A 54966-nucleotide genomic window follows, 5' to 3' on the forward strand; every position below is an offset into this window, starting at 1 on the left:
CCGGCATTGGCATGCTCGATCAGACGGCCCGGTGTACCGATCAGAATGTCGATCTTGCGCATCATCGCCGCCTGCACCTTGAAGTCCTCGCCACCGGTGACCAGCCCGGCCTTGAGGAAGGTGAACTGAGCGAAACGCTCCACTTCCTTGAGCGTCTGCTGCGCCAGCTCGCGGGTCGGCAGCAGGATCAGCGCGCGAATGCTCAGGCGCTGACGGGAGTTGCCGTCGCCGAGCAGGCGGTTGAGCAATGGCAGGACGAAGGCGGCGGTTTTGCCACTGCCGGTCTGGGCGATCACGCGCAGATCCTTGCCCTCCAGTGCCAGTGGAATGGCAGCTGCCTGCACCGGCGTCGGCTCGACGAAATTGAGCTCGGCCACGGCTTTGAGCAGGCGTTCATGCAGGGCAAATTGGGCAAACACGGGGGCACTACCTCGAAGGATCGACAAAACGGTGCATAGCCTAACGGTTTCCGGCGCCCGGGCCGAATTTCTTTGCAGGAAGAATCCGCCGGCACGCCGCGACGCCGTTCAGAATATTAGCAATCGACACGGGAACCAGCGCTCGCGCTAACCTATCTATCACGCATCCCCAACACGGAACGCCGCCATGCTCACGCACACCCGCACCTCCCTTTGCCTGGGTCTCAGCCTACTCCTGGCCACCTCACCTTTGCTGGCCAGCCCGCCGCCGGGGAAAGGCAACAACAAGCACGGCAACGACCACGATCAGGTACAGATCGACATGCGCGGCCCGAGCGTGGACATCGGCCAGGTGCGCATCATCCTGGGCGACAATCGCCAGTTGATCGGTTCCAGTGCGCCACTGCCGCCTGGCATCGCCAAGAACCTGGCACGTGGCAAGCCGCTGCCGCCCGGCATCGCCAAGCGCTTCGACAGTCGCCTGGCGAGCCGCCTGCCTTATTACGAGGGCTATGAGTGGAAGCAGGTCGGCACCGACGTGGTGCTGGTGGCCGTGGCTACGGGCATCGTCTACGAAATTCTGCGCAACGTGCTGGACTGACTGGGCCGACAAGCGGCAGCGTGCCCGAAGAACTTGCCCCACGCACGACACTCCAATACGCACACTGCCCGCTGTGGAGGCATGATGAGCCCTTCCCTGATCTACCACGTGACGTCCAGTCTCGATGGCTACATCGCCCGCCCGGACGGCCGCCTCGACTGGTTCGACGCCGAGCGCCAGGCGGATGAGGAGTACAGTTTCCAGTACTTCTACGCCGCTATCGATTCGCTGCTGATGGGCCGCATGACCTACGAGGCGCTGCTGGCCAAGGGTGGCCCCTGGCCCTACCCGGGCAAGCCCTGCGTGGTGCTGACCCGCTCCGACCTGCCACGGGCCTCGAGCGACATCCAACTGACCCACTGCACGCCGGCACAGGCGGTCGCGGCCTTGCGTGAAGCCGGCTTTCAGCGCACCTGGCTGGTCGGCGGCGGCTCGCTGGCCGGCACCTGCTATGCCGCCGGCCTGATCGACGAAATCGTGATCAACCTGGCGCCCCACCTGCTTGGCGCCGGTATCAGGCTGTTCGCGACCGGGCTCGAGCGTAACCTGCAGCTCAGTGACCAGCGGCGCTTCAACAACGGCACGCTGCAGATGCACTATCGAGTGCTGAACCAACAGGAAGCAGCCCTGCCCCTCCCGGAATCACGCCACAACGCCGCCTGATCAGCGCTCGCGCTGCTTGTGCAGCAACCTCGCACTGTCCCAACCGACCAGCAGCACCGCCAGCCAGATCGGCACGTAGGTCAGCCACTGCGCAGCGTCGAAGGTTTCGCCCAGCACCAGCAACGCCACGGCGAACAGCAGCACCGGTTCGACATAGCTGAGGATGCCGAACAGCCCCAGCGGCAACAATCGGCTCGACGCCATCATCGACGCGAACGCCAGCGTGCCGATCAGCGCCATGCCCGGCACCAGCCACCAGAGCTGCGGCTTGTTGGCGAACGCATCGGGCGGCCCGTAGGCGATGATCAGCCAGATCGCCAGGGGTGCCAGAATCAGCATCTCCAGCACGAAACCGGACAGCGCATCCAGGCGCATCCAGCGGCGCAGCATCATGTAAGGCGGGTAGCCCAGCGCAGTGATCAGCGTCAGCCAGGAGAACGCCTGGGTGCGCCAGAGCTCGTGCAGCACGCCGAGGATCGCGCAGGTCACGGCCAGGCGCTGCAACGGGCGCAAGCGCTCGCCGTAGAACAGCCGACCAGTCAGCACCAACGCCAGCGGCAGCAGGAAGTAGCCCATGGACACCTCCAGCATGCGCCCAGCCAGGGGAGCCCAGAGGAACAGCCCCCACTGCACGCCGATCAGTGCCGCTGCCAGCGGGCAGGCGGCGAGCAGCAACGGCTCACGGCGCAGACGGCCGAAGGTCCCGCGCAACAACGAGGTCTGCCGGGTCAGCAGCACCAACAGCAAGACCAAAGGGATCGACCAGAGCACACGCTGGGCGAATATCTGTACACCATCGAGTGGCGCCAGCCATTGCACGTAGCCGGGCATCACCGCAAACAGCACGGAAGCGCCGACCGAGAGCGCCACACCGCGTCCGGACAGGTGCATCAGACGGCCCTCTGTCTGCGACCGATGCGAGCCAACGGCAGCGACGCCGCGATCACAGCGCCGCCCAAGGCCAGACGCAGCAAATCAGCGTCGTGATTCCAGATCAGCAGATTGACCAGCAGGCCAGCAGGCACCAGGGCATTGTTCATCACCGCCAGGGTGCCACCATCGACCAGGCTGGCGCCCTTGTTCCACCAGTACAGCCCGAGCCCGGAAGCCATCACCCCCAACCAACCGAGCACACCCCACTGCAGGGGCGTGGCCGGCATGCGCTCGGTATTGCTCAACAGCAGGAAGGCCGGCAAGGCGATCAGCAAGGCACCCACGTAGAAGAAACCGAAACGCCGGTACTGCGGCTCGTCACTCGGGTGGCGCAACAGCAGGTGCTTGTACAGCACCTGGCCAGCGGCGAAGGTGAAATTGGCCAACTGCAATAGCAGGAAGCCGAACAAAAAACCCGGGCTGATACCGTCGTAACGGATGATCGCCGCCCCCAGCACGGCCACGGCTGCCGCGACCAGCGCCCAGGGATTGAAACGCCGGTTGAGTGCATCCTCGATCAGCGTGACATGCAAGGGCGTGAGGATGGTGAACAGCAACACCTCCGGCACACTGAGCACCGAGAAGCTCTGGTACAGGCACACATAGGTGATGCCGAACTGCAGCGCACCGATCAGCAGCATGCCGCGTACGAAGGCCGGGGCCTGCCCACGCCAGCGCGTCAGTGGCACGAACAGCAGGCCGGCGATGACGATGCGCGTGAGCACGGCGAAATAGCTGTCGACCCGACCGGCCAGGTATTCGCCGATCAGGCTGAAGGAGAACGCCCACAGCAGGGTCACAATCAACAGGTATCGCACGGCCACCTCCGGAAGAAGGCGGCGACCTTAGCGCGTTCGCCAGGGCCGGACAATCTACAGTTGCCGACGCAATCGAGCGTACAGCCCAGCGACCGTCACGCCACTGCTCAGCGAGCGCGAGCGCCACATAAAAAACCGGCCATCCCAAGGGGATGGCCGGTACAACCGCCCGCTAGGGGCGCACAGGAGAGTGAAGACGAAATCAGGCCAGTTCGGCCAGCTTGGCCTTGGCCTGGGCCAGGCCCTTTTCCACGAACTCGCCGCCCATGTTCATGCCTTCGGCATGGATGAACTGCACGTCGTGAATGCCGATGAAGGCCAGCGCCTGACGCAGATAGGGTTCCTGGTGATCCAGCGCGCTACCGGCGTAGATACCGCCGCGTGCGGTCAGCACGATGGCGCGCTTGCCGGTCAGCAGGCCTTGCGGGCCAGTCTCGGTGTACTTGAAGGTGACACCCGCACGCAGCACATGGTCGAGCCAGGCCTTCAGGGTGCTGGGAATGGCGAAGTTGTACATCGGTGCAGCCAGTACCAGCACGTCGGCAGCGAGCAGTTCATCGGTCAGCTCATTGGAACGTACCAGGGCAGCTTTCTCCGCCTCGCTCTGCTGCTCAGCCGGAGTCATCCAGCCACCCAGCAGGGTCAGATCCAGATGCGGCAGCGGATTGGCAGCGACATCGCGAACCTGGATCTGATCAGCCGGATTGGCTGCTTTCCAGTTGGCGATGAATTGCTGGGTCAGCTCGCGGGACACCGAGCCTTGTTGGCGGGCACTGCTTTCGATAACCAGAACGCGGGACATGGGGGAGACTCCATCGAAGTGAATGTGTGTCGATGGAGCAGAGGTTATGCTCACTCTTATCGATGAAAAAGCGCAAATATCCGCTTACATATATCGACTAAGTTGATTTATCGAAAATGCAGCGCTAGCCTCTGATCACTTGGGATTGCAGGTGAGGTCGATGCGCAGGCGAATGACGCTGCGGGTGAACTTCACCGTCATGTTGTTGCTGGCACCTGCTGCCAGCGCCGAGCGACGAGTACGTGGCGCTTCCGGCCCGTTGCGGAAGACCGCCTTACATTCGGCATCGCGCTGGCCATAGTTGTAGAGCATCAGCCCCGCCATGTTGTGGTCGATATCCTGGGTGGTGGCAGATACCTCGGCGCCATTGAGCTGCTTCTCCAGTTCGATCGGGTAGGCATGGGCGCCAAGCGGCAGGCAGGCCAGCAACAGCAGATAGCGTGTTCTTTTCATAGGGTGCTCTCCGTCGGGAAGCGCCAGTTTAGGTCGATAGCGCTGGCGATGACAGCCGGCAGCAGGATGATGTGATGAAAGCTCCTCGCGTAACCCTGGATCAATGGCGCACGCTGCAGGCCGTGGTGGATCAGGGCGGCTTCGCCCAGGCTGCCGAAGTGCTGCACCGCTCGCAGTCCTCGGTCAGCTATACCGTGGCACGCATGCAGGAACAGCTGGGCGTGCCGCTGCTGCGCATCGACGGGCGCAAGGCCGTGCTCACCGAGGCCGGCGACGTGTTGCTGCGCCGCTCGCGGCAACTGGTCAAGCAGGCTGGTCAGTTGGAGGATTTGGCCCATCACATGGAGCAAGGGTGGGAAGCCGAGGTACGCCTGGTGGTGGACGCCGCCTACCCCACCGCCAATCTCGTGCGCGCCCTGTCGGCATTCATGCCACAAAGCCGGGGTTGCCGCGTGCGCCTGCGCGAGGAGGTGTTGTCCGGGGTCGAGGAAGTGCTGCTCGAAGGCACCGCCGACCTGGCCATCAGCGCGCTGAACATCACCGGTCATCTGGGCATCGAGTTGAGCGAGGTGGAGTTCGTCGCCGTCGCCAACCCGGAGCACCCTCTGCACCGTATGCAACGCGAGCTGAGCTTCCAGGATCTGGAAGGCCAGATGCAGGTGGTCACCCGCGACAGCGGTCGACTGCAACCGCGCGACGCCGGCTGGCTCGGCGCGGAACAGCGCTGGACGGTCGGCAGCCTGCCGACTGCTCGCACCTTCGTCAGCAGCGGCCTGGGCTTCGCCTGGCTGCCGCGCCACCTGATCGTCCGGGAGCTGCAGGAAGGGCTGCTCAAACCGCTGCCGCTGGCCCAGGGCGGGATCCGCAAGCCGCGCTTCTTCCTCTACAGCAACAAGGATCGCGTACTCGGCCCGGCCACGCAGATCCTCATCGAACTGATCAAGAACTTCGACTGCGCGCCCCTTGCCATGCCCTTCGCCGCACCGCAGTCGCCCAACTGAGACACAAGCCATGCCCTACTTCGACAACGACGGCTGTCAGTTGCACTACGAGGACTACGGGCATGGCACGCCGGTGCTGCTGATCCACGGCCTGGGCTCCAGCACCCTGGACTGGGAATTCCAGATTCCCGCGCTGAGCGCGCACTACCGCGTGCTGGCGCTGGATGTACGCGGCCATGGTCGCTCCGACAAGCCACGCGAGCGCTATCGCATGATCGACTTCGCTGACGACGTCGCCGCACTGATCGAGCATCTGCAACTGCCGCCCGTGCATCTGGTGGGCATTTCCATGGGCGGCATGATCGGCTTTCAACTCGGGGTCGACCAACCCCACCTGCTGCGCAGCCTGACCATCGTCAACAGCGCACCGGAAGTGAAGGCACACAACCTGGGTGAGCGCCTGGAGATTGCCAAGCGCTGGCTGCTGGCGCGCCTGCTGCCGCTGGAAACCCTGGCCAAGGCCCTGGGCAAACTGCTGTTTCCCCGGCCCGAACAGGCCGAACTGCGGCACAAGGTGGAGCAGCGCTGGCCGCGCAACGACAAGCGCGCCTACCTGGCCAGCCTGGATGCCATCATCGGCTGGGGCGTGCGGGAACGCCTGCAACGCATTACCTGTCCTACGCTGGTCATCAGCGCCGACCGCGACTACACCCCGATCGAACACAAGCAGGCCTATGTGACGGAACTCCCCGACGCGCGCCTGCAAGTGATCGACAATTCACGGCACGCCACACCCCTGGATCAACCCCAACGCTTCAACACCGTCCTGCTCGACTTCCTCGGCGAAGTCGACGGCACCGCCAACAAGGAAAGATAACCATCATGCTCAAGCAACTCGCCTTCGCTGCCTGCACCCTGCTGCTGTCCTCAAGCCTGTTGGCGGCGGAAAATCCCAAAGTGCTGCTGACCACCAGCCTCGGGCAAATCGAAGTGGAACTGGACGCCGACAAGGCGCCGATCAGCACGCAGAACTTCCTCAAGTACGTCGACAGTGGCTTCTACAACGGCACCCAGTTCCACCGCGTGATTCCCGGTTTCATGGTTCAGGGCGGCGGCTTCGATGCCGACATGCGCCAGAAGGACACCGACGCACCGATCAAGAACGAAGCCGATAACGGCTTGCACAACGTGCGCGGCACCCTGGCCATGGCCCGTACCCAGGCACGCGACTCGGCCACCAGCCAGTTCTTCATCAACCACAAGGACAATGCCTTCCTCGACCACGGCTCGCGCGACTTCGGCTATGCCGTGTTCGGCAAGGTGACCCGCGGCATGGACGTGGTCGACAAGATCGCCCAAACGCCTACCAGCAACCGCGGCATGTACCAGAACGTGCCGCGCGAGCCGGTGCTGATCATCGACGCCAAGCGTCTGTAAGGCCATGCCGTGCAGGAGCGAATTCATTCGCGTTGGGTAGAGCGCCATGCCAGCCCCTTTCGCGAATAAATTCGCTCCTGCAAGAACGACAAAGCCGCCCATTGGGCGGCTTTGTCGTTTCAGGGCTGCCTTACTTCTCGACGAAGGCGCGCTCGATCAGGTAATCACCCGGCTCACGCATGCGCGGGGAGATCTTCAGACCGAAGCTGTCGAGCACTTCGCTGGTCTCGTCGAGCATGCTCGGGCTGCCGCAGATCATGGCGCGGTCGTCCTGCGGGTTGATCGGCGGCAGGCCGATGTCGGCGAACAGCTTGCCGCTGCGCATCAGGTCGGTCAGACGGCCCTGATTCTCGAACGGCTCACGGGTCACGGTCGGGTAGTAGATCAGCTTCTCTTTCAGCGCCTCGCCGAAGAACTCGTTCTGCGGCAGGTGCTCGGTGATGAACTCACGGTAGGCCACTTCGTTCACGTAGCGCACGCCGTGCACCAGGATGACCTTCTCGAAACGCTCGTAGGTTTCCGGATCCTGGATCACACTCATGAACGGCGCCAGGCCAGTGCCGGTGCTGAGCAGGTAGAGGTGCTTGCCGGGGTTGAGGTCGTCGAGTACCAGCGTGCCGGTGGGCTTCTTGCTGATAATGATCTCGTCGCCTTCCTTGAGGTGCTGCAGCTGCGAGGTCAGCGGGCCGTCCGGCACCTTGATGCTGAAGAACTCCAGATGCTCTTCCCAGTTCGGGCTGGCGATGGAGTAGGCACGCATCAGCGGGCGACCGTTTTCCTGCTGCAGACCAATCATCACGAACTGACCATTCTCGAAGCGCAGGCCCGGATCACGGGTGCACTTGAAGCTGAACAGGGTGTCGTTCCAGTGGTGGACGCTGAGCACACGCTCGACGTTCATATTGCTCATGATGATGATTTCCTCGAGAAACACGGCGCCTTGGGCGCGATTGCGCGGCATTCTATTCGCGGCAACAATATCTGTTAAGTGGATTATCAAGATATAGGTTATCGGTTATATCGATATGCGATTTACCCTCAGACAACTTCAGGTATTCGTCGCCGTGGCGCAGCATGAAAGCGTATCGCGCGCCGCGCAATCGCTCGCATTGTCGCAGTCGGCGACCAGTACCTCGCTCACCGAACTGGAGCGCCAGTCCGACTGCCAACTGTTCGACCGCGCCGGCAAACGCCTGGCCCTCAACGCCTTGGGCCGGCAGCTATTGCCGCAGGCGGTGGCGCTGCTCGATCAGGCCAAGGAGATCGAGCGCCTGCTGGGCGGCAAGAGTGGTTTTGGCTCGCTCAACGTCGGCGCCACACTCACGGTGGGCAACTACCTGGCCACTCTGCTGATCGGCAGCTTCATGCAGAACCATCCCGAGTGCCGGGTAAAACTGCAGGTACACAACACCGCCCATGTGGTGCAGCAGGTCGCCCACTACGAACTGGATCTGGGCCTGATCGAGGGCGATTGCCAGCACCCGGACATCGAGGTCGAGCCCTGGGTGGAGGACGAACTGGTGGTGTTCTGCGCACCGCAGCATCCACTCGCCCAACGCGGCCGCGCCAGCCTGGAAGAACTCACCCACGAGGCCTGGATCCTTCGCGAGCAGGGTTCAGGCACGCGTCTGACCTTCGACCAGGCCATGCGTCACCACCCGCGCTCGCTGAATATCCGCCTGGAACTGGAACACACCGAGGCGATCAAACGCGCCGTGGAATCCGGCCTGGGCATCGGCTGCATCTCGCGCCTGGCCCTGCGCGATGCCATCCGTCGCGGCAGCCTGGTGGCGCTGGAAACCGCAGAACTGGATCTGCGTCGGCAGTTCTACTTCATCCGCCACCGGCAGAAGTACCAGACCGCCGCCATGCGCGAATTCCTTGAGCAATGCCGCGCCCTCACCTCGGGCGTCAGCCGCAGCGATCAGATCGTCCTGCCGCCTATCGTCTGAGGCTCAGCCGAGCAGAATCATCGCCCAGACCGTCGCGATCATGCCCAACGCCACGAACTGGGCGGCGCTGCCCATGTCCTTGGCGTTCTTCGACAGCGGATGGCGCTCCAGGGAGATACGGTCGATGGCGGCCTCGATGGCCGAGTTGAGCAACTCGACGATCAGCGCCAGCAGGCAGACCGCAACCATCAAGGCACGTTCACCGCGGCTGACATCGAGCAGGAAGGCCGAGGGGATGAGCACCAGATTCAGCAGAACCAGTTGACGAAAAGCCGCCTCACCGAGAAAGGCTGCACGCAGGCCATCGAGCGAATAGCCCGCCGCGTTGAGGATGCGTTTCAGGCCAGTCTGGCCTTTGAATTCGGACATGCGCCTTGCCCCTTCGAAAGAGGCGCGCAGCTTACTGCATCCGCCGTGCGAGAACCTAGCTACGAGACGGCTGCAAAGCCAAATCGGGTGTAGGAAGGTGCTGACTTGCAATGCAGCAGCACCGCCACGCAGCGGATCGCCGACAGCATGGCAGTTACGCGGGGATCGACTCCATCTGCTGCAACAGCAGCGCCGCCTGGGTACGGGTGCGCACCCCCAGCTTGCGGAAAATGGCCGTGACATGCGCCTTGACGGTGGCTTCGGACACGCTCAGCTCATAGGCGATCTGCTTGTTCAGCAGGCCTTCACAGACCATGGTCAGCACGCGGAATTGCTGGGGCGTGAGGCTCGCCAGGCCGGCACTGGCCGCCTTGGCTTCCTCGGAAACCGGGGTGCTTTCCTCGGACAGTGGCGGCCACCAAGTATCGCCGTCGAGCACCTGACGCACCGCTTCCTGTAGGGTTTCCAGCGGGCTGGACTTGGGGATGAAGCCACTGGCGCCGAACTCCCGGGAGCGCACGATCACCGAGGCTTCTTCCTGCGCGGAGATCATCACCACCGGGATCTGCGGATACTGGCCGCGTAGCAGCACCAGGCCGGAGAAGCCGTAGGCTCCCGGCATGTTGAGGTCGAGCAGCACCAGATCCCAGTCGCCCTTCTCGGCCAGACGGCCTTCAAGCTCAGCGATGCTGGCCGCTTCGACCAGGCGCACGTCGGGCCCCAGCCCAAGGGTCAGTGCCTGATGCAGGGCACTGCGGAACAGCGGGTGATCATCGGCAATCAGGATTTCGTAAGCGGCCATTGGCAGATCCTGTTCTTTTTATGAGCGACGCCCTGGATAGCGCCCTGGTCGCCCCTACTCAGCGTAGCGCATCCGGCACTACGGTTCCCCTCGCGGAGCGAAAGCGGCGCTCAGCATGCCGAGACGTGGCAGGGTGGTCAAGCACTGCGCTTTACGGCAGGATGCGCGCCTTTGTGCCAGGAGCCTATCCATGCAAAGCCAAGCCTTGCGCGCCGATCTGCTGATGCTGCTCACCGCGCTGATCTGGGGCAGTGCCTTCGTAGCCCAGCGTCTGGGTATGGACAATATCGGCCCCTTCCTCTACACCGGGCTGCGTTTCGCCCTGGCCAGCCTGGCTTTGCTGCCCGTATTGGCGCTGCTGCAGCGCGGCAAGCGACAGGTGCCGCAGCCGATCACCCGCAGCTTGCTGCTCGGCGGGGTGATCATGGGCGTGGTGCTCGCGCTGGGCATCAACCTGCAACAGGTCGGTCTGCTGTTCACCAGCGTCACCAACTCCGGTTTCATCACCGGGCTATACGTGATCGTGGTGCCGATTCTCGGCCTGTTCATCGGCCAGCGCAGCGGCCTGGGTATCTGGCTGGGCGCCAGCCTGGCCGTGGTCGGCATGTTCCTGCTCAGCGTCGGCGATGGCTTCAGCGTGGCGCCCGGCGACTGGCTGCAACTGACCGGCGCCTTCGTCTGGGGCGTGCATGTGCTATTGGTTGGGTTCTTCGCCAGCCGTCACGATCCGCTGCGCCTGGCGCTGATTCAGTTCGTCACCTGTGCGGTGATCAGCCTGTTCCTCGCCCTGTGTTTCGAAAACGCGACGCTGGACGGCGTGATCGAAGCGGCGCCCGCCATTCTCTACGGTGGCCTGCTGGGCGTGGCGGTCGGCTTCACCCTGCAAGTGGTTGCACAGCAGCATGCCATCGCCTCGCACGCGGCGATCATCCTGTCGCTGGAGGCGGTATTCGCCGCCATCGCCGGCGCCCTGCTGCTGAACGAGGTGCTGGCGCCACGCGGTTACCTGGGCTGCGCGCTGATGTTCGCTGGCATGCTGATCGCGCAACTGTGGCCGAAGCCCGCCCTGATCAGCGATACGCCAGCAGACGCTGATGCAGCGCGTCGCTGAGATCCAGTGGCAGACGTCGCTTGGCAGCCAAGTAATGCTGGCTGAAGGCATCCAGATAATCGTCCAGCGCGGCACTGGCCTGAGCGTCGCCGGCCAGCTCCAGGCATAGCGCCGCTACCTCGGCGGTGCACAAATGGTCGCCGCGCGTGGAGCGACGAAGGCGATAGCGCGATAACTGCTCGGGCTTGAAGCTGAGCACCGGCAATGCATCCAGATAGGGGCTCTTGCGAAACATCTTGCGCGCCTCGGTCCAGGTGGCATCGAGCAGCACGAACAGCGGCCGCTTGCCCGGCGCCAGGCTGACCTCCTCGACCACCCGCGCCTCACCGGCATATTCACCGGGAAAGACCAGATAAGGCTGCCACTGCGGCTCGGCCAACAACGCTGGCAGGGCGGGGTTCACTTCGGTACGCGCCCAACCGAAGGCGTGGGTGTCGGGCACCACGTCGGCGATCAGCCAGCCGGTGTTGCTCGGTTTGAGCGCCTCGATGTCATGCATGACCAGGCACATGCCCGACTGCGCCGCAACCTGTGGCCGCCAGGCACACAGGCAGTACGCCGGCTGAATGCGGCAGGCCGGGCAGCGCTCGGCCCGTGAGCCACGCGCGATGAAGGGTTTCAGGCTGCGCGCCAGGCGTTCGGCGCGCAGGCGGGCAACGGCATGCAGGGAATCGGAGACGGTCTTGTGGGTCATGAAGCGGCTGGCCGGCAAAGGGGGCGCAAGTCTAGCACCCCCTGCCAGACGACTTCAGAACGTGTGATTCAGGGCCAGGCCTATGAAGTGGATACGGGTGCGGTATTCACCCGTGTAGTTGCCACCGTTGCCGGTGCAGCGCTTACCACTGTCCTCGTACAAACCACCACTGCCCGGTACCCAGCCGGCAGGCGAACACGCGTCGCGATAGTCCATCTTGCCGGTGGCGAACTGCACGAAGCTGTAGGCCAGATCCACCGAGGTATCAGGCGTGACCTTGTAGTTGGCCCCCAGCGACAGCCAATAACGGTCGGCATCGGGGAAGGCAGGATGGCGCAGCTCGGGCGAATTCACCGGTGACTTGTCATAGGCCACCCCGGTGCGCAGCAATAGATCGTCGCTGTACTGGTAGTTCATGCCCAGGGAAATCTTGTAGGTGTCCTTCCAGTCCTGCTTGACCGCCAGATCGCCCTCGGTCACCCCATTGAAATACGGATAACCGGCCACCTGATCGATGCCGATACGCACCTCATCAAGCCGCGAATGGCGGGTAAAGGTCAGGTCGGCCATCAGCGCCACCTTGTCGTTGAGCTGGTGAAAAGCACTGAACGACAGGGTTTCCGGGGTATCGATGGCGGTCTTGGCCGTGGAATTTGGGTGCAGGCGAGTAGCGGCAAAATTCCCCGGATTGATCCAGTTGCTCGGATCCAGCACCTGGCCGAGTGCATCGGCCGGTGGCAGGGTGATGATTCCCAGATCGATACCGCCGCTCAGATCGGTATCCGGAGAAGGCACACTTCCCGTGACACCAGCGAAACTCCATTTGGTCTCACCCTCCAGGGTGTGGCGGATATGTGACCGATAGGACACCCCGAAGCGCGTCGATTCGGTTGGTTCCCACATGTAGCCGATGTTCCAGCCAAAGCCCCAATCGTCACCCTTGACCCGGAAATAGCCATCGCCCTGGACGTTGTCGGCGAAATTCTTCGCCACGCAGTCGACGAACGCATCGCCAGACTGGCCGTCACAGCTGCTGATTTCCGTGGGAACCGAAATGCCATACAGCAGAGGAATGGCCGTCTGCCCAAGCGGTGAAGCCGCCAGCTCGGTGAGATCCTGATTGGCGCTGACGAATTGCCCCGCCAGTTGCCGCGAAGCCCCCTTCACATCCGCCGCGCCGCGCTGCACCGACTTGATGTACTGCGCCGAAACGCCGAAACCGATGCTGTGATGCTCATTGAAGCGATAGGCGATGCTCGGGTTGAAGGTCACGGTTTCCAGGCTGGCAGACTGGATGCCATAGCGTCCGGCCCAGTCTTCCTTGTAATTGAGCTTGGCCCCGAAGGGCGTGAAGATGCCCAGGCCAATGGTCACCTGGTCGTTGATCTGGCGGGACACATAGAAGTTCGGCGCGCCCGCTACATCCGGCAGGAAGTCACCGGCATCCCCCGATACCGGATTACCGAACACGTCGCGGCTGCCCTTGTCCTCGTACTCGCCATCGGGCAGCAGAATGCTCAGCCCGGAGGTCATTTGTGTGCCCTTGAGGCGAGTCATGCCGGCCGGGTTGTAGAAGATGGTCGAAGGGTCGGCGGCTTCAGCTCCGTTGGCATGGGCGGTGCCCTGCGCAGAGACGGATTGGGAGCCGAAGTGGTAACCGGATGCCTGTATCTGCGCCACGGGCAAAACCAGTAGACTGCCGACCATCACACGCGATGGCCAGCGCCGAGAGAGCATTGTCATTGTTATTCTCCTGCACACTGCCTTGAACGCCGCTCGCGTCCTGGTGCGGCGTCAGCAGATCTCAGGCAGGTCTGGCTGGCGACGGCGGAACCACGAGCGGCATGCGAGTCATCCGTCTGGAGTAGCCAGGCAGGCGCCCATCGGGCGCGCGCGAGGCCTAAACCAGGCGGCTCATAGTTCGGACGCCGGTGCGCCAGCTATGATCCCCGGCCTTTGGTCGTGGTGACGAATGGTGGCAAGAGGCAAGCATGTCTCCATCGGTAACACCGCCGCACGCCGAACATTCGCTGGCGCGCCCTGTCCAACTCACGTTCATGCTTTCAGGAGTTTTCCCATGCTGCGTTACGTTCTCCCCGCACTCGCGCTCGGTCTGGCCCTGCCGATGGCCCAGGCAGCCTCATTGAAGGAGATGGAATTGACGCGAACCCTGGAGAAGGTGGCCCAGGAAAGCAGCGTGGGCACGCCGCGGGCCATCAACGAAGACATCCTCGATCAGGGTTACACCGTCGAGGGTCACACCCTGATCAACCACCTCAGCGTGCGCCCTGCGCATGCTGCGAAGATGCGTGGTAACCCGGACACGGTCAGAAGCCAGCTGGCGGCGAGCGTTTGCCGCAACCCCGGCTACCGCCAGTTGCTGAGCCAGGGCGCCCAGTTGCGTTACCAGTTCAGCGAATACCGCAGCAACCGGCCGATCACCACCGAGGTCTTCGATCGCAGCGATTGCGGTCTGTAAGACGGGTTCGCGGCTGCCTGGCGACCGCGATCAGCCCTTGGCACGACGCTGCGCATCACCGGCGCGCAGCTCGGCCAGCAAGGCATCCATGTAGCGCGAACGGCGCACGCCGCCCTGCAGACGACGCAGGCACTCGCTCTCCAGGCTCGACTGGTTGACGCGCGCCGCCTTCTGCAGCATCTGGTACAGCTCTTCATCCACATCCATTATCAGCTTGGGCATACCTGCCCTCCTCTTCCGTCGATACTCGATGCAGGCCGTCGGGTTTCCAGCGGCGCGACGCAACGGCACACGCAGCAACGATAGCCGGCCGAGCCTCTTGCCCATGCCGGCTGCGCCCCTCTGTCTCGCTGCACATCTGGCTGGCGCGCGTCACGGAAACACCTACTCTCTGCCAGTAAATCAGACGCCAGGCATCCCCCAAGTTCCGCAGACGAACGGCATCGCGTCACAGTTGTGCCAACTACCCTGCAATGACTGCCTGTCTGACCTGCATCAAGTTCGCCACAGGCGCAAACCGGCATGCTGCAAACACATTCGGCACAAGGAGCAAACCATGGCCCTGCTTACCTTCATCGGCGCGATTCAACAGGTCACCGGCTCCTGCTATCTGCTGGAGAGCCGCGAAGGCGCCAGGGTGCTGCTGGAATGTGGCATGCACCAGGGGCGCCGCGAGGAGGAGAGCCAGAACCGCAGCGCTTTTCCCTTCGATCCTCGCAGCCTCGATGCCGTGGTGCTGTCGCACGCTCACCTCGACCACAGCGGCCTGCTGCCGCGGCTGGTCGCCGAGGGTTATCGCGGGCCGATTCATGCCACCGAAGCCAGTTGCGAGCTGCTCGAACTGATGCTGCTGGACTCGGCCTTCCTCCAGGAAAAGGACGCCGAGTGGGAAAATCGATGGCGCGCCCGCCAGGGCAAACCGGCCATCAAGCCCCTGTACACCATCGCCAACACCGAGCAGGCTCTGAGTCAGACGCGGCGCCACGGTTATGGCGAGCCGGTGGAAATCGCCAAGGGCGTGCAGGTGACCTTCCATAACGCCGGGCACATTCTCGGCTCGGCCATCGTCGAGCTGTGCGTAGAGGATCATCACCTGCATCGGCGCCTGGTGTTTTCCGGCGACCTCGGCAATACCTGCTCCCCTCTGATGCAGGCCCCCGCACAACTGCATGACGCCGACGTATTGATGCTGGAATCCACCTACGGCGACCGCGATCATCGCCCCAGCGAAGAAACCATCGAAGAGCTGGCCGACATCCTGCAACAGGCCCATCGCGATGGCGGCAACGTGCTGATCCCCTCCTTCGCTGTCGGCCGTACCCAGGATCTGATCTACTACCTGGGCCGTTTCTATCAGGAAGGCCGCCTGCCGCAACAGGCGGTCTTCCTCGACAGCCCCATGGCGATCCGGGCGAACGCCATCTACAGTCGCTACCACGACCAGTTCGCCGCCAAGGATCAGGCCGCGCTGGCCGCCAAAAACATCAAGCGGGTCGAAGACTGGTTGCCCGTGCTGCGCTGCACGCCGACAGCCGAGGAGTCCATGGCGATCAACCGGGTCAAGAGCGGCGCGATCATCATTGCCGGTGCCGGCATGTGCAATGGTGGGCGCATCGTCCACCACTTCAAGCACAACCTCTGGCGCGAGGACTGCCACCTGGTATTTCCCGGTTTCCAGGCCAAAGGCACGCTCGGTCGACTCATCGTCGATGGCGCCGACACGGTGAAAGTGCTGCACCAGCGCATCGCGGTTAAAGCCAAGGTGCATACCCTCGGCGGTTTCTCCGCGCATGCCGGACAGTCGCAACTGCTCGACTGGGCCGCTCAGTTCGAACATCACCCCGAGCTGTACCTAGTGCATGGCGAACTGGAAAAGATGCAGGCCTTGCAGCAGGTGTTGCACGATCGCCTGAACTGGCTCGCCAGCATCCCCGAGCCGGGCGAACAGATCGCCCTGTAGGGCACTTCTAAAAACGTAAGCGAGGCAGCCAGCGCAAGGCAAAACAGGCGAGAAAGCGCAGTTTACGAGCTGTAAATGAGCATTTTGAGCCTGTTTTAACGCCGCGATGGCAACGCAGTTAGTTTTTAGAGGTGCCCTGTAAGCCGCGCTTACGAAAACAGGCTACAACCTGGCTGTGGCATCGTTGGCGACACTCCATAATCAAGGAACCGGCCCTGGCACGCGCGCGATGCGTGCGTGCCGGCGCGCAGAACAGGAGAGTTTCCATGCCCTACGAACCGGACGACTACCTCTCACGCCACGTGCAGACCAGCGAGGTCGACCTGAGCAGCAAGCTCGACGAGCTGATCCATCTCAGCGTGCCCAGCAACAGCCCCAACCTGTCGTTGTACCGGGAAATGCTCACCACCGTGATCCGCATGGCACAGGCCGACCGCAACCGCTGGGACGCCAAGATCATGCTGCAGACGCTGCGCGAAATGGAGCAGGCCTTCGGCGTGCTCGAGCAGCTCAAGCGCCGCCGCAAGGTAACGGTGTTCGGCTCGGCCCGCACGCCGGCCGCCCATCCGCTCTACCAGCAGGCACGTGAACTGGGGGCGCTGCTGGCAAGTCGGGATCTGATGGTGATTACCGGAGCCGGCGGCGGCATCATGGCTGCGGCTCATGAGGGCTCTGGCCCGGAAAACAGTCTGGGCTTCAATATCACCCTGCCCTTCGAGCAGCGGGCCAACGCCACCATGCGCGGCAGCCATCATCTGCTGTCGTTTCATTTCTTCTTCCTGCGCAAGCTGTTCTTCGTCAAGGAGGCCGACGGTCTGGTGCTCTGCCCCGGAGGTTTCGGCACGCTCGACGAAGCCCTGGAAGTGCTGACGCTGATCCAGACCGGCAAAAGCCCACTGGTACCGGTCGTGCTGCTCGACCAGCCCGGCGGCAGCTATTGGGAAAGCGCTCTGGGCTTCATTCGCAGCCAGCTCGAAGGCAACGGTTATATCCTGCCCACCGACCTCAACCTGATGCGCCTGGTCTACAGCGCTGAAGAGGCCGTGGAAGAAATCGTCCACTTCTACCGCAACTTCCACTCCAGCCGCTGGCTCAAGGATCGCTTCGTCATTCGCCTCAACCATCCGCTGAACGAGCAGACACTGGCACGACTCGACGAGGAATTCAGCGGGCTGTGCAAGAGCGGTGGTTTCACTCAGCAGCCCCATTGCGAGCAGGAAAGCGACGAGCCCGAACTGTGCCAACTGACGCGCCTGGCCTTCACCTTCAACGGCCGTGACTATGGCCGTCTGCGGGCCTTGCTCGATATCGTCAACGAGCCTGGAAACTGGGTCAGTTGATCGTGGCCCGGATGCAATCCGGGAACTGCCACGCCGACCTCAGACGTACAAAGCAAGAAGCCCAGCATGAGCTGGGCTTCGTTCGAATCGCTGCCTGATCAGGCGTTGCCGGCGACTTTCAACCTGGCGGCCTGGGTGAAATCGAGCATGCGCTTGAGCGGCTTGATCGCCTTGGGGATCAACGCTGGGTCGACATGGATCTCACCGGAACCTTCGCGCAGCCCGGTCAGCACGCGCTCCAGGGTATTCATCGCCATCCAGGGGCAATGCGCGCAGCTACGGCAGGCCGCGCCATTGCCCGCCGTCGGGGCTTCGATGAAGGTCTTGTCCGGGCACAGCTGCTGCATCTTGTAGAAGATGCCCCGGTCGGTGGCAACGATGAAGGTGGAGTTCGGCAGCGTCTGCGCGGCCTTGATCAGTTGGCTGGTCGAGCCGACGGCATCGGCCAGCTCGACGACATTCTGCGGCGACTCGGGGTGAACGAGGATGGCGGCATCCGGGTAGAGCGCCTTCATGTCCAGCAACTGCTTGGACTTGAACTCCTCATGCACGATGCAGGCGCCATCCCACAGCAGCATGTCGGCGCCAGTCTCGCGCTGGATGTAATTGCCCAGGTGTTTGTCCGGAGCCCAGATCAACGTCTCACCGTTGTCCATCAGGCTCTCGACGATCTCCAGTGCGCAGCTGGACGTCACCACCCAATCGGCGCGCGCCTTCACCGCTGCCGAAGTGTTGGCATAAACCACCACGGTGCGCTCGGGATGCTGGTCGCAGAAAGCCGAAAATTCGTCGACCGGGCAGCCCAGATCCAGCGAACAGGTCGCCTCCAGCGTCGGCATCAGGATGCGTTTTTCCGGGTTGAGGATCTTCGCCGTCTCACCCATGAAGCGCACGCCCGCCACCACCACGGTCTGCGCCGGATGCTGGTTGCCGAAGCGCGCCATTTCCAGAGAATCGGCGACACAACCGCCGGTTTCCTCGGCCAACGCCTGAATCACCGGGTCACAGTAGTAGTGCGCCACCAGCACGGCGTTCTGCTTTTTCAGCTCGGCAGCGATCTCGCGGCGATACGTAGCTTCTTCCTCAGCCGTCAGCGGCTTGGGCTGCTTGGCATCGAGGTGGGCCTGAACCAGAAGGCGTTCGGAAATCTGCGACATGTCATCCAACCTGTGGCGCTCGTAGGCGAGCCGCGAGTATACACCTGCCCTGCACAGCCGATGACACGGCTGCTCCGGGGCTTTTTCCGGGCAAAAAAAAGCCAGTCTTCCGACTGGCTTTTTGCGATGTTGGTGGGTCGTGTAGGATTCGAACCTACGACCAATTGGTTAAAAGCCAACTGCTCTACCAACTGAGCTAACGACCCAACGCGAGGCGCATGATACTGATTTAATTCAGGAAATCAACACTCCGCGAAAACTTTTTCACACATAGCGCGTGGCATCGGCCACGCCGGCAGCCAAAAAGCCGGCCGCGCGCAGGCGGCAGCTGTCGCACTTGCCACAGGCACGGCCATCGCTGTCGGCCTGATAGCAGGAAACGGTCAGCGCGTAATCCACGCCCAGACGCGTGCCGGCCTGGATGATATCGCCCTTGCTCATGTACTGCAGCGGCGCACGGATGGTGAACCCCTGCCCCTCCACGCCCGCCTTGGTCGCCAGGTTGGCCATGCGCTCAAAGGCTTCGACGAACTCCGGCCGGCAATCGGGATAGCCCGAGTAATCCACCGCGTTGACGCCGATGAAGATATCGCGCGCGCCGAGCACTTCCGCCCACCCCAACGCCAGTGCAAGAAACACTGTGTTGCGCGCCGGCACGTAGGTAACCGGGATTCCCTCGCCCGGCGTTTCCGGTACCGCGATGCTGGTATCGGTCAGGGCCGAGCCGCCCATGCCGTTCAGATCGAGGCCAATGACCTTGTGCTCGATAACGCCCAACTGCTGCGCCACGCGTTCGGCAGCCTGCAATTCGGCGCGGTGGCGCTGGCCATAATCGAAACTCATGCTGTAGCAGGTGTAGCCATCGGCCTTGGCCATGGCGACCACCGTAGCCGAATCCAGCCCTCCGGAGAGGAGGATGACCGCTTTCTTATCGCTCATATCAATGTCCCGGATCGTCGTTCCAGAGAATCTTGTGCAGTTGCAATTGCAGGCGTACCGGCAGGTTGTCCGTCACGATCCAATCAGCCAGCGCACGCGCGTCGACCTGCTTATGGCTGGGCGAGAACAACACCTCGTCGACGCGCGCCGCCAGGTCATATTCGATGAGCTTGGAGACCGCCCAGTCGTAATCCTCACGCGAGCAGATGACGAACTTGACCTGATCGTTACGGGTTAGCCAGGGAATGTTCTCGTAGCGATTGCGCTGCACCTCGGCCGAGCCAGGTGTCTTCAGATCGAGTACCTTGCTCACCCGCGAGTCGACGGCAGAAACATCGAGCGCGCCGCTGGTTTCCAGCGATACCTCGTAACCGGCGTCACACAGCCGGGCAAGCAGGGGAATGCAATTGGGCTGCGCCAGCGGCTCGCCGCCCGTCACGCAGACATAACGGGGCCGATAGACGGCCACCTGTTCGAGGATGCTGTCCAGCGTGACGATCTCACCGCCGCTGAAGGCATAGGCAGTGTCACAGTACTGACAGCGCAGGGGGCAGCCGGTCAGGCGCACGAATACCGTCGGCAAGCCGGCAGTACGCGTCTCCCCCTGCAACGAGTAGAAAATCTCGGTGATACGCAGGGTTTCTTGCATGGTAGCCACGGGCGTGATGACGAAACAGGCCATCCGCCTCCGTTGCGTGGAAAACAATGCCGTGGTTCGGCATGACGGAGCCGCGCCCTCCGGAGACATCAGCGAAGCTGAAACCCCTTTAACGACGCGGGCGCCCATTCTAAAGGAAGATGCCCTGGCCGTCTCGGCACGCCGGGCATAAACGAAAAACCCGCGCCAGGGCGCGGGTTCGGGTAACACGTGATCGCTTACAGACGCTGCAGGTCGCGCTGGGCCAGTTGAGCGGCCGAGCTGCCTGGGAACTGAGCAATCACCTGCTGGAGGATGCCACGCGCCTTGTCGTTATGACCCAGACGACGCTCGACATCGGCTAGCTTGAACAGCGAATCCGGCACCTTGGCGTGGCTCGGATACGCCTGACTGACCTTGGCAAAAGCCTGGCCGGCAGCCTGCAGATCACCCTTGGCAAGATTGACCTCACCCAGCCAGTACTGGGCGTTACCCGCGTACTGACTGCTGGGATAACGATTGAGGAAAGCGGCGAACGCCTGCGATGCCTTGTCGAAGTCCTTGGCCTTGATCAGGTCGAAGGCGGCATCGTAGTAGAGCTTTTCCTTGGCCGGATCACCCGGCTCGGCGCTGGCCTGCTGCTGGGCAGCGGGCGGCGTCGGCGTACCAGCGGCGTTGATCGCGCCATTGGCAGAAGAATTCTGAGCGGGAGCACCGGCAGCTGCACCGGCGGAAATACGTTGATCAAGATCCTGATAACGCTCCAGGCCTTCCTGCTTGAGGCGCTGGATTTCATTCTGCTGCTCTTCGACCATACCACGCAGTTGCGCAAGTTCCTGCTGCATCTGCTGGAGCTGGTTGAACAGCATGCCCTGCGCCGAAGCAGGGGCTTGCGCCCCTGTTTCGGCGGAGGCGCCAGCCATACCATAACCCGCCGGTGGATAGCTGCTACCTTGCATGGTGCTGCTATCCATTACGGGAACTTCCGCCATTGCCGCAAGCGGCAGGGCAAGTGTCAGAAGGGTCAGAGTACGGAGGCACTTAAGCATGGCAAATTACTTGCGCAGCTCTACGCGACGGTTCTGAGCCCAGGACTGCTCGTCGTGGCCAGTAGCAACCGGACGCTCTTCGCCGTAGGAAACCAGTTCCAGTTGAGCCGGGGAAACGCCCTGCAGAACCAGGTAGCGTTGAACGGCCTTGGCACGACGCTCGCCCAGAGCCATGTTGTACTCACGGGTACCGCGCTCGTCAGCGTGGCCTTCCAGAACAACGCGGTTGCCGTTGGCTTTCAGGTCCTTGGCGTGTACGTCCAGAGCGCGCATGGCTTCGGCCTTCAGGTCGGAGCTGTCGTACTCGAAGTAGAAGGTGGTGATAGCGCGCAGAGCAGCTTCTTCGCTCAGGCTACCGTCAACAGCGCCGCTGTTGGCGCCGTAGCCGGCGTTCGGGTCGACCGCGCCTTCACCAGCAGCGTCACCGCCTTTGGAGGAGCAACCTACAGCAACGGCGAGAGCCAGGGACAGTGCAGCGAACTTACCGAATTTCAGCATTTCCATCATGTAACTCCTAATGAACCCCAGTGTGTTAAGCAAAAAGGTGAAGCACCGCATCAGTTCAGGTAAGGGGACCAAGAAGGCTCTCGAACTTCGCCTTGAGCGGTAGGAAGAGGGAGCCTCACGCGTCCATTGGAGGACGCCAACATCAAGACTCCCCGGCCCTGCTGGCGGGTGGCGTAGATTAGCATGGCGCCATTGGGCGCAACAGTGGGCGACTCATCCAAACTTGTATCGGAAAGAATGCGCAGGCGGTTGGTTTCCAGGTCTTGCGCCGCCACCTTGAACACGGTGAAACCATCCTGGCGATGGATCATCACCAGCATCTTCTCGTCAGCCGAGAGTTTCGGGTTGGCGTTGTAGTTGCCCACGAACGTCACGCGCTCGACTGCACCAGAATTGATGTTGGTCTTGTAGATCTGCGGTTTGCCTGCCCGATCCGAGGTGAAGTACAGGGTCTGACCGTCCTTGCCCCAGAAAGGTTCGGTATCGATGGCGTAGTGATTGGTCACGCGGCGCATCTGCCGGCTGGCCATATCCATCACGTAGATTTCCGGGTTGCCGTCTTTCGACAGCACGAAGGCCAGGCGCGAACCATCCGGCGACCAGGCCGGTGCACCGTTGAGGCCCTCGAAATTGGTGATCTGCTCACGGCGACCGGTGTCGATGTGCTGGACGAAGATGCGCGGACGACGCTGTTCGAACGACACATAGGCGATACGACGACCATCAGGTGCGAACGACGGCGACAGGATCGGCTCACGCGACTGCAGCAGGGTCACGGCACGCGCACCGTCGTAGTCGGAACGCTGCAAGGTGTAGCGGGTGTTGTTGGTGCCAAAGCGCTCGGCCGTCACGTAGAGCAGCTTGGTGGAGTAAGCACCCTTGACGCCGGTGAGCTTCTCGAACGCCTGGTTGGAAATATGGTGCGCCATGTCACGCAGTTGGTCAGTGCCACCCCCGACGTTACCGGTCATCACCTGTTGCTCGGTGGCGACGTTGAACAGCGCGTACTGCACCTGCAGGCGGCCGCCATTGGGCACGACGCTGCCGACCAGCACGTACTGGGCACCCAGGGCCTTCCAGTCACGGTAGATGACTTCGCTGGCCTGGGTCGGCAGGCTGATCATGTTCTGCCGCGGGATCGGCTCGAAGTAGCCGGAGTTACGCAGGTCATTACCGACGATTTCGGCCATGTCCTGCGGCAGCACGCTGCCACCCTGCCAGCCGAAAGGCACGACGGCGATGGGCGTGGCGCGGTCGGCACCTTGGGAAATGACCAGCGGATCGGCCGCCTGGACGCTGCCGACCAGCATGACCAGCCCCAAAAGGGCGATACGAATCAGGTTGTTCACAGAGCTCAATCCTCCGGTTTGAAAATGACGCGACGCTGCCGGTAAAGGCTGTCGAAGGTGGCACGATCCAGTTGCTGCATCTCGGGAATACGTCCCACGTTGCGTACCGCAGCCACGGCCGAGTTGTCGAACGGCGCATCGCCACTGGAGCGCGAAACGCTGGCGTTGGTGATGGTACCGTCAGGCAACATCTGAATCAGCAGCTCAACGCTCATGCCACGACGTGCCGACATGGGACGCTGCCAGTTCTGGGTGATCAGGTTGATGATCAGATCATCGAGACTACCGGCTACCTGATCGCCATGAGTATCGGCCAGTGCCTGCTGGTTCTGCACGTTATCCGACAGCAAGTCGGCCAGGGCCGCTGCTTTCTGATCCTCGGCAGCCTTGCGCTTGGCCGCTTCGGCTTTCTTCTTGGCGTCCTCAGCCGCTTTTTTCTTCGCCGCTTCGGCAGCAGCCTTCTTCTTGGCCTCTTCCGCCGCTTTCTTCTTCGCGTCCTCGGCTGCCTTTTTCTTGGCGTCTTCGGCGGCTTTCTTCTTCGCCTCTTCCTCGGCACGCTTCTTGGCGATATCGGCCTGGCGTTTCTGCTCGGCAGCTTTCTCTGCCTCGGCTTTCTTCGCGGCTTCGGCCTTGGCGGCTTCAGCTTTGGCCTGCTCGGCCTTTCGAGCCTCGTCGGCTTTCTTTTGTTCCTCGGCCTTTTTCGCCGCGGCGACTTTCTGTTCTTCGGCTTTCTTCTGCTCCAGACGCTCGCTCTCGAACTGCGGCGCGGACGTTTTCTGCGCTTCGCCGGCGATCTTCTGCGTGGTCTGGGTGGTGGCCTGACTCTGCGACTTGAGCTGGTACAGCGTAGCCTGCACCACCGGACGCGCCGGCGGCAGTTCCGGCGAGAAGGCGAAGCTGACGAACAGCATGGCGAACATCAGGACGTGCAACCCCACGGCCCAGACGATGGGCCAGAAGTAGCTTTCCGATTGCGGACGCTCGGTTTGCTGCATCAGGGAGCCTCGGTAATCAATCCGACGTTACCCACGTCGGCCTGTTGCAGACCGCCCATGGCCGCCATCACGGTGCCGTAGTCCACCGATTTGTCGCCGCGCACGAACACCTGCACCTTCTTACCCTGACGACGATTCTCGGCAATGATCGCCGAGACGGCCTGGGTCATCTGCGCCAGCGTGGAGGCACGTTCCTGCTCGGTGTCGACGTCCACTTCGCTGCCCATGTTCCAGTAGTAGGTCTTGTCGGCCTTGATGGAGATGGTCAGCACCTGGGCGTCGTTATCCTGCGGCAGCGCTTCGCTGCTGACCTTGGGCAGGTCGACCTTGACCCCCTGGTTGAGCATCGGCGCGGTAACCATGAAGATGACCAGCAGCACCAACATCACATCGATGTAGGGCACCACGTTCATCTCGGCGACCGGCTTGCGTCTGTTGCGAATTCTCGCCATGGCTTGAGCCCTGCCTTATTCGTCCGAGGTATGCACTTTGCGGTGCAGGATGGCCTGGAACTCGTCGGCGAAGGTGTAATAACGACCGATCAGCATCTCGCCACGCGCGGAGAAGCGGTTGTAGGCAATGACCGCCGGGATCGCGGCGAACAGACCAATGGCCGTAGCGATCAGCGCTTCGGCGATACCCGGAGCAACGGTGGCCAGAGTGGCCTGCTGCACCTGAGCCAGGCCACGGAAAGAGTTCATGATGCCCCAGACGGTACCGAACAGACCGATGTAGGGGCTGGTGGAGCCGACGGTGGCCAGGAATGGCAGTGCGGCTTCCAGCTTCTCTTCCTCGCGGGAGATGGCTACGCGCATGGCACGGGCGACACCGTCCATGACCGCATCCGGGTCGACACCCGGCTGCTGACGCAGGCGCGAGAACTCCTTGAAGCCGGCACGGAAGATCTGCTCCAGGCCCGAGTCCGGATCCGGGTTGCTGCCAGCCTGGCGATAGAGCTTGGACAGGTCGATACCGGACCAGAAGCGATCCTCGAAGTTGTCCAGTGCGCGCTTGGCAGCGCGTATGGCATTGCTGCGCTGAAAGATCATCACCCAGGAAATGATCGATGCACTCACCAGTGTGAGCATCACCAGCTGCACCACAAAGCTGGCGTTGCTGATCAGACTCCACATCGACATGTGGTCAACGGCGTTGGCTTCCACGCTTACTCTCCTGCTGCAATTTGATCCGGCATCTGCGATCCGGCGAAGGCATGACGCATCGGCTCGGGAATGGCCCGGGGCTTCAAGTTTTCGGTGCGCACACAGGCCACCAGGAACTGCCCTTCACAGAGCAGTACATCATCCGCAGCCCGCCTGACCTGTTGACGAAAGCGCAGGCTGGCACGGTTCAATTCGATTACATCGGCGCTGATCACCAGCTCATCATCCAGACGTGCCGGCGCGTGATAGCGCGCTTCGGCCGAATGCACGACGAATAACAGGCCCTCACCGGCAAGCGTCGACTGGGCATAACCCAGCTCACGCAGGCGCTCGGTGCGAGCCCGCTCCATGAATTTGAGGTAGTTGACGTAGTAGACGATGCCACCGGCATCAGTGTCTTCGTAATAGACCCGACAGCGATGACTGAACGGCTGGACTCCGTTTTGCGCGCGCATACTCTAGTCCTGCCTCCGAGACTTGCCAATCCGGGCTGGTAACAATTTTTTCGTCATTCATCACCTGCCGAGAAAAGATCGGGCGCCACCTGCTCACCCAGGCGCTTGGGTATGTTCAGGCCGAAGTGCAGATAGGCATGCCGGGTAACGACCCGCCCGCGCGGCGTGCGCATCATGTAGCCCTGCTGAATCAGGTAAGGCTCGAGCACATCCTCGATGGTATGACGCTCTTCGCCGATGGCGGCTGCCAGGCTATCGAGCCCTACCGGACCGCCATCGAACTTCTCGATCATCGCCAGCAGCAGACGGCGGTCGGAATGATCGAAACCATGCTCGTCGACATCCAGCAGGTTCAGCGCCTGATCAGCGGTGGCCTGGGAAATCTGGCCATTGCCACGCACCTCGGCAAAATCGCGCACGCGGCGCAGCAGTCGGTTGGCGATACGCGGCGTGCCACGCGCGCGGCGTGCGATCTCATAGGCGCCCTTGGCTTCGATGGGCAAACCGAGAATCCCGGCAGAGCGCGAAACGATGGTTGCAAGATCTTCGATACCGTAGAACTCCAGGCGCTGGACGATACCGAAGCGATCACGCAACGGGTTGGTCAGCATGCCGGCTCGGGTCGTCGCGCCGACCAGGGTGAACGGCGGCAGATCCAGCTTGATAGAGCGAGCAGCAGGCCCCTCGCCGATCATGATATCGAGCTGGAAATCCTCCATCGCCGGATAGAGCACTTCCTCGACCACCGGGGAAAGGCGGTGAATCTCGTCGATGAACAGCACATCACCGCTTTCCAGGTTGGTCAGCAGCGCCGCCAGATCGCCCGGACGCTCCAGCACAGGGCCAGAGGTGCTCTTGATCGAACTGCCCATTTCCTGCGCGATGATATTGGCCAGCGTGGTCTTGCCGAGACCGGGCGGGCCGAAGATCAGCGTATGGTCGAGCGCTTCCGCCCTGCCCCGCGCGGCCTGGATGAACAGCGACATCTGCTCGCGCACCACCGGCTGACCGATATAGTCGGCCAGGCGCAGAGGGCGGATGGCCCTGTCCTGCTGTTCTTCACGCTCACGGGGACTGGCGGTGATCAGGCGATCAGCTTCGATCATCGGTTAACTTCCATTAGGCCATCCCGCGCAAGGCGCGACGAATCATATCTTCACTACTCAAACCATCCTCCTTGACGGCAGCGACTGCTCGGCTGGCCTCCTGCGGCTTGTAGCCAAGAGAGATGAGCGCGCTGACGGCGTCATTCTCCGCGCTTGAGACTGCCTGCGCCTGCTGAGGTTCAACCACCAGCGGCGCAATGGACGGTATCGACTCCCAGGCCTTGAAACGATCCTTGAGCTCGACCAGCAACCGCTCGGCGGTTTTCTTGCCCACGCCCGGCACCTTGACCAGGGCGGCGGTATCCTGCGCTTGCACGCAGCGCACCAACTCATCCACCTCGAGGCCGGACATCAACGCCAGCGCCAGCTTGGGGCCGACGCCGTTGAGGCGGATCAACTCGCGAAACAGCTCCCGCTCGCGCTTCTCGAAGAAGCCATAGAGCAGGTGCGCATCCTCACGAATCACCAGATGAGTGTGCAGAGTGACTGCCTCGCCCACCGAAGGCAGACGATAAAGGGTGGTCATCGGCACTTCCAGCTCATAACCGACGCCATTCACATCCAGAAGCAAATGCGGCGGCTGCTTCTCCGCCAGGGTGCCACGCAAACGTCCGATCACCGGCCGGCTCCTTCAACTGCGCTATAAACGAAGACGACCACCACGCCGCTTGGCGTTGGCCAATCCATGGGGAATCAGACTCTGCCGATGGTGGGCATGGCACAGGGCGATGCCCAGTGCATCGGAGGCATCGATTTGCGGCTTCTGCACCAGCCCCAGCAGGTGCATGACCATCATCTGCACCTGCTGCTTGTCGGCAGCCCCCGTGCCGACAACCGCCTGCTTGACCTGAGTGGCGGTGTACTCGCTGATCTCCAGCCCGGCCTCCACACCCGCGACGATGGCCGCCCCACGTGCCTGGCCGAGCTTGAGCGCCGAATCGGCATTACGCGCCATGAATACCTGCTCGATCCCCATGGTCACCGGGCCGTAGGTGGCGATCACCTCACTGACACCGCGAAAGACGATCTGCAAACGCTCGGCCAGCGACCCATTGCCGGTACGAATACAGCCGGAGGCGACGTACTCGCAGCCGCGCCCGGTATCGCGCACCACACCATAGCCGGTGATGCGTGAACCAGGGTCGATTCCTAGGATGAGGGTCATGTCGGCAACTGTCTATTTATCCAGTTGGCGAGTATACGGAGGTCCTCATGCGCCGTCACTCGTGACGCGCCAGCCGAACCAGAGAAAACCGCAGGGCTAACGCAAGGTGGGCGCTGGATGGGCGTAGGGTGGGCTTCAGCCCACCAGGGTAGCCTGGCATGACGAGCCAAAGCGGAACACCACCCAGCCCACCCCATCCATCCGGGCGACGAGCGGGCTCAGCCGAGCTGCTCCATGATCTCGTCGGATACTTCGGCGTTGTGGTAGACGTTCTGCACGTCGTCCAGGTCTTCGAGCATGTCGATCAGCTTGAACACCTTCTGCGCGGTTTCCAGATCAGCGATCGGCGCACTGATCGACGGGATCATGGCGATTTCTGCCTCTTCACCCTTGAACCCGGCCGCACTCAGCGCCTCGTTCACCGCGTGAAACTCGGTGAAACTGGTCGACACCAGCGCCGAGCCGTCCTCGCCCATTTCCACGTCATCGGCGCCCGCTTCCAGAGCCGCCTCCATGAGGGCGTCCTCATCGACACCTGGGGCGAAGCTGATCTGGCCCTTGCGGTCGAACATGTAGGCAACCGAACCATCGGTGCCCAGGTTGCCGCCGCACTTGCTGAAAGCATGACGCACCTCGGCAGCGGTGCGATTGCGGTTGTCGGTCATCACCTCGACGATGATCGCCACACCGCTCGGCGCGTAACCTTCGTAGCTGAACTCGACTACGTTGTCGGCCTCGTTGTTGCCGGCACCGCGAGCGATGGCGCGGTCGATCACATCGCGCGACATGTTGTTGGTCAGCGCCTTGTCCACGGCCAGGCGTAGGCGCGGGTTATCCGCCGGGATCGGGCCGCCATGCTTGGCGGCGACCGTCAGCTCACGAATCAGCTTGGTGAATATCTTGCCCCGCTTGGCGTCCTGGCGACCCTTGCGGTGCTTGATGTTGGCCCATTTGGAATGACCAGCCATAACTCACTCCATCTTTTTCAAAACAGACTACAACCGGCGCAAGCCGAGATGAGAACCGTCGCGAGCGCAGGTCAGGCAAGGCGGAAAGAGGTGAGAAAGCGCAGTTTGCTGAAGCAAATGAGCATTTCGAACCTCTTTCCAACGCAGCATGACCAAGCGCAGCAGGTTATCACTCGGCTTTGGCTTGCTCGCGCAGGCGGATATGAAGCTCACGCAGCGACTTGGCGTCCACCACACCCGGCGCCTGGGTCATGACGCAGGCCGCGCTCTGGGTTTTCGGGAAGGCGATCACTTCGCGGATCGATTGCGCACCGGTCATCAGCATCACCAGGCGATCCAGGCCGAAGGCCAGGCCACCATGGGGCGGCGCGCCGAACTTCAGAGCATCGAGGAGGAAGCCGAACTTCTCTTCCTGCTCGGCTTCGCTGATGCCCAGCACCTCGAAGACCGCTTGTTGCATCTTCTTGTCATGGATACGGATCGAACCACCGCCCAGTTCGGTGCCGTTGAGCACCATGTCGTAGGCACGCGACAACGCAGCGCCCGGGTTGGCCTTGAGCTCGTCCGGAGTGCACTTGGGCGAGGTGAAGGGGTGGTGCATGGCCGTCAGGCTGCCATCGTCGTTTTCCTCGAACATCGGGAAGTCGACGACCCACAGCGGCGCCCATTCGCAGGTCAACAGGTTCAGGTCGTGACCCAGCTTGATGCGCAGCGCGCCCAGGGCTTCGGAGACGATCTTGGCCTTGTCTGCACCGAAGAACACGATGTCGCCATCGACTGCACCGACGCGATCGAGGATCACATTGATGTTGTCCAGCGGGATGTTCTTGACGATCGGCGACTGCAGCCCTTCGACGCCGGCAGCACGCTCATTGACCTTGATATAGGCCAGGCCCTTGGCGCCGTAGATGCCGACGAACTTGGTGTAGTCGTCGATCTGCTTGCGCGGCATGCTCGCCCCGCCCGGAACGCGCAGCGCGGTGACGCGGCATTTCGGGTCGTTGGCCGGGCCAGCGAAGACCTTGAACTCGACATCCTTGAGCTGGTCTTCAACGTCGACCAGCTCCATCGGGATGCGCAGATCCGGCTTGTCCGAGCCGAAGCGGCGCATGGCTTCGGCCAGGGTCATGTGCGGCAGCTCACCGAATTCGACGTCCAGTACTTCCTTGAACAGGTTGCGCACCATGGTTTCGGTGAGATCCATGATGTCTTTTTCATCGAGGAAGCTGGTCTCGATGTCGATCTGGGTGAATTCCGGCTGACGGTCGGCACGCAGGTCTTCGTCGCGGAAGCACTTGGCGATCTGGTAGTAACGGTCGAAGCCGGCCACCATCAGCAGCTGCTTGAACAGCTGCGGCGACTGCGGCAGGGCGAAGAAGCTGCCGGCATGGGTGCGGCTCGGCACCAGGTAGTCGCGCGCGCCTTCCGGGGTGGCACGGGTCAGGATCGGCGTTTCCACGTCGAGGAAGCCGTTCTCGTCGAGATAACGACGGATGCTCGAGGTGATGCGCGAACGCAGCTTGAGCTTCTCGGCCATCTCCGGGCGGCGCAGGTCGATGAAGCGGTAACGCAGGCGGGTTTCTTCGCCAACGTCGGTGTATTCATTGAGCGGGAACGGCGGGGTTTCCGCTTCGTTGAGCACTTCAAGCTCGTAGCCCAGCACTTCGATGGCACCGGACGCCATGTTCGGGTTGCGTGCGCCTTCCGGACGCAGACGCACCTTGCCGGTGATCTTGACCACGTACTCACTCCGCACGCGATCAGCCTTGGCGAAGGTCTCGGCACGATCCGGGTCAAACACCACCTGGGCCAGGCCTTCACGATCACGGATATCGAGGAAGATCACCCCACCATGGTCACGGCGACGGTGTACCCAGCCGCAAAGGGTGATTTCCTGGCCATCCAGGCTCTCGTTCAACTGGCCGCAATAGTGGCTGCGCATCATGATCGTGGTTCGCTTCTCTGATTAGGTCTTGGACAGGTCAGGTCTCGCCCTGCGCACTCAGGCCAGGGCAGCGCCGGTATGCGCTTGGCGTATAGCCGGCTTTGACAAAGGGCGGGATTATATAGCCTAAATCGCCTTGACGCAGCCGCCAGGCCGCACACAAGAACGCATTGAACAGCAAGACAGCCAGCAGGCTCATGCAGCCTGACTCGGCAACTGGACAGGAAAATGAACTCGGCGCTATCAATAGGCTCTGAATATTCACCTGATTGATATAAGCCAAAACCGGCTCGGCCATGCTCATGCTAGGCTCTCGCCTACATTTTGGGCACCACATCCCGAGCCATATAGAGAGGAGAAGACCATGGATATCAACATCGGAATCGCCGAGCAGGATCGCGCCGCCATCGCAGAAGGCCTCTCGCGACTGCTCGCCGACACCTACACCCTCTACCTGAAGACTCATAATTTCCACTGGAACGTCACCGGCCCGATGTTCAACACCCTGCACCTGATGTTCGAAGGGCAATACACCGAGCTGGCGCTGGCCGTGGACGCCATCGCCGAGCGCATCCGCGCCCTCGGCTTCCCCGCTCCAGGTACCTATGCCGCTTATGCCCGCCTGTCTTCGATCAAGGAAGAAGAAGGCGTGCCGAGCGCTGATGGCATGATCAAGCAACTGGTCGAAGGCCAGGAGGCCGTGGTACGCACGGCGCGCGGCATCTTCCCGCTGCTGGAAAAGGTCAGTGATGAACCGACCGCCGACCTGCTCACCCAACGCATGCAGGTGCACGAGAAAACCGCCTGGATGCTGCGTAGCCTGCTGGCTGCCTGATCGCTCAAAGGCCCGGCTTGCCGGGCCTTTTCATTAGCTCTGCCACGCGCACTGATCTATGCTAATCGCATATGTGATCAATCCACCGTGCGTGTATGCCCCTGCCTCCGAAGAATCCAACCGTCCTCGAACTCTTTCCCGAGGAAACCCGCGAAGCGGCCGAGCTATTGAAGCAGGCCGTGCCACTGATGGTGCGTCACGATATTCCGCCCAACCCGGTGCACTACGCGCTGTGGTACTGCTACAGCAAGGGCAGCGATCCGGAACTCAACCGACGCCTGGACAAAGTCGTCGAAGACTTCGATGCCTTCCCGCCCGAGGTGGCCACCCGACTGTTTCGCGAATACGTGATCCACGGCGAACTCGAGGAGGCGCGCGCCGGACAGCAGCAGGTGATCGAACTGGTCGACGACATCGAAGATGACGTGTCACGCAGCGTCAGTGGCAGCCAGCACTATCAACTCAGCCTGGCACAGGGCCTCAACGCGCTGCAGGAGCCGATCATCGACGACCTGCCGAGCGTGCTCAACGAGCTGCAGGAAAGCACACAGCTCATGCAGGATCAGCAGGAAAAATTCCTCTATCGCCTGCGCGCCGCTCAAAACGAAATCCAGCACCTGCGCAGCCAACTCGAGCGCGCTCATCTTGCCGCCACGCTGGACAGCCTGACCCGAGTCTTCAATCGTCATGCCTTCACCCGCCTGCTCGATCAAGCACTGAATGACTCCAGCACAGGCCTGGCACTGGTGATTCTGGACATCGATCACTTCAAGCAATTCAACGACCAGTACGGCCACCCACTGGGAGACCGTGTACTGCAACACGTCGGCCAACTGCTTCGCGATCAGTTGCCGGCACGCGCCTTCGCCGCGCGCTATGGTGGCGAGGAGTTTTGCGTGGTGCTGCGCAACAGCACCAGCCTCGCAGACGTGCACCGTTTCGCCGACCACCTGCGCAGCAAGATTCAGAGCCTGCGGGTCAAGGTGCGCAGCACCGATCAGGTACTCGACAGCATTACCGCTTCTTTCGGCTTCGCTCTGGCTGAACCGGGCGACACGCTGGAAACGCTGCTTACCCGGGCGGACGACGCCCTCTACCAAGCCAAACGCAACGGCCGCAACCAGGTTCATCCAGCCATCGGCGAAACCGTGCTAAGCGCTTGATTTGAGTAGCCTCTACCTTTGCTGTTAAATACAGCCCGCGTTGCGCTTTCTACCTGCGACGACACGGCCGCACACCGCTGTGCGCCACCCACCTGCACCTTTACAACCAAGTCATTCCTGAATCTGTGAGTTCGTCAAACATGTTGAAAATCGCCCATCTACTGGTGGGGCTCGCCGCCCTGCTGCTGTCATTCTTTTCCGGCTTCGCCACACCCGAAGGACTGCTGGCAACACCAAACGCGCTGTACCTGGCACTGATCGCCCTACTTAACCTAACAATCGCTCCGAGCGCGGCTATTACTGCAGCGAGCACCCGCCAACAATTGCAAAGCATCGCATGCGTGTTGCTGATCCTGGCCGCCGTACTGCAAGCGCTGGTGCTGCTTGCACCGCTGCCCAGCATCGGCAATCAGCCCGCCATCTGGCTAAGCCTGCTGATCGCCGGAGTTGCTGTAGCCCTGCACCTCGCCTGCCAACTGCCACGGGAAACCGACGCTATCCAGGCACCACAAGCCAAGGTCGCAACCAAAGCCGAGACAGCTCCTGCCGCAGCGGTCACGCCAGAGGAAGACCGTGAAACCGGCACCGTGAAATGGTTCAACACCTCGAAAGGGTTCGGTTTCATTTCGCGGGATTCGGGCGAAGATATTTTCGTGCACTTTCGCGCCATCCGCGGCGAAGGCCATCGCGTCCTGGTCGAAGGGCAACGCGTGGAGTTTTCCGTGATGCAGCGCGACAAGGGCCTGCAGGCCGAAGACGTGATCGCTGCCGCACCACCACGCCGCTGATATAAAACCTCGACAAAATAAAAGCCCGCGATCAACGCGGGCTTTTTCCATCTCAGTAATGGGGGGGCGGAGCATCGCTCTCGACGATCCCCACCTGCCCCTGCAACTCTTCCTGCCGCCGCGCCAGTGCCGCAAACTGAGATTGCAAGCGCTCGATACGCCGGTGCTGCTCGACCAACTCATCATTGAGCGCCTGAATGGTGTCATCCTGGAAAGCCAGGCGGCTTTCCAGCTCGGTGACACGAGCCTCCAGATTCATACGCCCTCCTCTGCAAAACGGAAGTTTTCGGTCAACACCAGACGCAACTTCTGCTTCAGCGCTTCGACCTGTTCGGCCGTGTAAGCCACCGCCGGATGGCGCCCCCAGACCGGCGCGGGCCAGGCCGCATCCGCACGCTTGCGCACGATGACATGCATGTGCAGCTGGCTCACCACGTTCCCGAGCGTCGCCACATTCATCTTATCCGCTGCGAAAGTATCTTTCAGCGTCTCAGCCAGCAGAGTCGTTTCCAGCCACAACTGACGCTGATCCTGCGCATCCAGCTGAAACAGCTCGCTAACCTCCTCGCGCCTGGGCACGAGGATAAACCAGGGATACTGCGCGTCGTTCATCAGCAACAAACGACTCAATGGAAAGTCTCCAACCAGCAGACAGTCCTGCTGCAAACGCGAATCCAGGGTGAACATCACACCTCTCCTAATCACCGCTCACCAAAAGCTTAGCGCGGATGAAGCCATACGCCGATGCCGCGCAGCATACGCAGACAAAGCAGCCACTTCACCCAAAAACACACGCACCAGCTCAGGGCGCACACCACACATCCGCACCACAGGGGCGCACCATTTTGTTTCCTAACGTAATGCTCACCGCACAGCGTTACCGAGAACACCCCTCACACCCAGCCATAAACCTCGGCATCAGCATCTGATCAGAATCCTCGACGAGGCGAATGCCACCTTACCCCCACCGGCAGAGCCACAGCCGCCGGGCACGACACCGACAACACGACAGCCCAAACGTGCGAAGACCACAAAAAAACGATAAATCCACACACCACAGAAGAGTTGTGCACGACTTTTGCTACACCTCCCAGCAATGCCCGGTACGCCGCGCAGCAACCCAATAACAGCGGTACCCGGCACTCCCTGAACCGCGAAAGCGTCGGCCTGCCGTAGCACGAAAAGCAGAGCTATATATTTGCGACATTCTCCCCAACTCGATGCGACATAGGGCCAAAGAAGTCGTCAGGAATAGACTGCAACTATCGCCAACATTGGCTGCGTGCTATAAGTTAGCGCCGACACAAAAAGAAAGAGCCGCCCATACAACAAAACAGTGGGCAGCGCAACTCTTCTAAACCCAAGGAGCAATCACGATGCAAGTGATGAAGTGGAGCGTAATCGCCCTGGCAGTCGCCGCGGGCACCAGCCAACTGGCCTTCGCCAGCGCACAGTCCGAGTCGAACGGTTTCATCGAAGACAGCAGCTTCAATATCTTCAACCGCGTTCTGTACATGAACCGTGATTTCCGCTCCGGCGGCCCGCAGCGCAGCGATCAAAGCTATCGCGAAGAAACCGGTCTGGGCATTCGTCTGCTTTACGAATCCGGCTTCACCCAAGGCACCGTTGGTGTCGGTTTCGATGCACATTCCCTGAGCAGCTTCAAACTGGACGGTGGTCGCGGCCACCGTGGCAACGGCCTGTTCGATCAAGCCGGTAACGGCCACAGCGAAGACACTCAGACTGAAGTTGGTGGCGCAGTAAAATTCCGCATCTCCAATACTGTTCTGAAGTACGGCAACCAAGTCGTAGCAAGCCCTGTTTTTTCGACTGACGACAGCCGAATCCTTCCGGAAGTTGCGACCGGTACCTACTTGGTTAGCGACGAGATCGAAGGCTTGGAGCTCAGCGCAGGTCGCTTCACCGCCATCAGCAGCCAGACCAGTACTGACCGCGATACGTTCGGGCTGAAAGAAATCAACATTTACGGCGCCAGCTATAAATTCACTGACAACCTGAGTGCTGCGCTCCACCACTCTGACGCAGAAGATAACTTCAAGAAGTATTACGCCAATGTGAACTTCAACCTGCCGCTGGCAGATGATCAGGCGCTGAACTTCGACCTGAATGGTTATCGCACTCGCGGCGACGGCAAAAAAGAGCTCGGCGAGATGGATAACAACATCTGGAGCCTGGCCGCTGCATATTCCGTAGGCGCCCACACCTTCACCCTGGCACATCAGCGCTCCAGCGGTGATACCGGCTATCGTTATGGCGCTATCGATGGCAACGGCACCATTTTTGTAGCGAACTCGGTTCAGTATTCCGACTTCAACTACAAAGACGAAACCTCTTGGCAAGTTCGTTACGATATCAACATGGCATCCTACGGCGTGCCTGGCCTGAGCTTCATGACCCGCTACATTGTCGGCGACAATATCGACATCGTCGGTGTTGACAGTGACGCCCAAGAGCGCGAATTGGATCTGGAAGCCAAGTACGTGATTCAGGAAGGTGCTGCCAAAGACCTGTCCTTCCGTGTTCGTAACGCGTTCTACCGTGCAGACAACTCCGTGGACAGTGATATCAATGACTTCCGCCTGATCGTTGAATACCCGCTGAGCATTCTGTAATCCTCCTGATTACCGAATAGTTCGAGCAGTCAATCAGCCCGGCATTTGCCGGGCTGATTCTTTTATAGCACCACAATTACGCGAGAGTTCCAGGCAGCACATACGTGCCCGTGACGTGCGCCACCAACTCGTCTTCGTTTCCCGCCGAATAAATCGAGACCTCGCAAACCGCCTGCCGCCGGCTCAAACGCAAAATGCTTGCATGCGCCAGCAGGTCAACAGGCTTGGGCTTGACCAGAAAGTTGATGTTCAGATTGGACGTCACCGCCATCTCGACACGCCCCAGGCGCCCCAGCACGACGGCGTACATGGCGGCATCGCCGAGCGCCATGATGGTTGGCCCGGACAAGGTGCCACCTGGGCGCACCAATTTGGCGTGAAAAGGCACCCGCGCCAGCACACCACCTGCATCCAGTCGGTCGATACGCAGGTCGATATCCTCAGCCATCGGCAACCCCGAGCGGATCAGCGCCTGCACGTCTTGCGCGGTTAATGTCGACATTCTCTCTCCACGGCGTGACCTTGATCGATGACAACGACAGAATCATCGGCACGAGCGAATTCACGCCTGCCGCGTCCTGTACGCCACTGTATAGGCACCGTACAATGCCGGCCTATTCCAAGCCCTAGCAACCGACAGAACGGCCAAACATGCGTACCAGTCAGTTCCTGCTCTCGACCCTGAAAGAAACCCCTTCCGATGCCGTGGTGATCAGCCACCAGCTGATGCTGCGTGCCGGCATGATCCGCAAGCTGGCCTCCGGCCTGTACACCTGGCTGCCGATGGGCCTGCGCGTGCTGCGCAAGGTGGAGAACGTGGTGCGCGAGGAAATGAACGCCGCCGGCGCCCTGGAAGTGCTGATGCCCGCTATCCAGCCGGCCGAGCTGTGGCAGGAATCCGGTCGCTGGGTGCAATACGGCCCGGAACTGCTGCGCATCAAGGATCGCCACGACCGCGAGTTCTGCGTCGGCCCGACCCACGAGGAAGTGATCACCGATCTGGCCCGTAATGAGCTGAACAGCTACAAGCAGTTGCCGATCAACTTCTACCAGATCCAGACCAAGTTCCGTGACGAGATCCGTCCGCGCTTCGGCCTGATGCGCGGCCGCGAATTCCTCATGAAGGACGCCTACTCCTTCCACGCCGACCAGGCGTCCCTGCAGGAAACCTACGACCGCATGCATCAGGCGTACTGCAACGTGTTCACCCGCCTGGGCCTGAATTTCCGTCCGGTGCAGGCCGATACCGGCTCCATCGGCGGCACCGGCTCGCATGAATTCCATGTGCTGGCCGACTCCGGCGAAGACGATATCGCCTTCAGCGACAGCTCCGACTACGCCGCCAACATCGAGAAGGCCGAAGCCCTGCCGCGCGAGAAAGTGCGCCCGGCGCCGACCGAAGAACTGCGCCTGGTCGACACGCCCGATGCGAAAACCATTGCGGCCCTGGTCGAAGGCTTCAACCTGCCGATCGAGAAGACCATCAAGACCCTGATCGTGCATGCCGCCGAAGAAGGCAAGCTGATCGCTCTGGTGGTACGTGGCGATCACGAGCTCAACGAGATCAAGGCCGCCAATCTGGAACAGGTCGCCAATCCGCTGACCATGGCCAGCGACGCCGAGCTGCGTGCCGCCATCGGTGCCGGTGCCGGTTCCCTCGGCCCGCTGAACCTGCCGCTGCCGATCATCATCGACCGCTCCGTGGAGCTGATGAGCGACTTCGTCATCGGTGCCAACATCGACGACAAGCACTACTTCGGCGTCAACTGGGAGCGCGATCTGCCGGTACCGACCGTGGCCGACCTGCGCAACGTCGTCGAGGGCGATCCGAGCCCGGATGGCCAGGGTACCCTGGTGATCAAACGCGGTATCGAAGTCGGGCACATCTTCCAGCTCGGTACCAAGTACAGCGAGGCCATGAACTGCCAGGTGCTGGGAGAGAACGGCAAACCGGTGGTGCTGACCATGGGCTGCTACGGCATCGGCGTGTCCCGCGTGGTGGCTGCTGCCATCGAGCAGAACTTCGACGAGCGCGGCATTCGCTGGAACGACGCCCTGGCGCCCTTCCAGATCGCCCTGGTACCGCTGCGCTACGAAACCGAGCAAGTGCGCGAAGCCACCGACAAGCTCTACGCCGAGCTGACTGCCGCCGGTTACGAAGTGCTGCTGGACGATCGCGACAAGAAGACCAGCCCCGGCATCAAGTTTGCTGACATGGAGCTGATCGGCATTCCGCATCGCATCGTGGTCAGCGACCGTGGCCTGGCCGAGGGTAACCTCGAATACAAGAGCCGCGCAGAGACCGAGCCGCAAGCCATTGCCCTGGCTGATATCCTGCCCTTCCTGCAAGCCCGTATCAGCCGCTGATTACAGCGCACCACCGAGCCATCATGCACACGAGCTACAACCTTCGCCTCATCGGTGCCGCCCTGTGCGGCGCCGTCTTCCTCAGCGGTTGCGCCAATCATCTGCCGCAACGCAGCGAGCACGAGGAGCGCGTCGAGCGCAAACTGCTGGATCACACCCTGCAGATCGACGTGGGTGAACCCAAAGTACTGGAGCTGCCGCAACGGCGCGTGCGCGTGCATGAACAGAAGAGCTTCGAGGTGACGGATTTCGAGGTCACTCGCCGCTACGACCGCTACACGCCCTACCAGCCCTGGCGCGAGATCTATGAAGTGCCCATGGGCGCCGTGGCGGTGGTCGCCGGTGTTGGTGCCAACGTGCTCAACGTGGTGCTGCTCGGCAGCCTGCCGGAAAGCGCAACGCGCGACTGGATCAGCTACGGCATTGCGGGCCTCAACCCGTTCATGAACGTGGAGTCCAACGGCCGCGCCGAGCAGAACCTGGCCAGCATTGACGAGGTGCAGCAGGATCGGCACATGGAATACAGCAACCTGCCCTGGGCCGAGCGCCCGGTGCTGGTCAAGGCGGGCAAGCAGGAGTTCGAGCTGCTGACCGACCGTAACGGTGTACTGCGCCTGAACCTGCTGGATAGCCCATTCAGCGAGCAGGACATCGGCCGCATCGGCACGCTGCTGTTGAGCGTCGAGGACGAGCAAGGCCAGGTGAAAGCCGAGGCCAATCTACTGGTCAGCCATACCCTGCGCGGCAAACTGCACGAAGCTCACGACCTGATCTTCGACGATCTGGAGGGTGGCGATATCGCGCAGTGGGTGCATCGGGTCAAGCGCCTGTCGGATCTCGGCCTCGAAGAGGAAGCCAGCGAGTTGGAGCAAAGCCTGATCGAACTGACGCGCAACGACCCGGAGCTGCAGGAGGCATTCCTCAAGGCGCTCCTGCATGATGCCGGTCGCCTGGCCGCAGACCCCGAAGCCCAGTGAGCACCTGAGCCTGGCGCCGTCCATGCGATCGGCGCCAGCCCCCTACTGAGGCTTGAGCAGCAGCAGCAGGGAAACCGGTTGCACGCTTTCCGGATGCAGCGGCTCCTGCAGCCATTCCAGGCGCCAGCCGGTGGCGGCGATCAGGCTCAGCCAGGACTGCAGGGTTCGGAAGAACCACGGCATGGGCGCCTGGAACCCCTCGCCAAAACCGACGAAATCCTCGACTCGCCAGCCATCCTGATAAGGTTCACCGTGGCTCGCGCGCCAGGGATGCAGGGTCTGGATCAGCAAACAGCCATCACGGGTCAGTAGCTGGTGCAAGCTGCGCATCAAGGGTTCGAGCGGCTCCTCGAGCAGGGCGAAATTACACACCAGTACTTCGAATCGGCCCAACTGCTCGGCCTGGGTTTCCAGCTCCGCATAGCCGCAGACGCGGTACTGGCTGCCACCCTTGCAGGCGGCGCGCGCCTTCTCGATCAAAGGGGCGGATGCATCGACGCCAACCGAGGCGATCCCGTGCTCGGCCAGACCTCGACACAGCCAGCCCTCACCACAGCCAATATCGAGCACGCGCTTAGGCTGCAAGGCCAGCACGGCCTGCAGGATCGCCGCATCGGTGACCAGACGCCGGCTTTCGATGCGCTGCTCGCGCACGGCAGCGGCCCAGGCATCGGCGTTCGCCTGCCAGCTCATCTTCAGTTGCTCACGGTGATCGCGTTGCATGCACCCGCCTCCCGCAGTGGCCTTGGCGGACATTCTAGGAGTTCCTGACTCATCAGTCGCCTAGCACCATGCCGAGCATTGCCCGGCAACGATGAACGTAGCGGTCTAGACTGTTTCTACAGACCAGGCGAGCGGTTGCTCACACGCCTCGACTTGTGCAGCAGCCATCCTCGACCAGGGTATGAAGTCAGGGGGCGAACCATGAGCACGACGCAGCATTTCGACCCTGAACAGCATGACGACGCCAGACCGGCCTCGAAACGGCGCTGGAAATACCTGATCTACCTGCTGCTGGTGAGCGTTCTGCTGGCTGCTGCCGTGATGCTGGTTTTCGAGCTGCGCAGTGCCCACTTTCAGGCTCGCGAACTCAGTCGCTACGCCGCGACACTGACCTATGACCTGCAGCCGGGCGCAAGCACCGCCATTCATTACCCCAGTGACGGCCCGTTCGACCAGCGCCAGGGTTACGCCTACCTGCCTCTGATGCTCGAACGCCTGCAACAACGCGACTTCCATATCAGCCAACAGGTGCGTTTCTCGCCGGCGCTGATGCACTACAGCCAGCAGGGCTTCTACCCGCCTTATAGGGAAAAGAGCAGCGCCGGCCTGACCCTGACCGATTGCCGCGGCCTGCCCTTCTATGACTTTCACTACCCACGTCAGGGCTACGCCGATTTCGCCGAGATCCCGCCGCTGATAGTCAGCAGCCTGCTGTTTATCGAGAATCGCCATCTGCTGGCCAGGGATCAGCCTCAGGCCAATCCGGCAGTGGATTGGCCGCGCTTTGCCATGGCGGCGCTGTCACAGATGGGCAAGGTGCTCGACCTCGACGGGCAGTCTGCCGGCGGTAGCACCCTGGCCACCCAACTGGAGAAATACCGGCACTCCCCCGATGGGCTGACGCTCTCTGCCGGGGAAAAACTGCGGCAGATGGTGTCAGCCAGCATCCGCGCCTACCAGCAAGGGCCGCAGACTTTGGCCGCACGCCAGCGCATCGTGCGCGACTACCTCAACAGCGTGCCGCTGTCAGCAGCTCCCGGTCACGGTGAAGTTCACGGTGTGGCCGATGGGCTGCGCATCTGGTACGGCGCCGACTTCGACCGAGTCAATGCACTGCTCGATCCATCACGTACACCTCAGGCCAGCCTGGCCGAACGCGGCCTGGCCTTGCGCCAGGTGTTGTCACTGATGATCGCCCAGCGTCGCCCCACCTATTACCTGGCCCAGGGGCGCAAGGATCTGCAAGCGCTGACCGACAGCCACCTGCGCCTGCTTGCAGGTGCAGCTGTGATCGATCCTGCCCTGCGTGACGCAGCCTTGAGCCAACCGATGCAGTATCGCGACTGGGAACTCGAACCCGCATTGCGCAGTGTGGAGAGCGACAAGGGCATCAGCGTGGTGCGCTCGCGCCTGTCCGCCCTGCTCGGCCTGCCGCTGTACGACCTCGACCGTATTGACCTGACCGCCCACAGCACGCTGCAACGGGATCTGCAGCAAGCGGTCAGCGCCTATTTGCAGCGTCTGGCCGCCCCCGCCTTCGCTGGCGAGGTCGGTCTGTTTGGAGAGCGCCTGCTGTCAGCGGAAAAGACCGCCGAGGTGCGCTACAGCTTCACCCTCTTCGAGCGCACCAGCAGCGGCAGCCGGGTTCGCGTGCAGACCGACAGCACCGACCAGCCCTTCGACATCAACGAAGGCAGCAAACTGGAACTGGGCTCCACCGCCAAACTGCGTGTGCTGGCCACCTACCTGGAGATCATCGCCGAGCTGTATCAACGCCATGCCGGCAAGACCAGCGCCGAGCTGAAAGCGCTGGACATCGCCGAACAGGATCACCTGAGCCGCTGGACCGTCGACTACCTGCGCAGCCACCCGGATGCAACGCTCGCGACAGTCCTCGACGCCGCACTGGAGCGGCGCTACTCGGCCAATCCGCAGGAGCGCTTCTTTACCGGCGGCGGCGTACACACCTTCGGCAACTTCCGCCGCGAGGACAACGGGCGCAACCCAACTCTGCGTGAAGCACTGCGTGAGTCGATCAACCTGCCCTTCGTGCGCCTGATGCGTGACTTGGTGCGCTACAGCACCTACCAGAACAGCGCCGAGCTGCTGCGCGACGACAGCGACCCACGCCGCCTGCAATACCTGCAACGCTTCGCCGACCGCGAGGGACGCACCTTTCTCCTGCGCTTCTGGCGCAAGTATCAGGGGCAGGCGCCGCAACAGCGTCTGGACACCTTCCTCAGCGGTCTGCGGCAGACACCGGTACGCCTGGCGGCCGTGCATCGCTACCTGCAACCCCAGGCAGACCAGGCCACCTTCGCGGCCTTCCTGCACGCACAGCTGCCACAGGAACCGCTCACCCCGGCACGCATCGCCCAGCTTTACACGGCCTACGGGCCTGGCGCCTACAGCCTGCCGGATCAAGGCTATATCGCCCGTGTGCATCCACTGGAGCTGTGGCTGCTGGGCTATATGGCGGCCAATCCGCAGGCAGTGTTCGATGATGTGGTGGCCGCCAGCTTCGACGAGCGCCAGGAGGTATACGGCTGGCTGCTGCGCAGTCGCCACAAGAGCGCTCGTGACAGCCGCATCCGCATCATGCTGGAGGTGGAAGCCTTTTCCGACATCCATCGACGCTGGAAGAAACTTGGCTACCCCTTCGGCCACCTGGTGCCATCCCTGGCCACCGCGCTGGGCAGCTCGGGAGACCGTCCGGCCGCATTGGCCGAGTTGATGGGCATCATCCTCAACGACGGTATTCGCCAGCCCGTACTGCGCGTCGACGCACTGGACTTCGCCGTGGATACACCTTACGAAACGCACCTGCAGAACGACGGAGCCCAAATGCGCCAGGTCATGGCACCGGAAGTCGCGGCCGCCCTGCGCGGCGCGCTCTCACAGGTCGTTGAAGGCGGTACGGCGCGGCGTCTACAGGGCAGCTTCCAGTTGCCGGATGGTCAACCCCTGACGCTGGGCGGCAAGACCGGTACCGGCGACAACCGTATCGAAAGCATCGGCCCAGGTGGCCGCATACTCAGCTCGCGCGCCATGAACCGCACCGCGACCTTCGTCTTCTATCTAGGGCCGAATCACTACGGCACCCTGACAGCCTTCGTGCCAGGGCGCGATGCCGAGCGCTTCACCTTCACCTCGGCCTTGCCGGTACAGGTGCTCAAGGGCATGGCGCCGTTGCTCGCCCCCTATCTGCAACCGGGCACTGCCACGCACTGCCAGACGCCGCAGCTGAGCGCGCGGTAATACCCGGTAATCCTTCGAGCACTGGTCAGGCGAACCGGCCCCTGGCAGGGTCGGTCTACGCCTGCACCTGCCCTTGACCTCAATCGCGGAGTCACCATGCCCATATCCTGGCGTGCCTTGCTGCGTCGCCGACGCCTCAGCCTGCTGGCCCTGCTGTGCCTGGCCATCGCCTTGCCCATCGGCTGCGCCAAGCTGGAGGAAACCGAGCGCAAGCTGGTGTTTCGCATCGAATCCGGCACAGCGCGCTGGTTCAGTGGCATCCCTTCCGGGCTGGAGGAAATCCAGTTGCAATCGACCGCGCTCGCCCCTGGCGAAAGCCTGCATGCCTGGTGGTGGCCCGCCTCGCGCAAGAATGCTCCGACACTGCTGTACCTGCACGGCTCGCGCTGGAACCTTACCGGCCAGCTGTTTCGCATCGAGCAACTGCATACCATGGGTTTCGCCGTACTGGCCATCGACTACAGAGGCTTCGGCCAGAGCCTGGGACAACTGCCCTCGGAGCGCAGCGTCTACCAGGACGCGCAGATCGCCTGGGAATACCTCGTGCGCGTGCAGCCCGATGCAGGCAAACGCTTTATCTACGGTCACTCACTGGGTGGCGCGGTGGCGGTCAACCTGGCTCACGAGTTGGCCGAAACGCACGACTCGCCACAGGCCGGCGGCCTGATCGTCGAATCCAGCTTCACCAACCTGGCCGAGGTCGCCCAGGCTGTGACGGATACCGCCTGGCCGTTGCACTGGCTGCTGTCGCAGGAGTTCGACTCACTGGCCAAGATCGGCACTGTCGGCATCCCCGTGCTGCTCGCCCATGGCCGTGACGACCATTACGTGCCGGCGCGCTTCAGCGAAGCCCTTTACGCCGCGGCCAACGAGCCGAAACGCTTGCTGCTGATCGACGGAGCCAATCACAACAACGGGCTGCGCATGGCCGGCAACCAATACCTCCAGGCCTTGCAGGCGCTGGGCATGATGCTCAACTAGGGGCGAGGGAAGGTCTGCAGATACAGCGCCTCGACCTTGCTGCGCGCCCAGGGTGTCTTGCGCAGGAAGGTCAGGCTCGACTTGATACTGGGCTCGTGCTTGAAGCAGCGTACGTCCACGTGTCGGGCCAAGCCTTCCCAGCCGATACGCTCGACCAGGGCGGTGAGAATGGCCTGCAGGCTGAGGCCGTGCAGAGGGTCATTGCTGTGCATGGATGCATCCTGTTGGCGACGTGCAATAAAAAAGGCGATGACCGCAAGCAATCATCGCCTTCTGTTCAGCCGGCAGGATTATACCGACTTGTACTCTTTCTCGGCCTGATCGAAGCGGCTGAGCATCGACTGGCTCGGAGCCTGGCCGATACGGCTGAAGATCACGATGGCCAGCGTGGCGAGGATGAAGCCCGGAATGATCTCGTACAGGCCCAGACCGATCCAGTTCTTCCACACGATCACGGTGGCCGCACCGACCAGCATACCGGCCAGTGCGCCGTTACGGGTCATGCCCTTCCACAGCAGCGAGAGAATCACCACCGGACCGAACGCCGCGCCGAAACCGGCCCAGGCATAGGACACCAGACCCAGCACACGGTTATCCGGGTTGGCCGCCAGGGCAATGGCGATCAGTGCGACCAGCAGCACCATGCCACGACCGACCCAAACCAGCTCGGTCTGCGAAGCACCCTTGCGCAGGAAGGCCTTGTAGAAGTCCTCGGTCAGGGCACTGGAGCACACCAGCAGTTGGCAGCTCAGGGTACTCATCACCGCGGCCAGAATGGCGGACAGCAGGATACCGGCGATCCAGGGGTTGAACAGCAGCTTGGCCAGTTCAATGAACACACGCTCCGGGTTCTCGCCGACCGGGCCGGCTACATCCGGATGCGCCGAGAAGTAGGCGATGCCGAAGAAGCCTACGGCAACGGCACCGGCCAGGGTCAGGATCATCCAGGTCATGGAGATGCGGCGGGCAGCCGGGATCGACTTCACCGAATCAGCGGCCATGAAGCGCGCCAGGATGTGCGGCTGACCGAAATAACCCAGGCCCCAGGCCATCAGCGAGATCACGCCAACAAAGGTCGCGCCCTTGAGCATGTCGAAGTTGGTCGCGTCGACCGCCTCGATAGCGACCATGGCCGGATCGAAGCCGCCGGTAGCGATCATCACCACGATGGGGGTCAGGATCAGCGCGAAGATCATCAGCGTGGCCTGCACGGTGTCGGTCCAGCTCACCGCCAGGAAGCCACCGATGAAGGTGTAGGCGATTGTGGCAGCAGCGCCAGCCCACAGTGCGGTTTCATAGCTCATGCCGAAGGTGCTCTCGAACAGACGGGCACCGGCCACCACGCCCGAGGCGCAGTAGATAGTGAAGAACACCAGGATCACCAGCGCCGAGAAGATGCGCAGGATGCGGCTGTTGTCCTCGAAGCGGTTGGTGAAGTAGTCCGGCAGGGTCAGGGCGTTGCCGTTGTGCTCGGTCTGCACGCGCAGACGGCCAGCGACGAACAGCCAGTTGAGATAAGCACCGATGACCAGGCCGATGGCGATCCAGCTTTCGGAGATGCCGGCAACGAAGATGGCGCCCGGCAGGCCCATCAGCAGCCAGCCACTCATATCGGAAGCGCCCGCGGACAATGCGGTGACGAAACTGCCGAGGCTGCGACCGCCGAGGATGTAGTCGGAAAGGTTCTTGGTGCGCAGATAGGCAATCAGGCCGATCAGCACCATGGCTGCAATGTACACCACGAAGGTGACGAGCATTGGAGTACTAGCTGTCATTGGGGGGCTCCCCTCTCGTTTGTTGTTATCGGGCATCGGGACCGCCCCATGCCCTGATTGGCAAAGCTCACTCGCACCAGGCAAGCGTCGGGCACCAGTCACTTCCATCCAGGCTCGTGCATCGTGCCGATGCCTTGCTCCAGCAGACCCACGTACTGCGCGAACCGTAAGCTCCCCGGTCTGCCAACCGGCCTGTACGATACGCCTGAGGCCAGGTCAAGCGCTCGGTTTCGGCTGCCAACGCCCTTATTCGGTCTAGCCCAGCATCGCCGTGCTGACCAATTCAGACGCCCGAAAAACGGCCCGCATGAAAGTGAAAGGCGGAATGTAGAGGCTGCAGCGCGCGCGCTTCTTGCAAAAAACTCTGGAGTTTTTGCAGGAAACTCCATGCCTGGGAACTTCCGGCAAACGGTCATCAGGGTGTGTGCCCAAGCGCGAGAACAGCAACCCGTGGTGAAGCCGTCAGTGCAGAACCCCTCTCCAGGACGAAAGCGCCGCGTCAGACACTGCCCGAAGGCGCGGGATCATACCTGCCGATACGGCAGATAACCACGGGCCTGTTCGGCATAGGCCCTTACGCCAGGGCGCTCCTGCTCGAGAAAATCGGCGACGGCAGCGCGCAGCCCCGGGTGACAGAGGTAGTGCCAGGAGTGCGTGATCACCGGCTCGAAGCCGCGGATCAGCTTGTGCTCACCCTGGGCACCGGCATCGAAACGTCGAAAGCCCATCTCGATGGCCAGCGTCATGCCCTGATAGAAGCAGGTTTCGAAGTGCAGTCGGTCGAACTCGGCCAGGCAGCCCCAGTAGCGGCCATAGAGAGTATCGCCCCCCACCAGACTGAATGCCATGGCGACCGGCCGACCGTGTTGACGTGCCAGCACCACACGAATCGCCTGCGGCATGCGCTCGGCCAGCAGGCTGAAGAACGCACGCGTCAGGTAAGGTGCCTGGCCGCGAACATGGTAGGTGTTGGCATAGCAGTGGTAGACGAAGTCCCAGTCTGCCTCGCTCAACTCGGCGCCATGACGCCAGTCGAAGTCGATACCCTGCCCCGCCACCTGCTCGCGCTCCTTGCGCATCTGCTTGCGCTTGCGCGAGGCGAGCGTGTCGAGAAAGTCCTGAAAGTCGCGATAGCCGCGGTTGTGCCAATGGAACTGGCAGCCCAGGCGCTGCAACCAGCCGTCACACTGCTGCAGCACCTGATCACAGGATTCCTGAGTGAAATTGACATGCAGGCTCGATAGCCCCTCTGTTTCCAGGCCGTCGGTCAGGGCGGCGAGCAACTGCGCCGCGCCCTGTTGCGAGCCGAGCAGGCGCGGCCCGCTGACCGGGGAGAATGGCACGGCACCCAGCAGCTTGGGGTAATAGTCGATCCCCGCACGGCGGCAGGCATCGGCCCAGGCGTGATCGAAAACGTATTCACCATAGGAATGCTGCTTGAGATAGGCCGGTAGCGCCGCCTGGAGCTCACCACGCTCGTCCAGCCACAGCCGATGCGAGGGCTGCCAGCCACTGCGACCACCTACGCTGCCACTGTCCTCCAACGCCGACAGAAAAGCGTGGCGCAGGAAAGGTTGCGCCTCCGGCACCAGGGCGTCCCAGGTGTCGGCAGAAAGATCGCGGAGTGAATTCAGAGTTTTCAGGGGCATGGCGAGCGTTCACCCGGGCGGCGCAGGTTTGGTCATCGGCGGACAGCTACGATGACAGGCGCAGGTATCAGCAATCAACCACTGCCAACGCAGAGGCTCCGCGCGCGCATAAAAAAACCCCGCCAGAGGCGGGGCTCAAACACTGGAGCACTTACAGCGATGAATCAGAATACGTATTGCAGGCGCAGGGCCAGGGAGTCACCGTCGTCGTCACCCACGTCGTTGGTCACGTTGTCGGTCTTGCCCTTGATGTAGTTGGCGGAAACCTTGACCGCTTCGTTGGCATACCAGTTCACGCCAACGGTGTGTGCCTTGCCCTTGGTGTCGTCGAAACCGCTTTCTTCGACCTTGATGTTGTCGTAGCGGTAGAAGACTTCCCAGGCGCCCATTTGCTTGTCGTTCGGCTTGATGCTGTCGAACTTGCCGCCGTCGAGTTTGTAGCCACGCGCCTCACCGGTGAGGGTGTAGGCCAGTTGCACGTTGTAGCCAGTCGCTTCGCGATCATTACGCGTAGAGTTCGACTTGGCATCGATATCGCGCTTGAGGTATTCGCTCTGAACCGAGAACGGGCCGACAGCGTAGGCCGCTTCCAGACCCCAGGCGCTGTCACCGTCGAACTGCCCGGTCACACCCGGGGCGAAGGTCGGACGGTTGCCGTTGGTGGTGTCTTCGGTGGTGCCACGCACGCCCATGCGGGAGGTGATGGCGCCGTTGAAATCTTCCACGTCACGGTTGGCATAGTTGATACCGAAGTGCAGGACATTGCCGGCCTCGGCCATCGGTGCGATCACCGCACGCAGGTTGTAGGTCGGTTGATCCTTGCCGTGCTCGTTTTCGTACTCGGCGCCATCCTTGTTGAAGTAGCCGGCCGAGCCATAGAACATGTTGCCGGCAACGCCGCTGACCTGCACGCCCATGCCGTCCTGCTTGTCGTTGACCCAGGAGGCGATCTCATAGATGCCGGAGCGCTCCATGGCCGTGATCCACTTGGAGCTGGTGGCTTTTTCCAGACCGAAGTCGGGGTCGAAGCGACCGACCTTGATGGTCACCGGAGCGAACCCGGTGTAGGAGATGGAGGCTTCATCCCAGTCGGAGCTGTTACCCGACGAGGTGTTGCCATTGCTGAAGTCGTAGTTGAATACGTACTTCCAGTCCTTGTAGGCGGTACCGGAGATTTCCAGGATGGCGCGACGGAAGAAGGCCTCGTTGGCAGTCTTGCCATCATCGGTGAATACGCCGTCGAACTGGTTGTAATCGGCCTGCAGACGGCCGCCGATCTTGAAGCCGAATTCCTTGTCAGTGGTAGCGACTTCAAGACCACCTTTGGTCTTGACTACGATGTCAGCGCCGTCGGTGGTGACGGTGCCGGCGAAAGCCTGGGCGGAGACGGCCAGAGCCAGAGCGCTGGCTGCGAAACCGGCGAAGTGCTTACGGATCATCGAGGATTCCCCTGTTGGACTTTAAGTGTTGAAAACACCCGAGCAATGGGCTCGTTCGTGTTGGGGGGAATCTTGGCGAGGGGTTATTTCAGCGCAGTTGCTGATATATAAAGATTTGGTTACAGCGGAACTTTTTTACTTCCGATGCTTATAAGCAGCAAAGCCTCACGGCGTCTGCAGGCGCGAGCCGAATAGAATGACCGCGGCGCCGGCCAGGCATAACGCGGCGCCCAGCCAATCACTGAGCAGCGGACGCGTCCTTTCGATCAGCGCCAGCCAAACCAGCGAAGCGACGATATAGACGCCACCGTAAGCGGCATAGGCGCGTCCGGCGAAAGAGGCCTCGACGCGCGTCAGGATCAGCGCGAACAGCGTCAGGCTGAGCAGGCCCGGGAGGATCCACAGCGCGCTACGGTCAAGACGCAGCCACATCCAGAAGGCGTAACAGCCGGCGATCTCGAACATCGCGGCGAGCAGGAACAGCAGGTAATTGAGCATCATCAGCCACGCAGGCTGCCTTCACGCTCCCAGGCGCAGCGCACTCGCAAGGCGCCCTCCTGCGGGCTGTGAAAGCCGTTGTCGGATTCCCAGCGGAAGGTGTGCAGGCCGTTGAGCTCGGTTTCCAGGTGCACCACCGCGCTGGCCCAGTACAGGCGCTTGAGCAGTGCTTCGAAGGCTTCGATCCACAGGTTCCACTCGTATTCCACGGCGCCGTAGCTGGCACCGAAATGGATCACCTGGGTCTGGTACAGGCCGGCACCGGGCAGCTCGCAGAAGGAGAACATCTCGCGGCCGAGAAAGGGCCAGAGATCGCCCGAAGGCAATTCGGCCAGCACGGCGTGATTGGTTTCGCGGCGCAATCGGCGCTGCTCGGGATCATCCGACGGCCAGTCGCGGATGCAGCCATAGACGATGGATTCGGACTCCACACCGGCACTCCAGAAAAAACAGCCTGCCTTCTAACACAGCCTGCCAGGGCACGAAAGGAACTGGCGCGAATAATCAGCCACGCGCCTGTCGGCCATGGCCGAGGCGCCAGGCCAGCGCCACCATCACCAGTGCCAGGCCGGTAAGCACGGCGAACGGCAGGCGATAGCTGCCGGACAGGTCGCGCGCCAACCCGGTGAGAATCGGCGTCAGGCAACCCAGGCCATAACCGGTGAAGAGCATCATCGCCGTCCAGCGGCTGACCGCCAGCGGTGAGCCGGCTTCATACAAGGGCAGCACCAGCGACAGGGCGAAGGAGCCACCCAGCGAGAAGCCCATGGCGAAGGCGAACACCTCGGGCAGCAAACCAGGCAGGAAGGTGATCATCGCCAGACACAGGCAGGTGGTCAGCCCGCATAGCATCAGCAGGGTGTAGCGAGCGTCGAAACGCTGCGCCAGCCAGGGCAGCAGGAAGGAACTGGGCAGGCCCATGAGCATGATGATGCTCAGCAGCGAGTTGCTGTGCAGCATGCTCAGACCCGCCTCGTGGTAGCGCGCCACGATCCAGGTGGCGATGGCGTAGAACAGCCCCGCCTGAATGGCGAAGAAGCTGCTCAACAGCCAGGCGCGCGGCACGCGCCAGGGCAACCCTGCTGCCTCACCTTCCTGGGCGCTGCCGGTCTGGTTGGGCAGCCCCATCCACAATAGCGTCGCAGCCAGCGCCGGCACGGCCCAGATGGCCAGGCCAAGATCCCAGGCATCGCCGAACAGGCTGGTCAGTGGCGCGGTGAACACCGCACCTGCCGCGCCGCCCAAGGCCATGCCCAGGGAGTACCAGCCCACCACACGCCCGACCTGGCCGGCGAAATGGCGCTTGATGAACCCTGAAAGCAGCGGGCCGGCCACGGCGATGGCGGCACCGAGCAGAACAGCGCTGCCGATCAGAAGACCGCTTTGCTGGGCCGCCAGGCGCGTCAGCAAGGCCAGGCCGATCATCGCCAGGCACAGCATGATGGTGCGTTCCAGGCCCCAGCGCTGCGCCAGGCGCGGTGCGAGTGGCGCCAGCAGGCCCATGCACAGCACCGGCAGCGCGGTGGTCAGGCTGATGAAGCCACGGCTGAGGGAGAGCTCGGTGGCAATCCGCTCGATGAGCGGCGCAAGAGAGGTGATACCGGGGCGCAGGTTGAACGCCGCCAGTACCAGGGCCAGCAGCATCAGGCCCCGAGAAAAAGCAGTCACAAGGTTTCCACAATCGAACGGCAGGCAGGCCGGGGGCGCCACCCTACCCCGCTCGTTCCGGTGGGGCAAGCCCACCGGCAGCAGAAACTGACCTAGTGGTCAGTTCATCGAGCGCGCCTTGTTGCGCATTTTCTCGGCCATATTGGCCATCTCGTCGTAGAGCAACTGCGGGTTCTTCTGCTTCATCGCCCAGGCCATGCGCCCCATCTCGTGCGGCAGGATGAGGAAGCTGCCCTTAGCCATCTCGGCATGGATGTACTCGGCGATATCGGCCGCGCTGATCGGCGAGCTTTCCAGCAGCTTGCCCACCTGCGCCTTCATCGCCGGCGTCGGGCCACGGAAGGAATCGAGCAGATTGGTCTGGAAGAACGACGGGCACACCACGTGCACGCCGACTTCCTGCTGGCGCAGCTCTATCAGCAGGCTTTCCGACAGAGCCACCACACCGGCCTTGGCCACGTTGTAGTTGCTCATCCCCGGGCCCTGCATCAGCGCCGCCATGGAAGCGATGTTGACGATCTTGCCCTTGCTCTTCTCCAGCAACGGCAGGAACGCCTTGCAGCCCTTGACCACGCCCATCAGGTTGATCGCGATCTGCCAGTCCCAGTCCTCCAGCGACAGATCGGCGAAGAAGCCGCCAGAGGCCACGCCGGCGTTGTTGACGATCACGTCGATACCGCCGAACTTTTCCTCGCAGGCCTGGGCCAAGGCGGTCAGTTGGCTGTAGTCGCGCACGTCGCAGCGCTGGGTGAAACCATCGCCGCCGGCCTCACGCACCATCGCCAGGGTTTCGGCCAGCCCGGCCTCATTGACGTCCGCCAGCGCCAGATTCCAACCATCGCGTGCCCAGCGCAGGGCGATTTCGCGCCCCAGCCCGGAACCCGCGCCCGTGATCATCATACGGTTTTGCATAAAAGGCCTGCCTTTGACTGTTCGGTTGCAATGCCAGGCAGTGTAGCGAAGGAAATACCGGCGCCATGCCTTCATCACCTGCATGAATAGGCAAGGCAAATCAACGGCGCGAGTGCGTATACCGTCGCCACAGCAGCATGCCATACACCGAGGCATTGACCAGCACTACCACGGTCGCGAGCACGAGTTGGATCTGCGGCGTCAAACCGGCGGGATAGATCACCGGCAACAGGTAGTGCTCGACGAAGCTGCCTGTATAGCCAGCGTCACCGGCGGCGCGACGCAGCTGGTTTTCCCAGGGCGTCAACGGGCACGTCAGATGCAGCGCCTCGACCACGATGCCCCAGGCCACGGCGGGCAGATGCAGCCAGCACAGACGCGGCCAACGCCAGACCAGCAAGCCGCCCAGCATGACGAAGAGGATGAACGCCAGATGCACCAACACCAGCGCATCGGCAGCCAGTCGCCAGAGCATCAGTCGACCACGAACAGGCGCGCGCCCACGGCCGTGGACGAACGATGTGCCTCGGCACCGTCGGCCACCTGATAGCTCATGCCCGGCTTGAGCACGAATACCCGGCCATCCTCGAGCTCGGTATGCAGCTCCCCCTCCAGACAGAGCAGGACATGCCCCTTGTGGCACCAGTGGTCGGCCAGGTAGCCAGGGGAATACTCCACCATGCGCACCCGTAACGCGCCGAAGTTGCAGGTACGCCAATAAGCGATTCCGCTTTCGCCCGGATGTTCGGTCGGCTCGATCGCCGCCCAGTCGGTTACGCCGAAGGGAATGTCACTGATCTGCATGGAAAAGCGCTCTCAAGTAGATGAGCGCCCACCCTACGCCAGAGCCGCCAGGCAACGAAATTCATAGAAGAAAATTTTCAAGAATAAACTATCGATACCAATAGACTATCAAGCCCATGTAAAGGCCGAATTTCCGCCTCTGTTCAGAACGCACTAGCCTTCACCCATCAGCAAATGATTCTCAACGAGGTGCGCCATGCTCAAGACCCTGACCTTTACCCTCATGCATTTCTGCATCGCCTTCGGCGTCGCCTACGTGCTTACGGGCAGCATCGCGGTCAGCGGGCTGGTCGCGGCGGTGGAGCCGCTGTGCAACTCGGTGGGCTTCTACTTCCACGAGAAGATCTGGCAGCGTTTCGAGAAAAATCGCCAAGCGCGTGACGAGCGGCCGAAACACGCCTGGTTGCATCACCATGCCTGAAGCGATTCGTTCCGAGCCGCCATCCGACAAACACGCCCACCACAAAAAAGAAGTCGGTAGCGGCGCGCCAGCGCTTGTGCTGAACTGCAACGAGTGACCTGCAGCCTCTCGCCAGGCGCGCCCTGACCACGCCAACATGACCATGGCTACCTGGCGAATGCGCAGCAGCATCGACACTCCACCGCCACCGAGTGCGCTCGCGGCGGTTGCGCGCGCTTCCGAAACCCAGGCATGGCACTTTGCCTAGCTAGCCGTTGTCATACTCACGCGATTCAATCCAGACGATCTCTTGTCAAAGGGACTTTAAATTTATGTCCAGCCTTGCACGACTTGCCACCTGGCTCGGTGGCCTGGTCTTCTGTGTGTCCGCTGCGGCCGCCGATATCGACGCACAAAGCTATGGCTATCCGATAGCCAATCCGTTCGAAGCCACCATCGCGACCACGCCACCGGAGCTGCGCCCGAAGCTGCCGGATGACCGCGATATCGATCAGAGCGACTACTCGGTACTCCTGCGTCCGGATCGCGAGTTCGAGCTGCTCGACAACTTCTGGCCGGTGACACGCATGCAGTATCGCCTCGCTCAGCAGAAAGGCCGGGCGCCGCTGATCTTCATCATCGCCGGCACAGGCGCCAGCTACAGCAGTGGCACCACCGAATACCTGAAGAAGCTGTTCTACGGTGCGGGCTTCCACGTGGTACAGCTCTCCTCGCCGACCAGCTATGACTTCATGGCCTCGGCATCACGCTTCGCCACCCCGGGTTACAGCCCGGACGATGCCGACGACCTGTATCGCGCCATGCAGGCGGTTCGCGCGCAACATCCGAAGCTGGACGTCAGCGAGTTCATGCTCACCGGCTACAGC

At 62.1% G+C, this 54966-nt stretch carries 61 protein-coding genes, 1 tRNA gene and 1 pseudogene (2 of these 63 running past the window's edge); 21 read left to right on the forward strand and 42 right to left on the reverse strand.

Annotated elements, in window-relative coordinates; genetic code table 11:
- Nucleotides 1–419: the beginning of a DEAD/DEAH box helicase gene (locus ACODS1_RS10925; RefSeq protein ID WP_489085666.1), read on the reverse strand. The gene continues 907 nt to the left of window position 1, outside the view; 419 of the gene's 1326 nt are visible here — the first part of the coding sequence; it begins with the start codon at nt 417–419; its stop codon lies beyond the left edge, outside the window.
- 187 nt (nt 420–606) lie between these two features.
- Between ACODS1_RS10925 and ACODS1_RS10930 the strand changes: the two genes are divergently transcribed.
- Entirely contained in the window at nt 607–1020 is a 414-nt protein-coding gene (locus tag ACODS1_RS10930; protein ID WP_489085667.1) for an anti-virulence regulator CigR family protein, read from the forward strand.
- 84 nt (nt 1021–1104) lie between these two features.
- Nucleotides 1105–1683 carry a dihydrofolate reductase family protein gene (locus ACODS1_RS10935; RefSeq protein WP_489085668.1) on the forward strand — a complete coding sequence of 193 codons (579 nt, stop codon included), beginning with the start codon at nt 1105–1107 and terminating at the stop codon, nt 1681–1683.
- Here the strand turns inward: ACODS1_RS10935 and rarD are convergent, their stop codons facing one another.
- The 4 genes from rarD to ACODS1_RS10955 all read right to left on the reverse strand — a co-directional run bounded on the left by rarD (nt 1684) and on the right by ACODS1_RS10955 (nt 4689).
- A complete protein-coding gene (gene rarD, locus ACODS1_RS10940) occupies nt 1684–2574 on the reverse strand; it encodes an EamA family transporter RarD (RefSeq protein ID WP_489085669.1) in 891 nt (296 codons plus the stop codon).
- On the reverse strand, nt 2574–3434 hold the full coding sequence (locus ACODS1_RS10945) for a carboxylate/amino acid/amine transporter (protein WP_489085670.1): 861 nt from the start codon (nt 3432–3434) through the stop codon (nt 2574–2576). The genes rarD and ACODS1_RS10945 overlap by 1 nt, the downstream gene beginning before the upstream one ends.
- Before the next feature lie 202 nt (nt 3435–3636).
- Nucleotides 3637–4236 carry an FMN-dependent NADH-azoreductase gene (locus tag ACODS1_RS10950; protein WP_489085671.1) on the reverse strand — a complete coding sequence of 200 codons (600 nt, stop codon included), beginning with the start codon at nt 4234–4236 and terminating at the stop codon, nt 3637–3639.
- A 135-nt stretch (nt 4237–4371) separates the two neighbouring features.
- Nucleotides 4372–4689, reverse strand: coding sequence for a 3-phosphoglycerate kinase (locus ACODS1_RS10955; RefSeq protein ID WP_489085672.1), 318 nt, complete (start codon nt 4687–4689; stop codon nt 4372–4374).
- Between the two features lie 74 nt (nt 4690–4763).
- On the opposite strand from ACODS1_RS10955, the gene ACODS1_RS10960 reads away from it, so the two are divergent.
- Genes ACODS1_RS10960 through ACODS1_RS10970 form a run of 3 tightly spaced genes read left to right on the forward strand, consistent with a single transcriptional unit; the run spans nt 4764 to nt 7067 of the window.
- A complete protein-coding gene (locus ACODS1_RS10960) occupies nt 4764–5690 on the forward strand; it encodes a PA3225 family LysR-type transcriptional regulator (RefSeq protein WP_489085673.1) in 927 nt (308 codons plus the stop codon).
- 10 nt (nt 5691–5700) lie between these two features.
- Nucleotides 5701–6507, forward strand: a complete 807-nt coding sequence (locus ACODS1_RS10965) for an alpha/beta fold hydrolase (protein ID WP_489085674.1) — start codon at nt 5701–5703, stop codon at nt 6505–6507.
- 5 nt (nt 6508–6512) lie between these two features.
- Nucleotides 6513–7067, forward strand: a complete 555-nt coding sequence (locus ACODS1_RS10970) for a peptidylprolyl isomerase (protein WP_489085675.1) — start codon at nt 6513–6515, stop codon at nt 7065–7067.
- Nucleotides 7068–7197: 130 nt separating this feature from the next.
- Here the strand turns inward: ACODS1_RS10970 and fpr are convergent, their stop codons facing one another.
- Nucleotides 7198–7977: a ferredoxin-NADP reductase gene (gene fpr, locus ACODS1_RS10975; RefSeq protein WP_322978579.1), complete on the reverse strand. Its 780-nt coding sequence runs from the start codon at nt 7975–7977 to the stop codon at nt 7198–7200.
- A 115-nt stretch (nt 7978–8092) separates the two neighbouring features.
- On the opposite strand from fpr, the gene ACODS1_RS10980 reads away from it, so the two are divergent.
- A complete protein-coding gene (locus ACODS1_RS10980) occupies nt 8093–9019 on the forward strand; it encodes a LysR family transcriptional regulator (protein ID WP_489085676.1) in 927 nt (308 codons plus the stop codon).
- 3 nt (nt 9020–9022) lie between these two features.
- On the opposite strand, the gene ACODS1_RS10985 is transcribed toward ACODS1_RS10980, so the two are convergent.
- Nucleotides 9023–9388, reverse strand: a complete 366-nt coding sequence (locus tag ACODS1_RS10985) for a diacylglycerol kinase (protein WP_489085677.1) — start codon at nt 9386–9388, stop codon at nt 9023–9025.
- A 154-nt stretch (nt 9389–9542) separates the two neighbouring features.
- Nucleotides 9543–10190: a response regulator transcription factor ErdR gene (gene erdR / locus ACODS1_RS10990; protein WP_489085678.1), complete on the reverse strand. Its 648-nt coding sequence runs from the start codon at nt 10188–10190 to the stop codon at nt 9543–9545.
- Nucleotides 10191–10380: 190 nt separating this feature from the next.
- Here erdR and ACODS1_RS10995 point away from each other — a divergent pair, with 190 nt between their 5' ends.
- On the forward strand, nt 10381–11301 hold the full coding sequence (locus tag ACODS1_RS10995; RefSeq protein ID WP_489085679.1) for a DMT family transporter: 921 nt from the start codon (nt 10381–10383) through the stop codon (nt 11299–11301).
- On the opposite strand, the gene ACODS1_RS11000 is transcribed toward ACODS1_RS10995, so the two are convergent.
- Nucleotides 11261–11995 carry a tRNA-uridine aminocarboxypropyltransferase gene (locus ACODS1_RS11000; RefSeq protein WP_489085680.1) on the reverse strand — a complete coding sequence of 245 codons (735 nt, stop codon included), beginning with the start codon at nt 11993–11995 and terminating at the stop codon, nt 11261–11263. The genes ACODS1_RS10995 and ACODS1_RS11000 overlap by 41 nt on opposite strands.
- A 54-nt stretch (nt 11996–12049) precedes the next feature.
- Complete coding sequence (locus ACODS1_RS11005) at nt 12050–13738, reverse strand: OmpP1/FadL family transporter (RefSeq protein ID WP_489085681.1); 1689 nt, start codon at nt 13736–13738, stop codon at nt 12050–12052.
- A 334-nt stretch (nt 13739–14072) separates the two neighbouring features.
- Between ACODS1_RS11005 and ACODS1_RS11010 the strand changes: the two genes are divergently transcribed.
- The gene (locus ACODS1_RS11010; RefSeq protein ID WP_489085682.1) at nt 14073–14474 is read left to right on the forward strand and encodes a quorum-sensing-regulated virulence factor family protein; all 402 of its coding nucleotides are present in this window, start codon (nt 14073–14075) and stop codon (nt 14472–14474) included.
- A 30-nt stretch (nt 14475–14504) separates the two neighbouring features.
- On the opposite strand, the gene ACODS1_RS11015 is transcribed toward ACODS1_RS11010, so the two are convergent.
- The gene (locus tag ACODS1_RS11015) at nt 14505–14696 is read right to left on the reverse strand and encodes a hypothetical protein (RefSeq protein WP_489085683.1); all 192 of its coding nucleotides are present in this window, start codon (nt 14694–14696) and stop codon (nt 14505–14507) included.
- Nucleotides 14697–15030: 334 nt separating this feature from the next.
- On the opposite strand from ACODS1_RS11015, the gene ACODS1_RS11020 reads away from it, so the two are divergent.
- Both ACODS1_RS11020 and ACODS1_RS11025 read left to right on the forward strand, forming a co-directional pair.
- A complete protein-coding gene (locus ACODS1_RS11020; RefSeq protein WP_489085684.1) occupies nt 15031–16434 on the forward strand; it encodes an MBL fold metallo-hydrolase RNA specificity domain-containing protein in 1404 nt (467 codons plus the stop codon).
- A gap of 266 nt (nt 16435–16700) precedes the next feature.
- Nucleotides 16701–17774 carry an LOG family protein gene (locus ACODS1_RS11025; RefSeq protein ID WP_489085685.1) on the forward strand — a complete coding sequence of 358 codons (1074 nt, stop codon included), beginning with the start codon at nt 16701–16703 and terminating at the stop codon, nt 17772–17774.
- A 98-nt stretch (nt 17775–17872) separates the two neighbouring features.
- On the opposite strand, the gene nadA is transcribed toward ACODS1_RS11025, so the two are convergent.
- The 17 genes from nadA to ACODS1_RS11110 all read right to left on the reverse strand — a co-directional run bounded on the left by nadA (nt 17873) and on the right by ACODS1_RS11110 (nt 31513).
- Nucleotides 17873–18931: a quinolinate synthase NadA gene (nadA, locus tag ACODS1_RS11030; protein WP_322978590.1), complete on the reverse strand. Its 1059-nt coding sequence runs from the start codon at nt 18929–18931 to the stop codon at nt 17873–17875.
- A 130-nt stretch (nt 18932–19061) separates the two neighbouring features.
- Nucleotides 19062–19137 (reverse strand) — tRNA-Lys (locus ACODS1_RS11035).
- Between the two features lie 58 nt (nt 19138–19195).
- The gene (gene queC, locus ACODS1_RS11040) at nt 19196–19870 is read right to left on the reverse strand and encodes a 7-cyano-7-deazaguanine synthase QueC (RefSeq protein ID WP_489085686.1); all 675 of its coding nucleotides are present in this window, start codon (nt 19868–19870) and stop codon (nt 19196–19198) included.
- 1 nt (nt 19871) lies between these two features.
- Complete coding sequence (gene queE, locus ACODS1_RS11045) at nt 19872–20519, reverse strand: 7-carboxy-7-deazaguanine synthase QueE (protein WP_489085687.1); 648 nt, start codon at nt 20517–20519, stop codon at nt 19872–19874.
- A 227-nt stretch (nt 20520–20746) separates the two neighbouring features.
- A complete protein-coding gene (gene ybgF / locus ACODS1_RS11050; RefSeq protein ID WP_489085688.1) occupies nt 20747–21556 on the reverse strand; it encodes a tol-pal system protein YbgF in 810 nt (269 codons plus the stop codon).
- A gap of 6 nt (nt 21557–21562) precedes the next feature.
- On the reverse strand, nt 21563–22060 hold the full coding sequence (gene pal, locus ACODS1_RS11055) for a peptidoglycan-associated lipoprotein Pal (RefSeq protein ID WP_322978594.1): 498 nt from the start codon (nt 22058–22060) through the stop codon (nt 21563–21565).
- Nucleotides 22061–22113: 53 nt separating this feature from the next.
- Nucleotides 22114–23412 (reverse strand): Tol-Pal system beta propeller repeat protein TolB, encoded by a 1299-nt coding sequence (gene tolB / locus ACODS1_RS11060; RefSeq protein WP_322978595.1) that lies wholly within the window; start codon nt 23410–23412, stop codon nt 22114–22116.
- 5 nt (nt 23413–23417) lie between these two features.
- On the reverse strand, nt 23418–24410 hold the full coding sequence (gene tolA, locus ACODS1_RS11065) for a cell envelope integrity protein TolA (protein ID WP_489085750.1): 993 nt from the start codon (nt 24408–24410) through the stop codon (nt 23418–23420).
- Nucleotides 24407–24859, reverse strand: coding sequence for a protein TolR (gene tolR, locus ACODS1_RS11070; protein WP_013714447.1), 453 nt, complete (start codon nt 24857–24859; stop codon nt 24407–24409). The genes tolA and tolR overlap by 4 nt, the downstream gene beginning before the upstream one ends.
- A gap of 15 nt (nt 24860–24874) precedes the next feature.
- Nucleotides 24875–25570 carry a protein TolQ gene (tolQ, locus tag ACODS1_RS11075; protein ID WP_322978596.1) on the reverse strand — a complete coding sequence of 232 codons (696 nt, stop codon included), beginning with the start codon at nt 25568–25570 and terminating at the stop codon, nt 24875–24877.
- A 2-nt stretch (nt 25571–25572) separates the two neighbouring features.
- Nucleotides 25573–26025, reverse strand: a complete 453-nt coding sequence (ybgC, locus tag ACODS1_RS11080) for a tol-pal system-associated acyl-CoA thioesterase (RefSeq protein ID WP_489085689.1) — start codon at nt 26023–26025, stop codon at nt 25573–25575.
- A 53-nt stretch (nt 26026–26078) separates the two neighbouring features.
- On the reverse strand, nt 26079–27131 hold the full coding sequence (gene ruvB, locus ACODS1_RS11085) for a Holliday junction branch migration DNA helicase RuvB (RefSeq protein ID WP_322978598.1): 1053 nt from the start codon (nt 27129–27131) through the stop codon (nt 26079–26081).
- 13 nt (nt 27132–27144) lie between these two features.
- Nucleotides 27145–27750 carry a Holliday junction branch migration protein RuvA gene (gene ruvA, locus ACODS1_RS11090; RefSeq protein WP_322978599.1) on the reverse strand — a complete coding sequence of 202 codons (606 nt, stop codon included), beginning with the start codon at nt 27748–27750 and terminating at the stop codon, nt 27145–27147.
- A 21-nt stretch (nt 27751–27771) separates the two neighbouring features.
- Nucleotides 27772–28296 carry a crossover junction endodeoxyribonuclease RuvC gene (gene ruvC / locus ACODS1_RS11095; RefSeq protein ID WP_489085690.1) on the reverse strand — a complete coding sequence of 175 codons (525 nt, stop codon included), beginning with the start codon at nt 28294–28296 and terminating at the stop codon, nt 27772–27774.
- Between the two features lie 218 nt (nt 28297–28514).
- Nucleotides 28515–29264, reverse strand: coding sequence for a YebC/PmpR family DNA-binding transcriptional regulator (locus ACODS1_RS11100; protein ID WP_322978601.1), 750 nt, complete (start codon nt 29262–29264; stop codon nt 28515–28517).
- Between the two features lie 169 nt (nt 29265–29433).
- Nucleotides 29434–31209, reverse strand: coding sequence for an aspartate--tRNA ligase (gene aspS, locus ACODS1_RS11105; protein WP_489085691.1), 1776 nt, complete (start codon nt 31207–31209; stop codon nt 29434–29436).
- A gap of 37 nt (nt 31210–31246) precedes the next feature.
- Entirely contained in the window at nt 31247–31513 is a 267-nt protein-coding gene (locus tag ACODS1_RS11110) for a hypothetical protein (RefSeq protein WP_489085692.1), read from the reverse strand.
- A gap of 60 nt (nt 31514–31573) precedes the next feature.
- Between ACODS1_RS11110 and ACODS1_RS11115 the strand changes: the two genes are divergently transcribed.
- The 4 genes and pseudogenes from ACODS1_RS11115 (at nt 31574) to ACODS1_RS11130 (ending at nt 33995) form a co-directional block, all read left to right on the forward strand.
- Entirely contained in the window at nt 31574–32044 is a 471-nt protein-coding gene (locus tag ACODS1_RS11115; protein WP_489085693.1) for a Dps family protein, read from the forward strand.
- 95 nt (nt 32045–32139) lie between these two features.
- Nucleotides 32140–33207 carry a GGDEF domain-containing protein gene (locus ACODS1_RS11120; RefSeq protein ID WP_489085694.1) on the forward strand — a complete coding sequence of 356 codons (1068 nt, stop codon included), beginning with the start codon at nt 32140–32142 and terminating at the stop codon, nt 33205–33207.
- A gap of 140 nt (nt 33208–33347) precedes the next feature.
- Nucleotides 33348–33617: pseudogene (locus ACODS1_RS11125) on the forward strand (cold shock domain-containing protein membrane protein); the annotation flags it as partial.
- Nucleotides 33618–33794: 177 nt separating this feature from the next.
- Entirely contained in the window at nt 33795–33995 is a 201-nt protein-coding gene (locus ACODS1_RS11130) for a cold-shock protein (RefSeq protein WP_322978695.1), read from the forward strand.
- A 52-nt stretch (nt 33996–34047) separates the two neighbouring features.
- Here the strand turns inward: ACODS1_RS11130 and ACODS1_RS11135 are convergent, their stop codons facing one another.
- Entirely contained in the window at nt 34048–34254 is a 207-nt protein-coding gene (locus ACODS1_RS11135) for a SlyX family protein (protein ID WP_322978606.1), read from the reverse strand.
- Nucleotides 34251–34682, reverse strand: coding sequence for an HIT family protein (locus tag ACODS1_RS11140; protein ID WP_322978607.1), 432 nt, complete (start codon nt 34680–34682; stop codon nt 34251–34253). Before ACODS1_RS11140 ends, ACODS1_RS11135 begins: the two co-directional genes overlap by 4 nt.
- Before the next feature lie 689 nt (nt 34683–35371).
- On the opposite strand from ACODS1_RS11140, the gene ACODS1_RS11145 reads away from it, so the two are divergent.
- The gene (locus tag ACODS1_RS11145; RefSeq protein ID WP_489085695.1) at nt 35372–36628 is read left to right on the forward strand and encodes an OprD family porin; all 1257 of its coding nucleotides are present in this window, start codon (nt 35372–35374) and stop codon (nt 36626–36628) included.
- A 76-nt stretch (nt 36629–36704) separates the two neighbouring features.
- Here the strand turns inward: ACODS1_RS11145 and ACODS1_RS11150 are convergent, their stop codons facing one another.
- Nucleotides 36705–37130 carry a PaaI family thioesterase gene (locus tag ACODS1_RS11150; RefSeq protein ID WP_489085696.1) on the reverse strand — a complete coding sequence of 142 codons (426 nt, stop codon included), beginning with the start codon at nt 37128–37130 and terminating at the stop codon, nt 36705–36707.
- Nucleotides 37131–37279: 149 nt separating this feature from the next.
- Between ACODS1_RS11150 and ACODS1_RS11155 the strand changes: the two genes are divergently transcribed.
- Together ACODS1_RS11155 and ACODS1_RS11160 are read left to right on the forward strand one after the other, a co-directional pair.
- The gene (locus tag ACODS1_RS11155; protein ID WP_322978609.1) at nt 37280–38995 is read left to right on the forward strand and encodes a proline--tRNA ligase; all 1716 of its coding nucleotides are present in this window, start codon (nt 37280–37282) and stop codon (nt 38993–38995) included.
- A gap of 23 nt (nt 38996–39018) precedes the next feature.
- Nucleotides 39019–39972: a hypothetical protein gene (locus tag ACODS1_RS11160; protein ID WP_322978610.1), complete on the forward strand. Its 954-nt coding sequence runs from the start codon at nt 39019–39021 to the stop codon at nt 39970–39972.
- A 42-nt stretch (nt 39973–40014) separates the two neighbouring features.
- Here ACODS1_RS11160 and ACODS1_RS11165 read toward each other — a convergent pair whose 3' ends face one another.
- Complete coding sequence (locus ACODS1_RS11165) at nt 40015–40695, reverse strand: class I SAM-dependent methyltransferase (protein WP_322978611.1); 681 nt, start codon at nt 40693–40695, stop codon at nt 40015–40017.
- Nucleotides 40696–40896: 201 nt separating this feature from the next.
- Here ACODS1_RS11165 and ACODS1_RS11170 point away from each other — a divergent pair, with 201 nt between their 5' ends.
- Complete coding sequence (locus ACODS1_RS11170; protein WP_489085697.1) at nt 40897–43953, forward strand: transglycosylase domain-containing protein; 3057 nt, start codon at nt 40897–40899, stop codon at nt 43951–43953.
- Nucleotides 43954–44049: 96 nt separating this feature from the next.
- A complete protein-coding gene (locus ACODS1_RS11175) occupies nt 44050–44934 on the forward strand; it encodes an alpha/beta hydrolase (RefSeq protein WP_489085698.1) in 885 nt (294 codons plus the stop codon).
- Here ACODS1_RS11175 and ACODS1_RS11180 read toward each other — a convergent pair.
- The 10 genes from ACODS1_RS11180 to ACODS1_RS11225 form a co-directional block, all read right to left on the reverse strand.
- The gene (locus ACODS1_RS11180) at nt 44931–45146 is read right to left on the reverse strand and encodes a VF530 family protein (protein ID WP_489085699.1); all 216 of its coding nucleotides are present in this window, start codon (nt 45144–45146) and stop codon (nt 44931–44933) included. The two genes, ACODS1_RS11175 and ACODS1_RS11180, sit on opposite strands and share 4 nt — an antisense overlap.
- A gap of 78 nt (nt 45147–45224) precedes the next feature.
- A complete protein-coding gene (putP, locus tag ACODS1_RS11185; protein WP_322978615.1) occupies nt 45225–46709 on the reverse strand; it encodes a sodium/proline symporter PutP in 1485 nt (494 codons plus the stop codon).
- A gap of 524 nt (nt 46710–47233) precedes the next feature.
- The gene (locus ACODS1_RS11190) at nt 47234–48358 is read right to left on the reverse strand and encodes a GNAT family N-acetyltransferase (protein WP_489085700.1); all 1125 of its coding nucleotides are present in this window, start codon (nt 48356–48358) and stop codon (nt 47234–47236) included.
- 164 nt (nt 48359–48522) lie between these two features.
- Complete coding sequence (locus ACODS1_RS11195) at nt 48523–49797, reverse strand: OprO/OprP family phosphate-selective porin (protein ID WP_489085701.1); 1275 nt, start codon at nt 49795–49797, stop codon at nt 48523–48525.
- A gap of 165 nt (nt 49798–49962) precedes the next feature.
- Nucleotides 49963–50295, reverse strand: coding sequence for a YnfA family protein (locus tag ACODS1_RS11200; RefSeq protein WP_489085751.1), 333 nt, complete (start codon nt 50293–50295; stop codon nt 49963–49965).
- Nucleotides 50296–50297: 2 nt separating this feature from the next.
- A complete protein-coding gene (locus ACODS1_RS11205) occupies nt 50298–50726 on the reverse strand; it encodes a hypothetical protein (protein ID WP_322978619.1) in 429 nt (142 codons plus the stop codon).
- 73 nt (nt 50727–50799) lie between these two features.
- Entirely contained in the window at nt 50800–51939 is a 1140-nt protein-coding gene (locus tag ACODS1_RS11210) for an MFS transporter (protein WP_489085752.1), read from the reverse strand.
- A gap of 123 nt (nt 51940–52062) precedes the next feature.
- Nucleotides 52063–52875 carry an SDR family oxidoreductase gene (locus tag ACODS1_RS11215; protein WP_322978620.1) on the reverse strand — a complete coding sequence of 271 codons (813 nt, stop codon included), beginning with the start codon at nt 52873–52875 and terminating at the stop codon, nt 52063–52065.
- Nucleotides 52876–52975: 100 nt separating this feature from the next.
- Nucleotides 52976–53350 (reverse strand): DUF2784 domain-containing protein, encoded by a 375-nt coding sequence (locus ACODS1_RS11220; protein WP_489085702.1) that lies wholly within the window; start codon nt 53348–53350, stop codon nt 52976–52978.
- Nucleotides 53350–53679 (reverse strand): DHCW motif cupin fold protein, encoded by a 330-nt coding sequence (locus ACODS1_RS11225; protein ID WP_322978622.1) that lies wholly within the window; start codon nt 53677–53679, stop codon nt 53350–53352. Before ACODS1_RS11225 ends, ACODS1_RS11220 begins: the two co-directional genes overlap by 1 nt.
- Before the next feature lie 196 nt (nt 53680–53875).
- Between ACODS1_RS11225 and ACODS1_RS11230 the strand changes: the two genes are divergently transcribed.
- Together ACODS1_RS11230 and ACODS1_RS11235 are read left to right on the forward strand one after the other, a co-directional pair.
- Nucleotides 53876–54100 carry a DUF2061 domain-containing protein gene (locus ACODS1_RS11230; RefSeq protein ID WP_322978623.1) on the forward strand — a complete coding sequence of 75 codons (225 nt, stop codon included), beginning with the start codon at nt 53876–53878 and terminating at the stop codon, nt 54098–54100.
- 311 nt (nt 54101–54411) lie between these two features.
- Nucleotides 54412–54966, forward strand: partial view of a serine/threonine protein kinase gene (locus ACODS1_RS11235; RefSeq protein WP_322978624.1) — the 5' end (the start) only. 744 nt of this gene lie beyond the right edge of the window; only the first 555 of its 1299 coding nucleotides appear in the window; it begins with the start codon at nt 54412–54414; its stop codon lies off the right edge, out of view.

This window comes from Pseudomonas sp. FG29, assembly GCF_057809355.1.

Coding starts and splice junctions, on each gene's coding strand:
- ACODS1_RS10930 (WP_489085667.1), top strand. CDS start 607: ATGCTCACGCACACCCGCACCTCCCTTTGCCTGGGTCTCAGCCTACTC.
- ACODS1_RS10935 (WP_489085668.1), top strand. CDS start 1,105: ATGAGCCCTTCCCTGATCTACCACGTGACGTCCAGTCTCGATGGCTAC.
- rarD (WP_489085669.1), bottom strand. CDS start 2,574: ATGCACCTGTCCGGACGCGGTGTGGCGCTCTCGGTCGGCGCTTCCGTG.
- ACODS1_RS10950 (WP_489085671.1), bottom strand. CDS start 4,236: ATGTCCCGCGTTCTGGTTATCGAAAGCAGTGCCCGCCAACAAGGCTCG.
- ACODS1_RS10955 (WP_489085672.1), bottom strand. CDS start 4,689: ATGAAAAGAACACGCTATCTGCTGTTGCTGGCCTGCCTGCCGCTTGGC.
- ACODS1_RS10960 (WP_489085673.1), top strand. CDS start 4,764: ATGAAAGCTCCTCGCGTAACCCTGGATCAATGGCGCACGCTGCAGGCC.
- ACODS1_RS10965 (WP_489085674.1), top strand. CDS start 5,701: ATGCCCTACTTCGACAACGACGGCTGTCAGTTGCACTACGAGGACTAC.
- ACODS1_RS10970 (WP_489085675.1), top strand. CDS start 6,513: ATGCTCAAGCAACTCGCCTTCGCTGCCTGCACCCTGCTGCTGTCCTCA.
- fpr (WP_322978579.1), bottom strand. CDS start 7,977: ATGAGCAATATGAACGTCGAGCGTGTGCTCAGCGTCCACCACTGGAAC.
- ACODS1_RS10980 (WP_489085676.1), top strand. CDS start 8,093: ATGCGATTTACCCTCAGACAACTTCAGGTATTCGTCGCCGTGGCGCAG.
- ACODS1_RS10985 (WP_489085677.1), bottom strand. CDS start 9,388: ATGTCCGAATTCAAAGGCCAGACTGGCCTGAAACGCATCCTCAACGCG.
- erdR (WP_489085678.1), bottom strand. CDS start 10,190: ATGGCCGCTTACGAAATCCTGATTGCCGATGATCACCCGCTGTTCCGC.
- ACODS1_RS10995 (WP_489085679.1), top strand. CDS start 10,381: ATGCAAAGCCAAGCCTTGCGCGCCGATCTGCTGATGCTGCTCACCGCG.
- ACODS1_RS11000 (WP_489085680.1), bottom strand. CDS start 11,995: ATGACCCACAAGACCGTCTCCGATTCCCTGCATGCCGTTGCCCGCCTG.
- ACODS1_RS11005 (WP_489085681.1), bottom strand. CDS start 13,738: ATGACAATGCTCTCTCGGCGCTGGCCATCGCGTGTGATGGTCGGCAGT.
- ACODS1_RS11010 (WP_489085682.1), top strand. CDS start 14,073: ATGCTGCGTTACGTTCTCCCCGCACTCGCGCTCGGTCTGGCCCTGCCG.
- ACODS1_RS11015 (WP_489085683.1), bottom strand. CDS start 14,696: ATGCCCAAGCTGATAATGGATGTGGATGAAGAGCTGTACCAGATGCTG.
- ACODS1_RS11020 (WP_489085684.1), top strand. CDS start 15,031: ATGGCCCTGCTTACCTTCATCGGCGCGATTCAACAGGTCACCGGCTCC.
- ACODS1_RS11025 (WP_489085685.1), top strand. CDS start 16,701: ATGCCCTACGAACCGGACGACTACCTCTCACGCCACGTGCAGACCAGC.
- nadA (WP_322978590.1), bottom strand. CDS start 18,931: ATGTCGCAGATTTCCGAACGCCTTCTGGTTCAGGCCCACCTCGATGCC.
- queC (WP_489085686.1), bottom strand. CDS start 19,870: ATGAGCGATAAGAAAGCGGTCATCCTCCTCTCCGGAGGGCTGGATTCG.
- queE (WP_489085687.1), bottom strand. CDS start 20,519: ATGCAAGAAACCCTGCGTATCACCGAGATTTTCTACTCGTTGCAGGGG.
- ybgF (WP_489085688.1), bottom strand. CDS start 21,556: ATGCTTAAGTGCCTCCGTACTCTGACCCTTCTGACACTTGCCCTGCCG.
- pal (WP_322978594.1), bottom strand. CDS start 22,060: ATGGAAATGCTGAAATTCGGTAAGTTCGCTGCACTGTCCCTGGCTCTC.
- tolR (WP_013714447.1), bottom strand. CDS start 24,859: ATGGCGAGAATTCGCAACAGACGCAAGCCGGTCGCCGAGATGAACGTG.
- ybgC (WP_489085689.1), bottom strand. CDS start 26,025: ATGCGCGCGCAAAACGGAGTCCAGCCGTTCAGTCATCGCTGTCGGGTC.
- ruvB (WP_322978598.1), bottom strand. CDS start 27,131: ATGATCGAAGCTGATCGCCTGATCACCGCCAGTCCCCGTGAGCGTGAA.
- ruvC (WP_489085690.1), bottom strand. CDS start 28,296: ATGACCCTCATCCTAGGAATCGACCCTGGTTCACGCATCACCGGCTAT.
- ACODS1_RS11100 (WP_322978601.1), bottom strand. CDS start 29,264: ATGGCTGGTCATTCCAAATGGGCCAACATCAAGCACCGCAAGGGTCGC.
- aspS (WP_489085691.1), bottom strand. CDS start 31,209: ATGATGCGCAGCCACTATTGCGGCCAGTTGAACGAGAGCCTGGATGGC.
- ACODS1_RS11110 (WP_489085692.1), bottom strand. CDS start 31,513: ATGAGCATGGCCGAGCCGGTTTTGGCTTATATCAATCAGGTGAATATT.
- ACODS1_RS11115 (WP_489085693.1), top strand. CDS start 31,574: ATGGATATCAACATCGGAATCGCCGAGCAGGATCGCGCCGCCATCGCA.
- ACODS1_RS11120 (WP_489085694.1), top strand. CDS start 32,140: ATGCCCCTGCCTCCGAAGAATCCAACCGTCCTCGAACTCTTTCCCGAG.
- ACODS1_RS11135 (WP_322978606.1), bottom strand. CDS start 34,254: ATGAATCTGGAGGCTCGTGTCACCGAGCTGGAAAGCCGCCTGGCTTTC.
- ACODS1_RS11140 (WP_322978607.1), bottom strand. CDS start 34,682: ATGTTCACCCTGGATTCGCGTTTGCAGCAGGACTGTCTGCTGGTTGGA.
- ACODS1_RS11145 (WP_489085695.1), top strand. CDS start 35,372: ATGCAAGTGATGAAGTGGAGCGTAATCGCCCTGGCAGTCGCCGCGGGC.
- ACODS1_RS11150 (WP_489085696.1), bottom strand. CDS start 37,130: ATGTCGACATTAACCGCGCAAGACGTGCAGGCGCTGATCCGCTCGGGG.
- ACODS1_RS11155 (WP_322978609.1), top strand. CDS start 37,280: ATGCGTACCAGTCAGTTCCTGCTCTCGACCCTGAAAGAAACCCCTTCC.
- ACODS1_RS11160 (WP_322978610.1), top strand. CDS start 39,019: ATGCACACGAGCTACAACCTTCGCCTCATCGGTGCCGCCCTGTGCGGC.
- ACODS1_RS11165 (WP_322978611.1), bottom strand. CDS start 40,695: ATGCAACGCGATCACCGTGAGCAACTGAAGATGAGCTGGCAGGCGAAC.
- ACODS1_RS11170 (WP_489085697.1), top strand. CDS start 40,897: ATGAGCACGACGCAGCATTTCGACCCTGAACAGCATGACGACGCCAGA.
- ACODS1_RS11175 (WP_489085698.1), top strand. CDS start 44,050: ATGCCCATATCCTGGCGTGCCTTGCTGCGTCGCCGACGCCTCAGCCTG.
- ACODS1_RS11180 (WP_489085699.1), bottom strand. CDS start 45,146: ATGCACAGCAATGACCCTCTGCACGGCCTCAGCCTGCAGGCCATTCTC.
- putP (WP_322978615.1), bottom strand. CDS start 46,709: ATGACAGCTAGTACTCCAATGCTCGTCACCTTCGTGGTGTACATTGCA.
- ACODS1_RS11190 (WP_489085700.1), bottom strand. CDS start 48,358: ATGCCCCTGAAAACTCTGAATTCACTCCGCGATCTTTCTGCCGACACC.
- ACODS1_RS11195 (WP_489085701.1), bottom strand. CDS start 49,797: ATGATCCGTAAGCACTTCGCCGGTTTCGCAGCCAGCGCTCTGGCTCTG.
- ACODS1_RS11200 (WP_489085751.1), bottom strand. CDS start 50,295: ATGCTCAATTACCTGCTGTTCCTGCTCGCCGCGATGTTCGAGATCGCC.
- ACODS1_RS11210 (WP_489085752.1), bottom strand. CDS start 51,939: ATGCTGCTGGCCCTGGTACTGGCGGCGTTCAACCTGCGCCCCGGTATC.
- ACODS1_RS11215 (WP_322978620.1), bottom strand. CDS start 52,875: ATGCAAAACCGTATGATGATCACGGGCGCGGGTTCCGGGCTGGGGCGC.
- ACODS1_RS11220 (WP_489085702.1), bottom strand. CDS start 53,350: ATGCTCTGGCGACTGGCTGCCGATGCGCTGGTGTTGGTGCATCTGGCG.
- ACODS1_RS11225 (WP_322978622.1), bottom strand. CDS start 53,679: ATGCAGATCAGTGACATTCCCTTCGGCGTAACCGACTGGGCGGCGATC.
- ACODS1_RS11230 (WP_322978623.1), top strand. CDS start 53,876: ATGCTCAAGACCCTGACCTTTACCCTCATGCATTTCTGCATCGCCTTC.